49 protein-coding genes (1 of these 49 running past the window's edge) are annotated in these 57671 nt (G+C 69.4%); 24 read left to right on the top strand and 25 right to left on the bottom strand.

Annotated features, from left to right (window positions below; translation table 11 throughout):
• The 6 genes from ACFOWZ_RS29555 to ACFOWZ_RS29580 form a co-directional block, all read right to left on the bottom strand.
• Positions 1–1431: hypothetical protein (locus ACFOWZ_RS29555; protein WP_382377173.1), on the bottom strand; the 1431-nt coding region annotated here is incomplete at its 3' end.
• Between the two features lie 8 nt (positions 1432–1439).
• Positions 1440–3341 (bottom strand): DUF2264 domain-containing protein, encoded by a 1902-nt coding sequence (locus ACFOWZ_RS29560; protein ID WP_382377174.1) that lies wholly within the window; start codon positions 3339–3341, stop codon positions 1440–1442.
• Entirely contained in the window at positions 3338–4348 is a 1011-nt protein-coding gene (locus ACFOWZ_RS29565) for a hydroxyacid dehydrogenase (RefSeq protein WP_382377175.1), read from the bottom strand. Before ACFOWZ_RS29565 ends, ACFOWZ_RS29560 begins: the two co-directional genes overlap by 4 nt.
• A complete protein-coding gene (locus tag ACFOWZ_RS29570) occupies positions 4345–5154 on the bottom strand; it encodes a carbohydrate ABC transporter permease (protein WP_382377251.1) in 810 nt (269 codons plus the stop codon). Before ACFOWZ_RS29570 ends, ACFOWZ_RS29565 begins: the two co-directional genes overlap by 4 nt.
• 41 nt (positions 5155–5195) lie before the next feature.
• Entirely contained in the window at positions 5196–6128 is a 933-nt protein-coding gene (locus tag ACFOWZ_RS29575; RefSeq protein ID WP_382377176.1) for a carbohydrate ABC transporter permease, read from the bottom strand.
• Entirely contained in the window at positions 6125–7450 is a 1326-nt protein-coding gene (locus ACFOWZ_RS29580; protein ID WP_382377177.1) for an ABC transporter substrate-binding protein, read from the bottom strand. Before ACFOWZ_RS29580 ends, ACFOWZ_RS29575 begins: the two co-directional genes overlap by 4 nt.
• 103 nt (positions 7451–7553) lie before the next feature.
• Between ACFOWZ_RS29580 and ACFOWZ_RS29585 the strand changes: the two genes are divergently transcribed.
• From ACFOWZ_RS29585 to ACFOWZ_RS29600, 4 genes are all read left to right on the top strand, one after another.
• Positions 7554–8657 carry a substrate-binding domain-containing protein gene (locus ACFOWZ_RS29585; RefSeq protein WP_382377178.1) on the top strand — a complete coding sequence of 368 codons (1104 nt, stop codon included), beginning with the start codon at positions 7554–7556 and terminating at the stop codon, positions 8655–8657.
• A 77-nt stretch (positions 8658–8734) separates the two neighbouring features.
• Entirely contained in the window at positions 8735–9667 is a 933-nt protein-coding gene (locus tag ACFOWZ_RS29590) for an alpha/beta hydrolase (RefSeq protein WP_382377180.1), read from the top strand.
• A gap of 22 nt (positions 9668–9689) precedes the next feature.
• On the top strand, positions 9690–10820 hold the full coding sequence (locus ACFOWZ_RS29595) for a GTP-binding protein (RefSeq protein ID WP_382377181.1): 1131 nt from the start codon (positions 9690–9692) through the stop codon (positions 10818–10820).
• Positions 10821–10902: 82 nt separating this feature from the next.
• The gene (locus tag ACFOWZ_RS29600) at positions 10903–11916 is read left to right on the top strand and encodes a CobW family GTP-binding protein (RefSeq protein ID WP_382377182.1); all 1014 of its coding nucleotides are present in this window, start codon (positions 10903–10905) and stop codon (positions 11914–11916) included.
• Between the two features lie 6 nt (positions 11917–11922).
• Here ACFOWZ_RS29600 and ACFOWZ_RS29605 read toward each other — a convergent pair whose 3' ends face one another.
• From ACFOWZ_RS29605 to ACFOWZ_RS29630, 6 genes are all read right to left on the bottom strand, one after another.
• The gene (locus tag ACFOWZ_RS29605) at positions 11923–12315 is read right to left on the bottom strand and encodes a hypothetical protein (protein WP_382377183.1); all 393 of its coding nucleotides are present in this window, start codon (positions 12313–12315) and stop codon (positions 11923–11925) included.
• Between the two features lie 6 nt (positions 12316–12321).
• The gene (locus tag ACFOWZ_RS29610; RefSeq protein WP_382377184.1) at positions 12322–13173 is read right to left on the bottom strand and encodes a universal stress protein; all 852 of its coding nucleotides are present in this window, start codon (positions 13171–13173) and stop codon (positions 12322–12324) included.
• A 184-nt stretch (positions 13174–13357) separates the two neighbouring features.
• The gene (locus ACFOWZ_RS29615; protein ID WP_382377185.1) at positions 13358–16684 is read right to left on the bottom strand and encodes a CARDB domain-containing protein; all 3327 of its coding nucleotides are present in this window, start codon (positions 16682–16684) and stop codon (positions 13358–13360) included.
• Between the two features lie 25 nt (positions 16685–16709).
• Positions 16710–20516, bottom strand: a complete 3807-nt coding sequence (locus ACFOWZ_RS29620) for a discoidin domain-containing protein (RefSeq protein ID WP_382377186.1) — start codon at positions 20514–20516, stop codon at positions 16710–16712.
• A gap of 318 nt (positions 20517–20834) precedes the next feature.
• Positions 20835–22100 carry an alpha/beta hydrolase family protein gene (locus ACFOWZ_RS29625; protein ID WP_382377187.1) on the bottom strand — a complete coding sequence of 422 codons (1266 nt, stop codon included), beginning with the start codon at positions 22098–22100 and terminating at the stop codon, positions 20835–20837.
• A gap of 10 nt (positions 22101–22110) precedes the next feature.
• Positions 22111–25104 (bottom strand): S8 family peptidase, encoded by a 2994-nt coding sequence (locus ACFOWZ_RS29630; protein WP_382377189.1) that lies wholly within the window; start codon positions 25102–25104, stop codon positions 22111–22113.
• 245 nt (positions 25105–25349) lie between these two features.
• On the opposite strand from ACFOWZ_RS29630, the gene ACFOWZ_RS29635 reads away from it, so the two are divergent.
• Positions 25350–25940 carry a TetR/AcrR family transcriptional regulator gene (locus ACFOWZ_RS29635; protein ID WP_382377191.1) on the top strand — a complete coding sequence of 197 codons (591 nt, stop codon included), beginning with the start codon at positions 25350–25352 and terminating at the stop codon, positions 25938–25940.
• Here the strand turns inward: ACFOWZ_RS29635 and ACFOWZ_RS29640 are convergent.
• Together ACFOWZ_RS29640 and ACFOWZ_RS29645 are read right to left on the bottom strand one after the other, a co-directional pair.
• The gene (locus ACFOWZ_RS29640) at positions 25930–27171 is read right to left on the bottom strand and encodes a cytochrome P450 (protein WP_382377192.1); all 1242 of its coding nucleotides are present in this window, start codon (positions 27169–27171) and stop codon (positions 25930–25932) included. The genes ACFOWZ_RS29635 and ACFOWZ_RS29640 overlap by 11 nt on opposite strands.
• 147 nt (positions 27172–27318) lie before the next feature.
• A complete protein-coding gene (locus ACFOWZ_RS29645) occupies positions 27319–27735 on the bottom strand; it encodes a VOC family protein (protein ID WP_382377193.1) in 417 nt (138 codons plus the stop codon).
• A 22-nt stretch (positions 27736–27757) separates the two neighbouring features.
• Between ACFOWZ_RS29645 and ACFOWZ_RS29650 the strand changes: the two genes are divergently transcribed.
• Positions 27758–28417 (top strand): GntR family transcriptional regulator, encoded by a 660-nt coding sequence (locus ACFOWZ_RS29650; protein WP_382377194.1) that lies wholly within the window; start codon positions 27758–27760, stop codon positions 28415–28417.
• Positions 28418–28718: 301 nt separating this feature from the next.
• Here the strand turns inward: ACFOWZ_RS29650 and ACFOWZ_RS29655 are convergent, their stop codons facing one another.
• The 4 genes from ACFOWZ_RS29655 to ACFOWZ_RS29670 form a co-directional block, all read right to left on the bottom strand.
• Positions 28719–29324 (bottom strand): response regulator transcription factor, encoded by a 606-nt coding sequence (locus tag ACFOWZ_RS29655; RefSeq protein ID WP_382377195.1) that lies wholly within the window; start codon positions 29322–29324, stop codon positions 28719–28721.
• Positions 29321–30382, bottom strand: coding sequence for a sensor histidine kinase (locus ACFOWZ_RS29660; protein ID WP_382377197.1), 1062 nt, complete (start codon positions 30380–30382; stop codon positions 29321–29323). Before ACFOWZ_RS29660 ends, ACFOWZ_RS29655 begins: the two co-directional genes overlap by 4 nt.
• Positions 30383–30392: 10 nt before the next feature.
• On the bottom strand, positions 30393–31133 hold the full coding sequence (locus ACFOWZ_RS29665) for a hypothetical protein (RefSeq protein ID WP_382377198.1): 741 nt from the start codon (positions 31131–31133) through the stop codon (positions 30393–30395).
• A gap of 79 nt (positions 31134–31212) precedes the next feature.
• Positions 31213–31608 (bottom strand): ATP-binding protein, encoded by a 396-nt coding sequence (locus tag ACFOWZ_RS29670; RefSeq protein WP_382377199.1) that lies wholly within the window; start codon positions 31606–31608, stop codon positions 31213–31215.
• A 92-nt stretch (positions 31609–31700) separates the two neighbouring features.
• Here ACFOWZ_RS29670 and ACFOWZ_RS29675 point away from each other — a divergent pair, with 92 nt between their 5' ends.
• The 3 genes from ACFOWZ_RS29675 to ACFOWZ_RS29685 all read left to right on the top strand — a co-directional run bounded on the left by ACFOWZ_RS29675 (position 31701) and on the right by ACFOWZ_RS29685 (position 36091).
• Positions 31701–32984, top strand: coding sequence for a hemolysin family protein (locus ACFOWZ_RS29675; protein WP_382377200.1), 1284 nt, complete (start codon positions 31701–31703; stop codon positions 32982–32984).
• A 186-nt stretch (positions 32985–33170) separates the two neighbouring features.
• A complete protein-coding gene (locus ACFOWZ_RS29680) occupies positions 33171–34109 on the top strand; it encodes a sigma-70 family RNA polymerase sigma factor (RefSeq protein ID WP_382377201.1) in 939 nt (312 codons plus the stop codon).
• Positions 34110–34273: 164 nt separating this feature from the next.
• Positions 34274–36091 (top strand): S8 family peptidase, encoded by a 1818-nt coding sequence (locus tag ACFOWZ_RS29685; RefSeq protein ID WP_382377202.1) that lies wholly within the window; start codon positions 34274–34276, stop codon positions 36089–36091.
• A 1-nt stretch (position 36092) separates the two neighbouring features.
• On the opposite strand, the gene ACFOWZ_RS29690 is transcribed toward ACFOWZ_RS29685, so the two are convergent.
• Positions 36093–37010 (bottom strand): phosphotransferase, encoded by a 918-nt coding sequence (locus ACFOWZ_RS29690; protein WP_382377203.1) that lies wholly within the window; start codon positions 37008–37010, stop codon positions 36093–36095.
• Positions 37011–37059: 49 nt separating this feature from the next.
• Here ACFOWZ_RS29690 and ACFOWZ_RS29695 point away from each other — a divergent pair, with 49 nt between their 5' ends.
• Positions 37060–39816 (top strand): AAA domain-containing protein, encoded by a 2757-nt coding sequence (locus ACFOWZ_RS29695; protein ID WP_382377204.1) that lies wholly within the window; start codon positions 37060–37062, stop codon positions 39814–39816.
• A 51-nt stretch (positions 39817–39867) separates the two neighbouring features.
• Here the strand turns inward: ACFOWZ_RS29695 and ACFOWZ_RS29700 are convergent, their stop codons facing one another.
• Positions 39868–41352 carry an alpha/beta hydrolase gene (locus tag ACFOWZ_RS29700; protein ID WP_382377205.1) on the bottom strand — a complete coding sequence of 495 codons (1485 nt, stop codon included), beginning with the start codon at positions 41350–41352 and terminating at the stop codon, positions 39868–39870.
• Between the two features lie 98 nt (positions 41353–41450).
• Positions 41451–41585, bottom strand: a complete 135-nt coding sequence (locus ACFOWZ_RS29705; RefSeq protein ID WP_382377206.1) for a hypothetical protein — start codon at positions 41583–41585, stop codon at positions 41451–41453.
• Between the two features lie 270 nt (positions 41586–41855).
• Here ACFOWZ_RS29705 and ACFOWZ_RS29710 point away from each other — a divergent pair, with 270 nt between their 5' ends.
• The 7 genes from ACFOWZ_RS29710 to ACFOWZ_RS29740 all read left to right on the top strand — a co-directional run bounded on the left by ACFOWZ_RS29710 (position 41856) and on the right by ACFOWZ_RS29740 (position 48652).
• Positions 41856–42839 (top strand): ribose-phosphate diphosphokinase, encoded by a 984-nt coding sequence (locus ACFOWZ_RS29710; protein WP_382377207.1) that lies wholly within the window; start codon positions 41856–41858, stop codon positions 42837–42839.
• Between the two features lie 40 nt (positions 42840–42879).
• A complete protein-coding gene (locus tag ACFOWZ_RS29715) occupies positions 42880–43632 on the top strand; it encodes a DUF427 domain-containing protein (RefSeq protein ID WP_382377208.1) in 753 nt (250 codons plus the stop codon).
• 62 nt (positions 43633–43694) lie between these two features.
• Complete coding sequence (locus ACFOWZ_RS29720) at positions 43695–44318, top strand: TetR/AcrR family transcriptional regulator (RefSeq protein WP_382377209.1); 624 nt, start codon at positions 43695–43697, stop codon at positions 44316–44318.
• The gene (locus ACFOWZ_RS29725) at positions 44315–45862 is read left to right on the top strand and encodes an MDR family MFS transporter (protein ID WP_382377210.1); all 1548 of its coding nucleotides are present in this window, start codon (positions 44315–44317) and stop codon (positions 45860–45862) included. Before ACFOWZ_RS29720 ends, ACFOWZ_RS29725 begins: the two co-directional genes overlap by 4 nt.
• Positions 45863–45951: 89 nt before the next feature.
• Positions 45952–47160, top strand: coding sequence for a serine hydrolase domain-containing protein (locus ACFOWZ_RS29730; protein ID WP_382377211.1), 1209 nt, complete (start codon positions 45952–45954; stop codon positions 47158–47160).
• The gene (locus ACFOWZ_RS29735) at positions 47157–48020 is read left to right on the top strand and encodes a sensor histidine kinase (RefSeq protein WP_382377212.1); all 864 of its coding nucleotides are present in this window, start codon (positions 47157–47159) and stop codon (positions 48018–48020) included. The genes ACFOWZ_RS29730 and ACFOWZ_RS29735 overlap by 4 nt, the downstream gene beginning before the upstream one ends.
• Positions 48017–48652 (top strand): response regulator, encoded by a 636-nt coding sequence (locus ACFOWZ_RS29740; protein ID WP_382377213.1) that lies wholly within the window; start codon positions 48017–48019, stop codon positions 48650–48652. Before ACFOWZ_RS29735 ends, ACFOWZ_RS29740 begins: the two co-directional genes overlap by 4 nt.
• Before the next feature lie 69 nt (positions 48653–48721).
• Here ACFOWZ_RS29740 and ACFOWZ_RS29745 read toward each other — a convergent pair whose 3' ends face one another.
• Together ACFOWZ_RS29745 and ACFOWZ_RS29750 are read right to left on the bottom strand one after the other, a co-directional pair.
• Positions 48722–50167, bottom strand: a complete 1446-nt coding sequence (locus ACFOWZ_RS29745; protein ID WP_382377214.1) for an aldehyde dehydrogenase family protein — start codon at positions 50165–50167, stop codon at positions 48722–48724.
• A gap of 30 nt (positions 50168–50197) precedes the next feature.
• Positions 50198–50959 (bottom strand): IclR family transcriptional regulator, encoded by a 762-nt coding sequence (locus ACFOWZ_RS29750; protein ID WP_382377215.1) that lies wholly within the window; start codon positions 50957–50959, stop codon positions 50198–50200.
• Positions 50960–50992: 33 nt separating this feature from the next.
• Here ACFOWZ_RS29750 and ACFOWZ_RS29755 point away from each other — a divergent pair, with 33 nt between their 5' ends.
• Genes ACFOWZ_RS29755 through ACFOWZ_RS29770 form a run of 4 tightly spaced genes read left to right on the top strand, consistent with a single transcriptional unit; the run spans position 50993 to position 53132 of the window.
• A complete protein-coding gene (locus ACFOWZ_RS29755; RefSeq protein WP_382377216.1) occupies positions 50993–51730 on the top strand; it encodes a phosphotransferase in 738 nt (245 codons plus the stop codon).
• A 23-nt stretch (positions 51731–51753) separates the two neighbouring features.
• Positions 51754–51906 (top strand): hypothetical protein, encoded by a 153-nt coding sequence (locus ACFOWZ_RS29760; protein ID WP_382377217.1) that lies wholly within the window; start codon positions 51754–51756, stop codon positions 51904–51906.
• Between the two features lie 16 nt (positions 51907–51922).
• The gene (locus ACFOWZ_RS29765) at positions 51923–52114 is read left to right on the top strand and encodes a hypothetical protein (protein ID WP_382377218.1); all 192 of its coding nucleotides are present in this window, start codon (positions 51923–51925) and stop codon (positions 52112–52114) included.
• A gap of 22 nt (positions 52115–52136) precedes the next feature.
• A complete protein-coding gene (locus ACFOWZ_RS29770; protein WP_382377219.1) occupies positions 52137–53132 on the top strand; it encodes a YdcF family protein in 996 nt (331 codons plus the stop codon).
• 42 nt (positions 53133–53174) lie between these two features.
• Here ACFOWZ_RS29770 and ACFOWZ_RS29775 read toward each other — a convergent pair whose 3' ends face one another.
• Entirely contained in the window at positions 53175–53624 is a 450-nt protein-coding gene (locus tag ACFOWZ_RS29775; protein WP_382377220.1) for a hypothetical protein, read from the bottom strand.
• 214 nt (positions 53625–53838) lie between these two features.
• Here ACFOWZ_RS29775 and ACFOWZ_RS29780 point away from each other — a divergent pair, with 214 nt between their 5' ends.
• Genes ACFOWZ_RS29780 through ACFOWZ_RS29790 form a run of 3 tightly spaced genes read left to right on the top strand, consistent with a single transcriptional unit; the run spans position 53839 to position 57014 of the window.
• Positions 53839–56094 carry a glycosyl hydrolase family 18 protein gene (locus tag ACFOWZ_RS29780; RefSeq protein WP_382377221.1) on the top strand — a complete coding sequence of 752 codons (2256 nt, stop codon included), beginning with the start codon at positions 53839–53841 and terminating at the stop codon, positions 56092–56094.
• A 52-nt stretch (positions 56095–56146) separates the two neighbouring features.
• Positions 56147–56581, top strand: coding sequence for a helix-turn-helix transcriptional regulator (locus tag ACFOWZ_RS29785; RefSeq protein WP_382377222.1), 435 nt, complete (start codon positions 56147–56149; stop codon positions 56579–56581).
• A gap of 10 nt (positions 56582–56591) precedes the next feature.
• Complete coding sequence (locus ACFOWZ_RS29790) at positions 56592–57014, top strand: VOC family protein (protein WP_382377223.1); 423 nt, start codon at positions 56592–56594, stop codon at positions 57012–57014.
• Here ACFOWZ_RS29790 and ACFOWZ_RS29795 read toward each other — a convergent pair.
• A protein-coding gene (locus ACFOWZ_RS29795; protein ID WP_382377224.1) for an MBL fold metallo-hydrolase crosses the window boundary here: on the bottom strand, positions 57001–57671 show its 3' portion. The gene runs 82 nt beyond the window's last position; 671 of the gene's 753 nt are visible here — the last part of the coding sequence; its start codon lies off the right edge, out of view; it ends in the stop codon at positions 57001–57003. The genes ACFOWZ_RS29790 and ACFOWZ_RS29795 overlap by 14 nt on opposite strands.

Raw genomic sequence — 57671 nt, forward strand, 5'->3', positions numbered from 1 at the left:
CGTCTGCACCTGTCCCGCCGCGAACGGGACCCGCAGCAGCTTGCCGTCCAGCCGGACGTCGGTGCGCTGGACGTACCTGTCGCTGCCGCTGGTCGTCGAGGTGGACCACCGGGTGACCAGCCCGGTGGGCAGGGTGCCGAACCTGGTGAGGTCGAAGGTGATCGTCTGCGCCGAGGTCGCGGTGTTGACGCCGACGAGCACGAGCCTGCGGGCGGCGGAGTCGTAGGCCGCGGCGGCGTTCCCGGTGGAGGCGGAGATCACCTGCATGCCCGGACGGATGTGGCGGGTGAACTGCGCGAGCACGTACAGCTTGTTCTGCACGGCACCCGCCCGCAGCGTGCTCGGGTCGTAGGCGATCAACGCCCACTCCGGGGTCGGGTCCATCACCTGCCAGTAGCACCACGCCGTCGGGTGCAGCCAGCGCCAGTCCAGGCACAGGTTGCTCGCCATCGACAGACCGGTGCCGTCCTTGTCACCGTACTCGGAGTTCCACAGCACCTTTCCGGCCGAGCGGGCATCGGTGTACAGGAGGTCGCGGCGGCCGCCGGAGCCCTGGTAGCCGTGGACGTTGATCTGGTTCACGACGGACTTCGTGGTGGCGTCGAAGGAACTCCACGTGCTGCGGGCCACGTCGTAGCTGGTCTCGTCGGACGCGGAGATGCGCGTTCCGGACAGGCCGCGGTTGTTCAGCTCCTCGCGCAGGTGCTGCAGGACGGTCCGTTGCAGCGACGGGTCGAAGTGGCAGCCCTCCTGCTTGCCGGTCGCCGACCAGTAGTCCGACGCGGGCTCGTTGAACGGGTCCACCGTGCGGAACGTGACGCCGAAGCGGTCGCGGAACTGCCGGGTGACCTCGGCCAGGTAGGAGGCGTGGGTGCGGTAGTTCCACGACTGGAGGTTGTTGCTGTTCGCGTTGGCGGCGCCGGAAGGGTTGTGGTTGATGCACATCCACCACGCGGGCGAGTTGGAGAACAGTTCTGTGATCGCGCCACGGGCGACGGCTTTGACGACGGCCGCCCGTTGCTTCGCGTCGGCGCCCCACTGCCACGAGGCCGGGTCGGTGTTGCGCCAGTCCTGCCAGAAGGTCTCGATCTGCTTGAACCGCGGGATGTTCGGTGAGGCGACCATGCTCTCGCCGTTCACGCTGTTCCAGCTGCACGCGCCGAGGTTGTAGCGGGCGATGTTCATGCCCAGCCCCGGCAGCGCGGTTCCGTTGTAGGTCACGGACTTCGTGGTGAACCACAGGTCCGCGAAGTCGTCGCGGTCACCGAACACGTTGGCCCACCAGGCGAGGGACGTGCCCCAGCCTTCCCACGTGCCGTAGCTCGTGCTGGGGTCGATCGCGATGGTCTGGTCGGCACTGGCGTTGGTGCCCACCGCCGTCGCTGCGACGGCGGCGGCTGCACCGGACAACACTGTCCTGCGGGTGACCACGGCTCCTCCTAGGGATTGGGCAGGGTGATCCTCGTGTCGAGCCCGTCGCTCCACCGCAGCACGACCTCGTCGCCGTGCGGCAGGAAGAGCGGGTTGGTGAAGGCGCCGCAGCCCCGGTCCAGGCGCACGGCGGCGGCAAGCACCTCACCGCGGGGCACGGGCCCGGCGGTGGTGAGCCGGGGGACCGCGACGAACTTGCCCAGCGGCGACGACCCGGACTCGGTGTCGACGCCGGCCAGGTCGAACCCGCGCAGGGCGCACAGCGAAGAACGCAGGCGCGCACCGGTCACCACGATCTCGGGCCCTGTCAGGGACTCCGCGTGCGGCCGCAGGTCGGCCGCGACCGGCCAGCCCGACAGCCGCAGCCGCGCGTCCGTGTCGCCGTCGACCCGCACGATGCGGATCTCCACGCCGTCGCGCACGACGGAGACCACGAGCACCGGTGGCCCTTCGACGATCTCACCGCTGCGGCCGGAACCGTGGTCGGGTGAGTCGTCCGCGCTGGTGTCGACCCAGCGCACGGGCCCGCGCGACGCACCGGCCACCACACCACCGGGCAGTTCCTCGACGAACAACGTCCGGAACCCGGCGCGGTGGCTGGCGGCGCCTTCGGGGTCGACCAGCGCCACCGAGTTGTCGGTCGCGCACGGCATCGTCGCCGTGGAATAGCCCAGCTTCGCGTACAGGGGGGAGTCCGCCCGCTGGTCTCCCGGCAACGCGTGGTCCGTGCCGTGGTTGACCGTCGTGACGATGCCGTCGCAACGCCTCGCCGACACCAGCCACCCCGGCGCCGTGATCACGCGGGTGAAGTCGTGCGTCTCCACCGGCAGCGGCTGTTCCACGTCCGTCCACACGGGATGGTCGGCGGGCAGTGCGAGACCGAGCACGCCCTTGGAGGCCCAGTAGGGTGAGCCAGGACCGGAGTAGGCCTGGCGCAGCGCTGGCCAGGAACCGTGCCAGCCGAGGCGCAGCAGGCCGTCCGGTTCGAGCGCGCCGTGGTCGACGAAGTACCGCAGCACCCCCGACGCCGCGCGCCGCACCAGCCCGGGCTCCGCCACACCCGTGATCGCGCCGACCCAGAACGGCGCCGCGGCCGCGAACCGGTAGGTCAGGCTGCGGCCCTGCATGAGCGGTGCCCCGTCGGCACCGAGCAGCGCGGCCGCGTCCTCCAGGTACCGGGCGAGGTCGTCGGACCAGGTCTGGCGGGTCTCCTGCGAGCACAGCGAATCCGGGACGTCGAACAGGTGCGTCCACAGCGACGGGTACAGGTGCAGCGCCCAGCCCGTGTAATGGTCGAACGCGCGCTCTTCGCCGTCGCTGAGCCACCCGCCCTCACGACGGAACGACGCGTGCAGCGCCAGGTCGTGCTCGACGTCCTCCACCGACCACTCGCCACCGGCTTCGCGCAGGAACGACTCGACGACGATCCGGAACCACACCCAGTTGATCGGCGGGTACGGCTGACCGACCACGGTGCCGAGCCAGCCGAGGACGCGGTCGCGCACGCCGTCGTCGAGGTGGTCCCACAGCCACGGCTTGGTCATCTGCAGGACGAGCGCGATCGACGCGGCCTCGACCTTGGCCTGCCCCAGCTGGTCCGGCCGCGGCCAGGCCTCCGGCGAGTGCGGGTCGGTGCCGGCGGCGAGACCCCAGGCGTACCGCTCCAGCAGTTTCGGATCGCCACCACCCGCGACCCGGAACCCGGCCAGCAGGAACGTGCGCGCGAACCCTTCGAGGCCGTCGGAGATCGGGCCGTAGCGGCTGGGCTCGCCGGGGAGGTCGATGCGCGCGCACCTCGGGGACCAGTACGGGTTGACGGAGTCGAGCACGTGGTCGGCGGTGGCCTCCCAGTGCTGGCGGGTCCAGCCCGTGTGAGGGGAGAGGAAGCGGTTCTCGGGAGGAAGGATCATGCCTGCACCGTCAACCCGTGCCTCGTCACCGGCTCCAACGGCGGCTGCCCGCTCACGTACCGCTCCAGCTCGTCGAGTGCCGCCGCGGCCATCAACCTCGTCTCCGATCCCAGCGACCCGGCCACGTGCGGCGTGATCACCACGTTCGGCAGGTCGTACAGCCGGGACCACGCGGGCAACGGTTCGGGGTCGGTCACGTCCAGCACGGCGTGCACGCGTCCGTGCGCACAGGCCTCCTCCAGCGCGGCAGTGTCCACAAGGGACCCTCGCGCGGTGTTGACCAAAGTGGCGTGCTCGGGCAGCGCGGCCAGTTCCGCCGCTCCGATCAGGTGGTGCGTCTCCGGCAGCGCGGGGGCGTGCAGGCTCAGCACGTCGGCCTGGGGGAGTGCCTCGGCCAGGGACACGAGCTCGGCGCCCGCCGCCCGCACCAGCGCGGGGTCCACCACCGGGTCGACCACGAGCAACCGGCCGAGCTGCAGCCGCCGCAGCAGCTCCACGACCCGGCGGCCCACCCGCGAGAACCCGACCAGCACGATCGTGCGGCCCAGGCCCGAGAGCTCGCCGCGCCGTTCGCGGTAGCCCCAGTCCTCGCGGTAGCGGCGGGCGTCGGCCGCCAGGAAGGGCACCTTCTTGAACGCCCACAGGATCGCCGCGACGGTGTACTGCGCCACGGGTTCGGCGTTGACGTGCGCGGCGGTCGTGACGAGGACGTCGCGGTCGAACACCGCGTCACCGACGTGCGACCGGACGCTGCCCGCCGCGTGCAGGGCGGCACGCAACCGGGGTGCCGCCGCCAGCACATCGGCGTCCAGAGGCGGACACCCCCACGAGGTGATCAGCACCTCCACCGACTCCAGGCGGCGGCGGACCGCGGCAGACGAGAAGTCCTGCGCCACCAGGGGATTGCCGACGCGGGCCAACCTCCCCAGTCGTTCCAGCTCACGCGGGCCGAACTGGAGATCGGCGACGTCCTGGCTCATCGCGAGGAGGACCTCGGGACGGTTCACTTCACGCTCCCCGCCGCGAGACCCTTGCGCCACTGCCGGTTCAGCACCAGGAACGCCACCACCAGCGGCAGCACCGCGAGCAGCGACCCGGTGATCACCAGCGGCGTGTACTGCGGGAACTGGTTCTGCCGCGTGCTCCACTGGAAGAGGCCGAGGCTGACGGGGAAGAGCTTCGGATCGGTCAGCAGCACCAGCGGCAGGAAGAAGTTGTTCCAGATCCCGATGAACTGGAACAGCAGCACGGTCACCACACCCGGTCGCATCATCGGCAGCGCCACGGTGAAGAACGTGCGGAGCTGGCCCGCCCCGTCGACCCGCGCGGCCTCCAGCACCTCGTCCGGCACCGACGCGTCGGCGTAGACCCTGGCGAGGTAGACGCCGAACGGGTTGGTGAGCAACGGGATGAACACCGCCCAGAACGTGTCCACGACCCGGAGTTCCGACGCGAGCAGGTACATCGGCAGCGCCAGCACGGTCGTCGGCACGAGCACACCGGTGAGCGTCAGCGCGAACAACAGCTTTCGGCCGGGAAAGCTTGTCTTGGCGATGGCGTACCCGCACGCGGCGCAGATCAGCGCGCCCAGCACGGCTCCACCGCCCGCGTACAGCACGGAGTTGAGCAGCCATTGCCAGAAGATGCCGTTCTCCTGGGCGAACAACGCCTTCACGTTGGCCCACAGGTTCCACTCGCCGAACGAGAACGCGCCGGTGGTGGAGAAGTCGCCCAGCGACTTGGTCGACGACGTGACCAGCCACACCAGCGGCAGCAGGCTGTACAGCGCCGCCACCACGAGGATCACGTGCACCGCCGGAACGGACACCCAGCGGGACTTGTTGTCCACGACGCTCACCGCGACGACCTCCGAGTCGAGAAGCGCATGACGACGGCGGAGAGCACCGCGCAGATCACCGCGAGCAGCACCGACGCCGCCGCGGCGCGCCCGTTGTCACCGGCCACGAACGCGGCCTCGTACACGTACATGCTGGGCGTCCAGGTGCTGGTCACCGTGCCGGTGAAGCCCCTGAGCACCATGGGTTCGGTGAACAGCTGCAACGACCCGATGACGGTGAACACCACCGCCACGAAGATCGTCGGCCGGATCACCGGGATCTTGATCGACCACGCGGTGCGCAACCCGCCTGCGCCGTCCGCCCGTGCGGCCTCCACGATCTCCTTCGGCACGGCCTGCAACGCCGTGTAGAAGATGATCATGTTGTAGCCGACCCACTGCCACGTCGCGATGTTCGCGATCGACGGCAGCACCGCGGTGTCGCTCAACGGATCGACGCCGAGCAGGTTCTTGATCGGGCCGATCGTCGGGCTGTAGAGGTACGCCCAGATCAGACCGCCGATGACCACCGGCACCGCGTACGGCACGAACACCGCCAGCGACCACATCCGCCGCAGCCGCACGACGGCGGAGTCCAGCAGGAGAGCCAGGACCAGCGCCCCGATCAGCATGCTCGGGATGTGCACCAACGCGAACAGCGCGACGTTGCCCAGGCCCGCGTGGAACGCCTTGTCCGCGACGACCGAGACGTAGTTGCCGAGCCACACGAACACGTGCTCGGGCCCGGAGAAACCCAGGCCGCTCAGGCGTTCCGTGAACAGGCTCAGGTACAGCGCGTACAGCACAGGAACCAGCACCGTGCCCACGAGCAGCACCAGGAACGGGATGGCAAGCACCAGTCCCGCGAAGTCCTTCCTGCGGGTCCGCACGGCCGGCTCCGCGGACCGTTCTTCCAGCACAGGTGTGCGTTCGGGCGCGAGAACGCTCATGCCGATTTCCCTTCCCGCACCGAAAGTCCCTTGGCACGCATGTCGGCCACGGCGCTCTGCTGGATCTTCTTCAGCGCGTCGGGCAACGTCGTTCCGCCACCGCGGACCGGTCCGAACGAGTCGGAGATCGTCGAGAACAGCCGCAGCGCGTTGGGTCCCCACGTCCAGTCCGGCACGCGCTTCGCCGCCTCGTCGAGGACGTCGTAGACCGGATCGCCGATGAAGTAACCGCCCTTGTAGGCCTGCCGTGCGATGGCCCGGTTCGGCAAGTGCGCGGGGAACGGCGTGGTGAAGGTGCTGCCGATCTTCGGCACGTCCGGGTTCGTGCTGAGCCAGCGCAGGAACGTCATCGCGGCCTCGGGGACCTCGCTCTCCGCGGAGATCCCGAACGCCGTGCCGCCCTGCACTCCGTTGGAGGGCTTGCCGTTCCACGTTGGCATGGTCGCCACGGCCCAGCGGCCGGTGTCCTTCGGGATGGACCGGCCCAGGGTGCCGACGCTCCAGGACGCGCCGAGCAGGCCCCAGAGCTTGCCGTCGTGCATCCCGGCGATCCAGTCCTGCGTGCCGTGCACGACACCGGCGACGAGGTTCTCCGAGATCATCGACTGCCAGAACGAGCCGGTGCGCAGCGTTCCCTCACCGGCGATGTCGACGGCCCACGTGTCGCCCTGCGCCGTCCACCACGGATCGCCCGCCTGCCACGACATGCCGGCGAAGAACGAGCCGTCGTTGAGCGGGAACGAGCAGATGCGCGCCTGCGGGTCGACCTGCTTGACCGCCGCTGCCGCCGCGCGGAACTCGTCCCACGTGCGCGGCAACGCGATGCCGTGCTGGTCGAAGAGGTCCTTGCGGTAGTAGAAGACCATCGGCGCGAGGTCCATCGGCACGCCCCACGTCCTGCCGTCGGGCCGGACCCCGCGCCACGCGGCGGGGGAGTACTGGCTCTCCAGGTCGGCCATGTCCGCGGTGAGGTCGCGCAGGCCGCCGGTGAGCAGGATCTGCGGCAGACCCTGGTACTCGACGTGCAGGACGTCCGGCGCGTTGTGCGCCCTGATCGCGTTGGTCTGCTGGGCGTACCCGCCGGACAGGCCGGCCGCGATCACCCGCAGCTCCACGAAGACGTCTCTTTGCGCGCCGTTGAACGCGGCGACGTACTTGTCCATGCCGGTGAGCCACGACCAGATGGTGACCTTGGTGGCGCCGGGCGGTGCGGCGGTCGCCGAGCAGCCGCCGGCGAGACCTGCCGCGCCCAGAGCGGCGGTGGCGCGCAGGAAACCGCGGCGTGAGAGACCGCGGGCCCGCAGCGCTGGGGAAAGCTCCATTGCTGACCCTCCTGCTGGAGTGATGGAGGACACCTCAACGCGTGGCACACTCACCGGTCAACGAAACGATCAGAAACGCTCGGGAACGATCAGAAGCGAAGACATGACCCAGAAGTTGGCTGCTCAGCGCCATGAGCTGATCCTGCGAGCCGTCCGGACGCAGGGCACCGTCCGATTGCCGGAGCTGGTGGAGCTGCTCGGCGTCTCCGCGGTGACGGTGCGCCGGGACGTGACGGCGCTCGCCGACCGCGGCCTGGTGGTGCGCGTGCACGGTGGGATCACCATGCCCCGGCACGCCGAACCGTCGCCGCGCGGACCGCAGTCCGTGGTCGGTCCCGCCGCCACGCACCCGCTGGTCGGCATGGTCGCGCCGTCGGTCGAGTACTACTGGCCGGCGGTGATCCAGGGCGTGCAGACCGCGGTGGCAGCGGCGGGCGGGCGGCTGGTGCTGCGGGCGTCGAGCTACGACGCCGCGGAGGACCGCCGCAAGGTGTCCGAGCTGCTCGACCGCGGCGTGCAGACCCTGCTCGTCGCACCGAGCACGACCGGCAGGGCGGGCGTCGAACTGCTCCGCTGGCTGGGCGCGCAGTCCGTTCCGGTCGTGCTGGTGGAACGACTCCCACCGCCGGAGCTGCCGACGATCGCGCTGGACGCCGCCGTGACCGATCACGCGATCGGCGCGGGGCTCGCGGTGCGGCACCTGGCGACGCTCGGCCACCGCCGCATCAGTCTGGTCACGTCACGGGAGAGTCCGCACAGCGACGCGATCCGCGCGGGCTGGACGACGGCCGTGTCGTCGCTGGAGCTGCCGTTCCACGGGGTTCCGGTGCTGGACGTGCCGCCGTACGGCTCTCCACAGTGGACTCGAGCGGTCGACGAGGTGATCGACGAGTGCCTGGCCGCCTCCGTGCACGCCGTGCTGGTGCACGCCGACCGCGAGGCGATTGGTCTGCTCGAACGAGCGCGGGAGCGGGGCGTGCGGGTGCCGGACGACCTCGCCGTGGTGTCGTACGACGACGAGGTGGCCGCGGCGTCAGATCCGCCGCTGACGGCCGTGCGCCCGCAGAAGCACCGGTTGGGCGCCTTGGCCGCCCAACTCGCGCTGGCCCGGCTCGCCGATCCGCTGGACCGCCCGGTGCACCGGGTCGTGCTGTGGCCGACGCTGACGGTGCGCGAGTCGTGCGGAAGTTATTCCCGGACCGCGTGAGGCGACGATTACGTTGTGCACGATTTAATCGCGCAATACCTTTGTGGCATCCACCCCGGAACGCCAGGAGGAAAGCCATGAAGCGTCCAGTCCTCGAGCCCGCCGCCGCCGAGTTCGCCGCCGCCACCGCACAGCCGCCGTTCCTGTTCGAGATCGCCCCGGAGGAGGGTCGCAAGGCCGTCGACGAGGTCCAGTCGGGCGAGATCGAGAAGCCCGCGATCGACGAGCAGTGGATCGAGCTCGACGGCTTCAAGGTCCGCGTGGTGAAGCCCGCCGGCACCACCGGCGTGCTCCCCGTGATCCTCTACGTCCACGGCGCCGGCTGGGTCTTCGGCAACGCCCACACCCACGACCGCCTGGTCCGTGAGCTCGCCACGAAGGCGGGCGCCGCCGTCGTCTTCCCGGACTACTCGCTCTCGCCGGAGGCCCGCTACCCGGTCGCGATCAACCAGAACTACGCCGCCGCGCGGTGGATCCTGAGCAACGGCGCTGACTACGGCCTCGACGCCTCGCGCATCGCCGTCGCCGGCGACTCGGTCGGTGGCAACATGGCCGCGGCGCTCACGTTGCAGGCCAAGGAACGCGGAGACGTCCAGCTCAAGGCCCAGGTGCTCTTCTACCCGGTGACCGACGCGAACTTCGACACGGACTCGTACCTGCAGTTCGCCGAGGGCTACTTCCTGCGCCGTGACGGCATGCAGTGGTTCTGGGACCAGTACACGACGAACCCGGCCGAGCGTGCCGAGATCACCGCGTCCCCGTTGCGCGCCACGAAGGAGCAGCTCGCGGGTCTGCCGCAGGCGCTGGTGATCACCGCGGAGGCCGACGTGCTGCGCGACGAGGGCGAGGCCTACGCCGACAAGCTGCGCGAGGCGGGCGTGCCCGTCACCGCCGTCCGGTACGCGGGCGCGATCCACGACTTCGTGATGCTGAACGCGTTGCGCGGTACGCACGCCGCCGAGGCCGCGATCAACCAGGCCTCCGACTTCCTCCGTCGCGCTCTCGCCTGATGAAGATGATTATCATGTCCGCATGAGGCGTACACCTGTCACCGTGCTGTCCGGTTTTCTCGGCGCGGGGAAGACCACGTTGCTCAACCACGTGCTCGCGAACCGGGAGGGGCGGCGGGTGGCGGTGATCGTCAACGACATGAGTGAGATCAACATCGATGCCGCCCTGGTCGCAGGCCAGGGCAGTCTCGACCGCACCGAGGAACGACTCGTCGAGCTGACCAACGGCTGCATCTGCTGCACGTTGCGGGAGGACCTGCTCGACAGCGTCGGGGAACTGGCGCGGTCCGGCCGGTTCGACACGATCCTGATCGAGTCGACGGGCATCTCGGAGCCGATGCCGGTGGCCGCCACCTTCGACTGGACGTTCGAGGACGGCACGAGCCTGTCGGACCACGCCCAGCTGGACACGATGGTGACCGTCGTGGACGCGGCGGGCTTCCTGCGCGAGCTGACGACCGGCGACCAGCTCGCCGACCGCGACCTGGCCGCCGCCGAGGGGGACGAGCGCACGATCTCCGACCTGCTCGTCGACCAGGTCGAGTTCGCCGACCTGCTGGTGGTCAACAAGACCGACCTGGTCACGGCTGACGAGCTTGCGACTCTCGACGCGGTGCTGCGCAGGCTGAACCCCGCCGCCCGCCTGCTGCACACCCGCCGCGGCGTCGTCGACCTGAGCGAGGTCCTCGACACCGGCCGCTACGACCCGATCACCGCGGCGCAGGCCCCCGGCTGGGCCCAGGAACTGGCGGGTGGGCACACCCCGGAGACCGAGGAGTACGGCATCCGGTCGGTTGCCTTCCGCGCCGCACGGCCGTTCCACCCGGCCCGGCTGGTGGCGGCACTGTCCGACTGGGACGGTGTGTTGCGCAGCAAGGGTTTCTGCCACATCGCCACGCGACCCGACGTGCTGGCCGTGTGGTCGCAGGCGGGCCCGAACCTCACGCTGGAGCCGGGGCAGCTGCTGGACTCCCCACAGGCGCGGCAGGAGCTCGTCTTCATCGGCGTCGGCCTGGACCTCGACGAGCCGCGCCGCCGTCTGGAACCGGCGCTGCTGACCGACGAGGAGCTCGCGGCCGGCGTGGAGTTCTGGCGCACGCTGGAGGACCCGCTGCCGGAGTGGGACCTCGCTGACCTGCACGAGCACGCCTGACGACCGGCCGTCGACCGCACGCGGACCGTCCACATCGGAGCCCAGAGTTGAAATGACAATCATGTTCATTTAGGCTGCGGTCATGGGAACCGAGGTCGTACTGGTAGCGGGGTTCGCGGCTCACGACGTGGCCGACGAGATCTGGCGCGTGACGTCGGAGTCGGTGCTGGTCCGCCACGACCTGAGCGGGCTGGCCGAAGGTGTCGTGCGGCGCTGGGTCGACGGCGTGCTGACGGTGCTGGAACTCGCGCACGGCTGCGTGTCGTGCACCCTGCGGCTCGACCTGATCCCGTTGCTGGAGCAGCTGGACCGCAAGGTGATCGTGCACCTGGACCCCGTGCTCGAACCGGAGGCCGTGTGCTTCGCCCTGAGCGAGACCGACGTCCACGTCGAGGCCGTCGTCACCGTCGTCGACCACGCCACGTGGCTGGCCGACGCGACGGGTGACGCGACGCTCGCCGAACGGGGCAGGGCCGCGGCCGACGGTGACGAGCGGACCGTCTCCCAGGTCGTGGTGGGGCAGGCCGAGTTCGCCGACGCGCTTGTCGTCACCGGCACCGATCCCGTGCTGGACGCCGTGCTCGACCGGCTCAACCCGCTTGCGCCGCGGCAGGACCTGGCCGCGCTCGACGTGCCCGCGCTGTTCGCCGCCATCCCGGACGGCGCCCGGCGCGGAGGGTTCGACGACGGCTTCGGATCGCTGTTGCACGGGCAGCCGCCGTTCACGGAAGAACACGGCGTGCAGGTCGTCCGCTTCCGGGAGCGGCGGCCGTTCCACCCGATGCGCCTGCACCACGCCATGGACGTCCTGCTCGACGGCGTGGTGCGGACTCGTGGCCGGGTGTGGGTGGTCAGTCAGCCGGACGAGGCGCTGTGGCTCGAGTCCGCGGGCGGCTCGCTGCGGGTCGGCAACCTCGGGCCGTGGCCGGGCGACAGGGTGCAGGAGGTCGTGGTGATCACGGCCTCCGCTTCGCCCGAGGCGATCACGGCCGCGCTGATGGACGCGGTGGTGACCGACGAGGAGCTCGCCCTCGCGGACGAGCTCGAGTTCGCAGACCCGTTCACGGACTGGCGCGAGGAGCTGGAAGAACTGTGAAGGGTTCTAACCGACGCGTTGGGTCTTCACGACGGTGAACGGCGTGCCCTGCTGGCAGGTCGTCATCGCACCGGGATCGGGCTTCCCCGTCACCTCCACCTGCGCGCCCGCCACGGCGATCGCCGGGTCGGCGCCGAGCAGCAGGTACTGGGTCGAGCCGGTGTCGAGCAGCACGCACCCCGGCTCCACACCCGTCGACACGGTTCCCCGCACAGTCATGACGTCCAGCGCCCGCGACGGGCTCGTGGAGAGCAGCGTCGGAGAGGGGATGCTCGGCGTCGACGTGTCACTGGTGGGAGTGCTCGACGCGGGCAGCTGTGGCGGCGGTACCTGACCCGCGCACGCAGCCAACGTCGTAACCAATGTCAGGCACAACAGCACGGCCGCTGACCCGCGCATCTCGCGTCACCTCCGATGAACCACGGCGACCGGGCACGGCGCGTGGTGGAGCACAGCGTGGCTCACTGAACCCAGGATCGCACGCTTCACCGCGCCGCGGCCGTGACTTCCGACCGCGATGAGCGCAGCGCCGTCGGCCGCCTGGAGCAACGCGCGCGCGGGAGCGTCGAACGCGACCTCCTGCGCCACGTGCACCTCGGGGTGACGGGCGATGTGCGACGCCAGCTGTTCGTCGAGCAGCTTCGCGAGGTCCACGCGGACGTGGTCGACGTCCTGCTCGGGCAGCTCGGCCCAGCCGACGTCGTTGAACGCGTGGATCGCCAGCAGCTCACGGCCGTGCCTCGCGGCGAACGCGAAGGCGAACGCGATCGCGTCCGTCGAGGTCTCGGAACCGTCGACGCCGACCACGACCCGCCCGTCCACGGGCCCGGACCGCGTTACGACGACGGGACGTCCGCCGGTCGACACCAGTTCGGCCGCGGTGGAACCGAGGAACATCTCCGCGATGCCGGTCCGGCCGGACGAACCGAGGACGAGCAGGTCGCCGGGCTCGCCGGCGAGCACCTCGGCGGGGCGGCCGAGCTGCACGCGGGTGGACACCTCGAGGTCCGGCCAGGTCCGCCGGATCTCGGCCGCGAGCTCGGCGAGGTGGTCCTCGGCGGCGCGTGACATCGTCTCCTCGGTGACGAACTCCGGCACCGGCGCGGACATCGGCGCGAAAATGGGCTCGGGCAGTGGAGCGCGGACCGCCTGCACGACCTGGAGAGCACAACCGCACCGGGAAGCTTCCTCGGCGCCCCAGAGAGCGGCACGCCTCGCGAGGTCCGAACCGTCGAAACCGACCACGACCGCGGACATGTGACACCACCTCCGGCCAGGGAATACCCGGCCGGAGGTGGTTCCAAAAGTGATCTAGTTGCCACGATCTCACGTGGATGAACGGCGCTTTTGTCCACCTCAGGTGGACAAAAGCGCCGTTCATCCACGTCGGGACCTGGGCCGGCGAGCCCAGAGGTTTCGGACAGGCCTTCTGGCCAGGTGCTCAGTTGATGACGAACTGCGAACCCGGCTCGACGGTGATGTCACCGTCCCGCGAGTTCGTGATCGTCACGTTCGTCAGCCTCGCCGAACCGCGAGCCTGAGCCATCGCCAGGATGCCCGACCCGTTGTTCGACCTGTCGATCCGCACGTTGGTGATCGCGACGTCCGGCATACCGCTGCCGCCACCCTTGAACTGGATGCCGTCGAACGTGGAGTCGAGGATCTCCGTGTCCCGGATGACGACACCGGGGATCGGCAGGTTCTGCGAGAACAGCGTGATGGCGCCGAACTCCTGCGCCTCACCCCAGAACGCGCCACCCGTGCGGTACAGCGCGTTGTTGGCGAGCAACGTCGTGCCCGAGAACGGCAGCGGGTCGTGGTCGGTCGCCAGCATGATGCCGGGGTAGTTCGCCGTGTCGGAGATGATGTTGTTCTCCGCGCGGTTGTTCGCACCTCCGTAGATGGCGATTCCGTTGGCACGCCACGGCAACGCGATCGTGTTGTTGAGGAACGCGTTGTTCTTGCCCACGTCCGCGGTCTGGTCCTTCACGTACTTCGACGCCCACACCGCCAGCGCGTCGTCGCCCGTGGTGCGGAACGACGAGTTGAACACCGTGGAGTTGCTGGTGCCGTTGGTGAAGTTGATGCCGTCGGCGTAGGTGTCGCGGATGCGCATGCCGTTGAACTGCAGGCCGTCGCCGGGGTTCCAGCGGTCGGGCAGGTTGCCGTAGTCGCGGCCGACCCACACGCCGACGTTGGCGTGCTCGATCCACACGTTGGTGATCTTCGTGTTCTTGCCGAACCGCCCGTTGAGGCCGACCCCGCCCTCGGCGTTGCCGTCACCGCCGCGGATCCGGCCGGAGCCGAAGATCGCGATGTCGGAGATCTGCGTGTTGTCGTCGATGTCGAACCCGAAGTTGCCCTCGTGCGGGTGGTTGATCGTGTTCGCGTCCTGTGGCTGGGTCAGCGAGAACAGCTGCGAGTGCCACATGCCGGCGCCGCGGACCGTGACGTTGCGGATGCCGACCTGGTTGTAGCCACCGCTGTTGAACACGGTCAGGATCTTCTTCTCCTGCCGGAACCTGCCCTCCGGGATCCACACGCACGGGATCTCGCCGTTCTGGTCGGCGGTCACCGCCCGCTGGATCGCGTCCGCGTCGTCGGTCTGGTCGTTCGGCGTGGCGCCGTACTGCGTGATGGACGCGCACTCGGCGGGCTTCTGCGCGGCGGGTGCGACCTGCTCCAGGTCGATCAGGTCGATGACGTAGAACTGCGCGCTGTCACCCGCGTCGCGCTGGAGCTTGAAGCGGGTGCCCGCCGGGTAGCTGTTGGCCAGCAACGACGACGTCTCGTCGAACAACCTGCGGGCGTCGCCACCCGGCCGGTTCGTGAGGCACTCCGGGTCGTCGCACGAGCCGTAGAGCCAGCTGTGGCGCGAGGACAGCGTCAGCTTCTGCACGAACTGGTCGTTGGCGTACAGGCTGATCGTCGCCTCCTGGCCGCCGCCACCGGCCGCGTCCGGGATCGAGTTGCGGACCACGATCGAGTTCGTGCTGACCGTCGAGGTGATCTCGACGAACTGGCCCTGCGCGTCTAGCCGCACCGACCTGCGGCCGCTCGACTCGCTGCCGAAGTTCGTGTGCCCGAACGTGCGCTTCGCGTCGGCCTCCAGCAGCTGTCCCTGGTAGCGGCCTGCTTCGGCCTCGTAGCTGGTGAACGGCACCGACGCGCCGCGTCCGACCACAATGGACCTGGTGGCGGTGTTGTTGTTCTCGTTGGTCTCCGCGACCTGACCGGTGGCGTCGGCGGTCGCGGTCGCCGTGGCGCCGCCGTTCGTGGCGGTCCACGAACCGACGTTGACGGTGACGGTCTGGCCGGCGTTGATGGCGCCGGTGTTGGCGTTCAGCGTGCTGCTGCCGACGACCACGCGCGTGACCGACGCGCCCGCTGCCGCAGTGCCGCGGTTGTTGACCTGCACCGCGAACGTCACCTGCTGGCCCGCCGCCGGTGACGAAGGGTTCGGCGTGATGCCGGTGATCTGCAGGTCCGGGCCGGGTGCCGCGCCGACGACCAGAGGGGAGCCGGAGGTGAAGGTGTTGTTGCCCTCGTTGCTCTCCGCGACCTGGTTGGCCGGGTCCGCGGTGGCGGCGGCCGCGTAGGACCCGGCACCCCGCCGGCCGGCGTCGACGGTGACGGCGGCCGTGGCTCCGGGAGCGAGCCCGCCGACCTGCGCGGTGCCCGCGACGGTGCCGCCGAGCGTGACGTTGACCGTCGTCGCACCCGACACCACTGTGCCGCCGTTGCGCACGGTGGCGGTGAACCTGATCGCGTCCGCCTCGGTCGGGCTCGACGGCGTCCACGTCAGGTTCGTGACGGTCAGATCGGGAGCGGGTGCGGAAGCGCCGAAGACCTGGAACTCGGCGACCTGGCCGCCGGGCGCGCCGGTGTTCGAGTAGAAGTGCAGCCGCACGTCGGAGGCCCTGCCCGTGACCGGGATCGTGACGGTGTTGCCGCTCGCCGGGTCGAACCGGTGGTCCGCGCGTGCCTTCAGGGTCGCGAACGCCGTGGCGCTCGACTCCCGGCCCAGCACCTCGAAGTTCTGCGTGCGCGCGCCCCAGATCGGGTCCGGGTTGAGCTTCACGACGACCGAGGTGAGGTCCGCGTTGGCACCGAGCTTCGCGGTCAGGTGACCGGGGAAGCCGTTCGACTCCCAGTACGTGCCGGTGTTGCCGTCGACGGCGTTGGCCGCCACGAAGTCGTGCACGTGCCCGGACTCCTCGACCGGCTTGCCCTGGGCGAGGTTGTCGCCCGGCGGCGGGTCGACGGGACCGGACTCGCCGTGCACCTCGAACTCGCTGAGCTGACCCGCGGGCCAGCCGGTGTTCGCGGTGATCGTGACGCGGACGTACCGGACGCTGGTCGCCGCGAAGTCCAGCGTCACCGTGTTGTTCGAGGCGGGTGAGAACACCCTGCCGCTCGACCCGGAGAGGTCGCTGAACTGCGAGCCGTTCTGACTTCCTTGCACGGCAAGCGTTTGCGTGCGCTGCTCCCAGTTCGAGGGCAGCCGCAGCACGACCTTGCTGACGTCTCGCGCGGCGCCCAGGTCGGCCTGGATCCACTGCGGGAACACGTTGTTCGTGCTCTCCCAGTAGCTGCCCTGGTTGCCGTCACCGGCGTTGCCCGCGCCGTACGGGCCGTTGGTGCTCGACGCGGTCAGGTTCGCGGACAGCCTGACGACCGCTGCTCCTGCCGCGGGTGTCAGTCCGAAGATCATCAGTGCGGTTGCGAGCGCAGCGCTCACCGCACGCCTCAACAGCGTGTTCTTCATCGAATTTTCCTTCACGGCAGGGAAATCAGTTGATGGTGATCGTGAAAGTGGAGGTCGTGTTCCTGATGTCCTGGAAGTTGTTGCTGAAGCGGATCCCGTTGATCGTCACCGCGCCGACGGCAGGGCCCTGACCCGGTTCCGGCATCTCGTTGGCCCACAGGCCGAAACCGGACTTGGCGTCGAACTGGTCACCGCTCTTGCGCGCACCCGAGATGCTCACGCCTGCCAGCACGGTGTCCTGGAAGATGTTCTCGGCCGCGCCGTTGTACTTGGTCTGGAACATGATTCCGCTGTACGTCGGGTCGATGATCTCGACGTCGCTCACCCGGATGCCCGTGTACTTCTTGGAGGCCGAGAACATCCAGATCGCGCCGAACGTCTGCGCACCCCAGAAGTGGCCGCCGGACCGCACCAGCGTGAGCCCGCTGAACGTCGTCGGCTCCGGCCCGAAGTCCTCCATCGGGTAACCGAAGTCGAGCGAGCTGATCGTCACGGCGGAGTAGGTCAGCGTGTCCGCCACGTAGATGTTGCGGAACGTGTTGAGCTTGCCGCCGTAGACAGCCAGACCTGCCGCGCGCCACGGGGTCAGCACGCTCAGGTTCTCGAAGGTGTTGTTCTGCTGGCCGCTTCCGCCGTTGTCGGTGGCGGCGAACAGCGCGAACGCGTCGTCACCGGTCGAGCGCGCCTCGATGTTGGAGATCCGGTTGCCGGCCGACCCATTGGTCATGTTGAGGCCGTCGGCGTACAGGTCGCGGATGCGGCTGTCCCTGATCGTGTTGTTGTCGACGTTGTTGCCCCAGAACAGGCACATCATGTGCTCGACCCAGATGTTCTCGATGGTCGTGTTCTGGACGCCGGCGAGGTCGAACACCTTGCCCGGCCCGTTGATGCGGGCGGTGTAGTTGCCGAACACGGCGAACCCGCTGAACGTCGAGCCGCTCGCGGACGACTGCGCGCTGAAGCCGATGTCGGTGTTCTCCTGCGTTGGCGGCGCTTGGAACCTTGTGAACCACGGACCGGCACCGATCACCCGGATCGCCTTGCCGTAGACCTGGAACTTCTGGGCCGTCTGGTAGGTGCCGGCGGGCAGGTAGACGCCGACCAGGTTCCCCGTGGTGTCCATGCGGACGCGGTCGAGCGCGTTCTGCACGTCCTGGTGGGTGAACCCGGCGGGCACGGCGTAGCGCGCCGCGTCGGGGTTCGCAGCAGCGCGGGCTTCCTCGAAGTTCACGAAGTCGATCACGTAGTTCGTGGTGTTGGCCGCGTCCTTCTGCAGCTTGATCTTCGTGCCCGCCGGGAACGTCTGGTTGAGCAGCACGTTCGCCTCGTCGTAGATGTGCCGCGGCCCGCCCGCTCCCGGCGAGTTGCCCGGCTCGGCCTCGTTGCCGTAGAGCCACATGTACTTCGACGTCAGGTCGATCGCCTTGTGGAACTGGCCGTTGACGTAGACGTTGAGGGTCGAGGTGATGCCGCCGCCACCGGAGCTGTCCGGGATGGAGAACCGGGTGACCACGGTGTTGGTGGGTGCACTCGTGGTGAACTCGACCGACTGGCCCGTGCCGTTCAGCGTGACGGCGCGACGGCCGGACGCCTCACCGGCGAGGTCGCCGATCGTCCTGTTCGGACTGAGCACCTGCGCGCCATCGCCGACGGTCGCGTCCTCGGCCTCCACGTGCTGCCACGGAACACTCGCGCCCCGGCCGATGAACAACGACTGCTCGCTGGTGTTGTTGCCCTGCTTGGCGGGGATCTCGTTGCCGTCGTTCGTGATCGTCGTGCGGATCGTGTAGCGGCCGTCGGCGGCCTGCCAGGTGCCGAGGGTGACCGCGGCGGTCGTGGCACCGGCGTTGATGATGCCGGTGTGGCTGCCGGTGAGCGTGCGGACCGTCTGGCCGCTGCTGTTCAGGATCGTGACCGTGATGCCGTGGGCACCGGCGGCGCTGTTGATGGTGCCTTGGTTCTTGAGCGCGACGCTGAACGTGGTGTTCTGGCCGTTGCTCGGGTTGCTCGGCGACCAGGACGGGACGGCGACGAGGTCGGAGCTCGGCACCGGCGTCACGACCAGCGGGTCGGGGTGCAGCCGGGCGTTGTTGGTCTCGTCCTGCTCCGCCACCTTCCTGGTCTCGTCGACCTTGGCGGTGTACTGGTACGAGCCTTCCGGACGGGCGGCGATCGTGGTGCTCACGTTGGCCTGCGCACCGGCCGCGAGCGCGCAGACCTGTGCCGTGCCGACCGCGGTGGTGTCGAGGAAGAACGTCACGTCGGTCGCTCCGGACGCGGCGCTGCCGGCGTTGCGGACGGTCGCGTTCAGCGTGATCTGGTCGGTCTCGACGGGGCTCGCCGGCGTGAACGACGTGCCGGTGACGGTGAGGTCGGGGTTCGGGGCAGGGGTGCCGAACACCTGGATCTCCGCCACCTGCGCGCCGGGCGCACCCGTGTTGGACGTGATGCGCAGCTGCACGTCGGCGACGCGCGCCGACAGCCCGATCGTGACGCTGTTGCCGGTCGACGGGTCCCAGCGGTAGTCGCGCCCCGCGACGAGGCTCGTGAAGCCGGTGGCGGTCTGCTCGCGGCCGAGGACCTCGACGTTCTGCGTGCGGGCGCCCCAGATCGCGTCGGGGTTGAGCTTGACCGCGATCGAGCTGAGGTCCGCGTTCGATCCCAGTTGGACGGTCAGGATGCCGGGGAGGCCGTTGGATTCCCAGTAGGTGCCGAGGTTTCCGTCGTTGGCGTTGGCCGCGACGAAGTTGTGCACGTTGTGGTTGGCCGTGACGGGCCTGCCCTGCGCGAGGTTCGTGCCGGTGGTCCCTTCCCTCGTCACGGAGTTGCTGGCGGGGGACTGGTTGCCCGCCGCGTCCTTCGCGATCACGTGGTAGGTCACCCGCAGGCCGTCGGGCTGGCTGTCGGTGTGGGTGGTGCCGGTGACCGTGGTGCGGAGGCTGCCGTTGGCGTAGACGTCGTAGCCGGTGACGCCGACGTTGTCCGTGCTCGCGTTCCAGGTGAGCCGGATCTGCCCGGCCTGGGGCTGGGTGAAGGCGAGGTTGCCCGGTGCGGTGGGCGCCTGCGTGTCACCCGTCGTGGGACCGTGGACCTCGAACTCGCTGATCTGACCCGCCGGCCAGCCGGTGTTCGCGGTGATCCGCAGCCGGACGAACCGCGTGGTCGCCGCGGTGAAGTCGATGGTGACGGTGTTGTTCGCGGCGGGGTTGAACTCGTACCCCCTGCTCGGCACCAGGTCGGTGAAGGTGTTTCCGTCCGTGCTGCCCTGGACGGCGAGGGTCTGCGTGCGCGTGCCCCAGTTCGCGGTCGGTAGCTTCAGCACGACCTGGTCCGCTTTCAGCGCGGCACCGAGATCGGCCTGGATCCATTGTGGGAACGCGTTGTTCGCGCTCTCCCAGTACGTGCCCTGGTTGCCGTCACCGGCGTTGCCGGGCCCGTAGCTCTGGTTGGTGCTGCTGGCGCTGTAGGTGGCCTGGAGCGTGGCACCGACCGCGGCTTCGTGGACCTCGAGCTTGGCCGTGGTCTTCGTGGCGCGGACGTGCTTCACGAGCGTCGGGTCGACCTGGAACGTGACCTTGCCGTTGGAGAAGGCGTGCGGCGCTTCCGCGACGAGCGTCGACCAGCCTCTGCCGTCGAGACTCGTCTGCACGGCGAAGGTTTCGGTGCTGTTCCTCGGGGCGGAGAGCGTGACCTGGTCGATGCGGGTCTGCTTCTGCAGGTCCAGGCGCACCGGCGCGGCCTGCGCGGCAGGGGAGACGGTCAGGGTGGCCGCGGCGGTGATCAGTGCTGTCAGCGGGGCTAGCAGGGAGCGAACGCGTGTCGTCGGTGACATGGCGTGCTTGGCCCTTCTCGGTGGGGACGCGAGGGGGTGTGGCGCGCCTCACCGTAGAAGTGACCAGCAGATTACCGCAATATCTCGACGTGATTGCGCAAATTTGCGACATCAAGCTCTGAACAGGAAAGATGCGTCGCAGTTCGGGGCGCTGAACCCGGTCGTCGACGGTGCAGGGGCGATCACCAGCGGCTGGGTGATGGCAGGTGCGAGAGGTTCGCTTCCGAACGTCCGCTCAAAATTGATTCCGGCTCGATGGGCTTCGCTTGCGTTGGCTTGCTGCCTGTTTGCATCGCTTGCGAAAGCGTTGCGCAAGTTTCAGAGCTTCGCGAAGAACCTTCTGGCTCGGTTCAGCAGATCCAACCTGTGCTCACGCTTTCTGAGGGAGTGCCCCTCGCCGGGGTAGACGACGAGTTCGGAGTGCTTCACGGCCCTGTGCAGCAGTTCGGCTTGCTCCAGCGGCACGTTGGTGTCGTCAGCGCCGTGCACGATCAACAACGGCGTGCGGATTCGGTCCGCGTAGGTGAGCGGGCTGTGCTCCGGCCCGTCGCCCAGTGCCGCCTCGAAAGCGCCCCACTCGCCCGTCGCGATCAGCCTGGGCCAGTCGGAGATGCCCGCGCCCACGAGCGCGGCCTTGAACCTGTCGGTCCGCGTGGCCGCCCAGGCGGCCGTGAACCCGCCGTGACTCCAGCCGGAGATGCCGAGCCGATCGGGATCGGCGACCCCTTCGGAGACGAGGAGGTCGATGCCGGTCTCGATGTCGTGCCACTCCTCCTGCCCGACCCGTTTCGAGACGCTCGCGGCGAACTCGTGCCCTCTGCCCAGGCTCCCCCTGGGGTTGGGCAGGAAGCTCGCGAACCCCTGATGCGCGAACCACTGCGCCGACGGCACCCACTGGAGCTGGAGGTCGTCGGCCCAGCGGTCGTAGGGGCCGCCGTGGACGAGGGTGATGAGCGGGAACGGCCCGCCGTCGCGGGTTCTGCCGATCGGGAGTACGAGGAGGCCGTCGAGGTCGAGCCCGTCCTGCGCCCGGTAGCGCAGGCGTTCCTGTGTGCCCCAAGGGATGCCGTCGATGCTCGCGCGCGGTTTGTGCGAACCCTTGATGCGGGCGAGCAGGCCACCGCCGAGGCGGTGGAACTCGGTGTCCAGTCCGGTCGCGACCACGACGATCGGCGCGTCGTCGTCGTCCTGCACCAGCTCGACCGGGCAGGCCGACATGCCCGCGGTGAGGTTGCGGTGGCGCTGGTCGAACACCGCGTTGCCGCCCTGCAGGTGCGGTGGCGTCAGGGCGAGGTAGACGACCTCGTCGCCCCACCACACCGGGTTGCCCGCGTCGGCGGGAGTGGCACCGAGATCGGTGACGGTGCCGTCGGTCTCGACGACGTGGAGCGCGGGGTTGAGCAATCCGGGGTCGATCTTCGGACTGGACCAGGTGATCACCGCGAGCCGGCCGTCGGGGTGCCGCGCGACGTCGGCGACGTGACGACCGGGGATGGTCACCGTGTGGGCTGTGTTCCTGGTTGGCGGCGGCGCGCAGTGGTCGAGCACCATTTCGTCGGTCAGTTCACGCGCCGCCGTCCCCATGATCCCCAGGCTAGCGGAGCAGGTAGGCGTTGATGATCGTCTGCTCCACGGTCTGGCCGTGCCCGGACGCCTTGGCCCGCAGGGAAACCGACTTGGCGGTGCTCGGGTGGGCGAGCAGCACGCGGTTGCTCGTGACCGGGGTCGCGCGCCACGTCGTGCCGTTGTCGTAGGAGACCTCGACGGACGTGATCCTCACCGAGCCGGTCTGCGACTGGGTCGAGATCGGCACCGCCAGCATCCGGCCGGCCTGGGCGTAGCCGTCGTCGTCGAGCTGCGGGGTGAAGCGGATGACGCTCAGCGGCAGCGCTGTCCGCTCGGCCGTGGTGTCGCTGCGGAACGTCCAGACGCCGGACACCTTGGTGCTCAACGGGTTGTCGCGGGTCGCAGTGGTTTCCAGGCGGTAGTTCGCGGCGCCCGGTTCGACGTCGAGCAGCGCCCAGCCCGCCTCGGCTGTTTCGACGGCCTTCACGTTGTCGCGGTAGAGCGTGGTCCTGGCCTCGGTGACGGGGCCGTAGCCCTCGTTCCCCGCGTTGTCGCCGTAGAGCGGGACGGTGATCCGGACCAGGTCGCCGGTGCGGAACGAGTGCGGGACGTCCCGCGTCTCGGGCAGCGCTGGGCCGAACACCGCGCGGTTGAACGGTTCCAGGTAGGAGCGGCCCGGGCGGTAGTGCCTGAGCGGACCGACGAGTGCGCCGATGTTGCCGGTTTCGTCGAACAGGTTGAACCTGCGCGACCAGTCACCGCCCTCGCCGCCGTAGTGCTCGGTGCGCGAACCCGGGGCCAGGTTGTCGAGCGAGCCGTAGCCCCAGTCGGCGCGGCCCTCGGGCGCCGAAGTGTGGCCGATGCTGGCGCTCTGGCCCGGTTTGAGCGCCGGCATGTCGACCTTGACGGTCGCCAGGTCTCTCTTCGCGACGGTCTTGTTCAGGCCGTTCGGTGCGGATCCCTTGCGGTACCAGGCGAGTCCGTAGAAGTCGGGGCCCGCGTTCCAGAACGTCGCGATCTTGCCGGTCACCTCGGTCGAGTCGGGGCCGAGGCTCGCGACGCCGAGGTGGTCGATCACGCCGCCGACGGAGAAGTTGCCGATGGTGTAGCTGGTGCCGTTGAGGGTGCGTTCGAAACCGGTCTGCAGCAACGAGAGTTGCGCGCTGACCGGGAGCTTCACGTGGACCGGTTTCGCCTGCCGTGCGTCGAGGTCGATCGTCGTGGCGCCGGTGACGGTGAGGTTCGGGTAGTTGATGACGTCGTGGGTGTAGGGGCCGCTGGACGACATGACGCTGCCCGTGAGGACGTACCGGCCCTTGGCGAGGCGGGCGACGCCGGTCTCGCTGTTCGGCCAGACGCGGGCGCCGGTGTCGACGTTGATCAGGAACGCGAAGGTCGAGTTCGTCTTCGCGCCGGACCGTTCGGTTCCGGTGATCGTGACGTCGTAGCTCTCGACCTCCAGGTCGGCGACGACGGCCGTGCGCACGCCGCTCGCGACCACCGCGCCGCCGAAGACGCCTCCCGCCGGTTGCTCGGCGATGTCCGCGGTGACAGTGGCGGTCGCGGAGCCGTTGGGGGGAACGGTGAGCTTCGCGGGGGAGACGCTGAACAGGCTGCCGTTCGTCTCGGTGGTGAGGTCGAGGGTGACGGGCTCCGAGCCCGCGTTGGTGTAGGTGATCTCCTTCGTCAGCGTGCCCGAGTGCGGCCACCGGTGGGAGCCGAAGCTCACGCTGGTCGGGTTCGAGGTCACGTTCTGCTTGATCAGCTTGGCGACGTCGACGCGGCCGGAGCCCTGTTCGAACGGGGTCAGATTCGCCGTCGGCGTGGTGCTGCCGGTGAGGCTCGCCTTGAGCGTCGCGCCGGTGAGGTTCGGGCGCTGCTGGCGCAGGAGGGCCGCCGCGCCCGCGACGTGCGGCGTGGCCATCGACGTGCCGTCGAGGGAGGTGTAGCCGTCGGCGACGGGCGGGCCGATCCTGCCGTCGGAGTGCAGGGCGGCGACGATGCCGACGCCGGGCGCGGTGAGGTCGGGCTTGAGCGTGCCGGCCTTGGTAGGCCCGCGGCTCGAGAACTCCGCGATCTTGTTCTGGTCGTCGACGGCGCCGACGGTGAGCGCGGCGTCGGCGGTGCCGGGTGACCCGATGGTGCTGGTGGTGGGGCCGCTGTTGCCGGCGGCGACCACGAACAGAGTGCCCTTGTCGGCGGTGAGGCGGTTGACTGCCTCTTCGAGGGGCTCGATCTCGGGCGTGTCGTAGCCGCCGAGGCTCATGTTGACGACCTGGGCGCCCTGCTCGACGGCCCACTCCATGCCGGCGATGATCTGGCTGTCCTGGCCGGACCCGTTGTCGCCCAGGACTTTCACGTCCAGGATGCGCGCGTCCGGCGCCACGCCGCGGTACTTGCCGCTGCTCTTCGCGCCGGTGCCCGCGATGATCGACGCCACGTGCGTGCCGTGGCCGTAGTGGTCGCCCGCGTCGGGGGAGGACGTGAAGTTGCGTTCGCCGATCTCGCGGTCGGCGAGGTCGGGGTGGGTCTGGTCGACGCCGGTGTCGAGGACGGCGACGGTGGTGCCCTTGCCGGTGAAGCCCGCCGCGTAGGCCGCCGGGGCGTTGATCTGGGGGACGCTGCGGTCGAGGGTCGCCTCGCGCTTGGCGTCGAGCCAGATCTTCTTGATGCCGGATGCCGACATGTCCAATGTTGACATTCCAGATGTCGACTTGGTGGATGTTGACATTCCGACAACCGGCGTCTTCGTCGCATCGAACGCGACGCCGTTGATGCTGGTCAACTGGATGCCCGACTGGGCGTGGAGGGTGCCCTCGGGGTAGGTGACGATCACCGGAAGGGCGCCGCCGTACGTGGCGAGCTCGGTGACGTCGAAGAGGCGTTCGTCGAGACGGCCGTTCGCGATCAGCGGCATGGCGTCGTTCGGCACCACGTACTCGTGGCCCTGCGCGGTGTAGGTCGTGAACATGACCTGTTCACGGCCGGGCGCCGGTCTGATCGCCCGTTGGCCGGTGAGCACCTGATCTCCGGTGATGAGCGTGACGGTCGGCCGTGACGCTGATGGGGACGCTGATGGGGCGGCTGCTCGCGGGGGAGAGGCATGGGCCTGTCCGGCGGTGAGCAGGGCGCCGGCCAGTACGATGACTCCGAGTAGGCGCACCCGGTCCTCCGTAGGTCGTGAGAGCGTTCTCACGGACCGTAGTGAGGTGCCCACCCGGGTGACAAGGTCTACACCAATTTCCGGGACGCCTTAATCTTTCCGCCATGACGGGCCTGCGCGAACGCAAGAAGGCGGCTACCAGGGAAGCCCTGGGGGACGCCGCATGGAGCCTGTGCGTGCAGCACGGCCTCGACCGGGTGACGGTGGAGCAGATCGCGCGGGCCGCCGGGGTGTCGCTGCGGACGTTCTTCAACTACTTCTCGTCCAAAGAGGACGCGGTCATGGCCGGCGACAAGCAGACGGCCGAGACGTTCGTGCGGGAGTTCGCGGCCAGGCCCGACGACGAACCGGTCCTCGTCGCGTTGCGCGGGGCGCTGCAGTCGATCTACCCGCAGCACGTCGACCTGGAGCGCCTTCGCCGGTCGCGTGAACTGCGTCGCCACCCGGCGCTGCTGCCGCACGTGTTCGCCGCCTACTCCGCCCGTGAGCAGGAGCTGACCGCGGCGATCGCGGAACGGTGCGGGCTCGACGCTTCGGTTGACCCGTACCCGGCGGTGACGGCGTCCACGATCCTCGCGACGTTGCGCGCCGTCGTGCAGTGGTGGCTGGACACGCCGCAGGCCTCGGAGCGGTACACGGCGGCCGAGCTGGTCGGCCGCATGATCGACCAGCTCGGCGCAGGTTTCACCAGGTGACTGGCAGTTCGTGCACTCCGTAGATCGACATGTCGGTGCGCAGCGGCACCTCGTCCGCGGGAACGGCGAGCTTCAGCGTCGGCAGCCTGCGCAGCAGTTCGGTGAAGGCGACGGTCATCTCCACGCGCGCGAGCTGCTGGCCGAGGCACTGGTGGATGCCGTGCCCGAAAGCCACGTGGTGCCCGCGCGGCCGGTCGACGTGCAACTCGTGCGGGTTGTCGTACTGGCTCTCGTCGCGGTTCACCGCCGGCACCGACACCACGACGGTCTCGCCGGCCCTGATGGTGGCGCCGCCGATCGTGACGTCCTCCTTGGCGTGCCGCGAGACACCCATGCTGATGATCGACAGGTAGCGCAGCAGCTCCTCGACCGCGTTCTCGGCGAGCTCGGGGTGCTCGCGCAGCTTGGCGAACTCGTCGGGGTGTTCCAGCAGTGCGAACGTGCCGAGCGCGAGCATGTTGGCCGTCGTCTCGTGGCCGGCGATGAGCAACAGGTTCGCGATGCCGGTGAGCTCGTCGGTGTTGAGGTCGGTGTCGCGGACGAGCCCGGACAGCAGGTCGTCTCCCGGTTTCTTCTGCTTGTCGCGGACCAGTGACCGCATGAACAGGCCCAGGTCCGTGTTGACCTTGATCTGCTCCTCGATGGTCGTGGTGAGGCTGAGCAGCTTGGCCGTGCGGCGCTGGAACTCGTCGCGGTCGCCGTAGTCGACGCCCAGCAGCTCGCAGATCACCAGCGACGGCACCGGCAGCGCGAAGTCGTGCACCAGGTCCGCGGGCGGCCCCTTCTCGATCATCGCGTCGAGCTGCGCGGTGACGATCTCGTGCACCCGCGGCGTCAGGTCCCGCATCCGCCGCACGGTGAACTGCCCGGTCAACAACCTGCGGAAACGGGTGTGCTCGGGGGCGTCCATGAAGATGAACGACCCGGCCCTGCGCTGCGGCGGGAACAGCTCGGCGTGCAGCTCGGGCGAGATGAGCTTCCTGGCGCGCGGGCTGTTGATCCGGTCGGAGCTCATCCTGGGCTCGGCGAGCACCGCCCGCGCCTCCTCGTGCCCGGTGACGAGCCAGACGGTCTCACCGTTGTGCTCGATCCGGTGGATCCGCCCCTGCCCGCTCAACTCGGTCAGCCCGCTGGCCGGGTCGAACGGGCATCCGTCGCGCTTGGTGAGTTCGGAGGGCAGCTGCGGGCGGATGAGCTCCTGAGCGCTGCGCTGCCGCTCGGCCGTGGTCATGGCCTCTCCCTGTCTGACCCGGCGTGACCAGGTCGTGGCTCGGCGTCACTCCCACGCTACCGAAACTTGCGCGACGTGCAAGATTTTTAACGGGTCTTTAGGGTTCGGCCTTCAGGGCTTGAGGCTGGGGTCCTCGGGCTGGGGTCTTCAGACTGCGAACACCTGGGAGTCGTCCGCGAACGCCTTGAACTCGAGCGCGTTGCCCGCCGGATCCAGTAGGAACATCGTCCACTGCTCGCCCGGCTCACCCTTGAACCGCACGTACGGCTCGATGACGAACTTCGTCCCGGCGCCGTGGAGCTTCTCGGCCAGGACCTGGAACTCCGGCACGGTCAGCACCAGCCCGAAGTGGGGCACGGGCACGTCGTGCCCGTCGACGGGGTTGCTGACCCGCTCGGTACGCGGGGCGAGGTGCGTGACGAACTGGTGGCCGTGCAGGTTCCAGTCGACCCAGGTGTCCGAGCTCCGCCCCTGCTCCAGTCCGAGGATCTCGCCGTAGAAGCGGCGCGCGGCGTCGAGGTCGTCAACGGGCATCGCGAGGTGAAAGCGTGGGATGTTCGTCATGTAGCAATGTTAACATTGCTACATGACGGTGGGACCGGCACGCAGGCGAGGCCTGAGCAGCGAGGTCGCGGACGTGATCCGCGAGGCGATCTTCGACGGCCGCTACGCACCGGGCGCGCCCCTGCGGGAGGTGGAGCTGTCGGAGGCCCTGAAGGTCAGCCGCGGCCCGATCCGCGAGGCCCTGCAGTCGCTGGAACGAGAGGGCCTCGTCCGCACCGAATGGCACCGCGGCGCAACGGTGACGGCCCTGTCCGTGCAGGACGTCGCCGAACTGGACAGCCTGCGCGGCGCCCTGGAAGTCCTGGCTGTCCGCCGAGTGGTCGACCAGGCCTCCGACGAGTCACTGGAGCTGATCGAAAAGGCCGCCACCGCCATGGACCGCGCCGACACCCCACACGAGATGGTGCGGTGCGACATAGCGTTCCACGACGCCGTGTACGCGGCCGCCGCCCACTCGCGGCTGACCCGGGCCTGGCAGGCGATCAGGTCGCAGGTGCACCTGTTCCTGATCACGCGGGTGAACGTGAGCACGCACGGCTACCTGGAGCAGATCCGCGAGGAGCACCGCGACCTGGTCGCGGCGCTGAGGCTGGGCAACGTCGACGGGGCGCTGAAGCTGTTCGCGGAGCACCGCAGGCACGCGTTCGACGTGCTCACGTCGGGCACGTCCGCGGAGGCGTGAGGTCGTGACATCGTCGCGGTCGCGGGGTGTGAGGGGCGTACGTGTGGGTTCGACGCAGCGCACGCGCCAAACCGCTGGTTCCGCGCTGCCATACAGCTAGCCAAACTCCCATCCGTCGCTGTTCCTGTTGGCGCGAAAAGCACGTTCGGGCCATCTAGCGGCCCGAACGTGCTTTTCGCGCCAAAAACCAGGCAGCGCGGTTGCGGACCAGGTGCTTAGAACCGGGGAGACGACAGCGTCCGCCCGCAGCGACGCGAGCTCGCCCACTGGCGACGCCACCACCCCGACCTGCCTCGACCCGCTAGAGCCACCCGTGCTCGTGCGCCACCTGAAAAGCCTCCGCCCGACCCCCCACTCCGAGCTTCGCCACCACCGCAGCCAGGTGGTTCCGCACCGTCCCTGCCGACAACGAGGTGCGCGCGGCGATCTCCGCCACCGGCGTGCCGAACTCGCTCAGCCTGAGCACCTCCAGCTCCCGTTGCGTCAGCGGGCACGGGGGTGCTGCCAGCGCGTCGGCTGCCAGGGCCGGGTCCACCCAGCGCGAGCCCGAGTGGACGCGGCGGATCACGTCGGCGAGTGTGCCGCCGGGGGAGCCCTTGGGCAGGAAGCCCTTTGCTCCCGCCTGCAGCGCCTGTTGCAGGTGTGGGGGTCGGCCTCGGCCGGTCAGGATCACCACCGCGCACGACGGCAGGGTCCGCGCCAGTTCCTCGGTGACCTCCAGGCCGTCGAGCAGGGGCATCTGCAGGTCGACCACGGCCACGTCGGGGCGGTGAGCGAGGGCTGCCTCTACGGCCGCCCTGCCGTCGCCGGCTCGGGCTACCACCTCCAGGTCCGGCTCCAGGTCCAGCAGGGCCGCCAGGGCGTCGCGGATCAGCTCCTCGTCGTCGGCCAGCAGCACCCTGATCACGCGGGCACCACGACCTGCAGCGTGAACGAGTCGGCCGACTGCTCCACGGACACCTTGCCTCCCACCGCGACCAGGCGTTCGCTCATGCCGCGGAGGCCGTTGCCGGAACCGGACGGCTTCTCGGTGCCGTCGTTCGTGACGGTCATCCGCACCTCCCCGTCCACGACCGCGACGTCGATCATGCACCACGTCGCGTGGCTGTGGCGCAGGACGTTCGTGCACGCCTCGCGCAGCGCCAGGGCGAGTTGGGTGGCGCTCTCGCCGTGCACCGGGACTTCCGTGACGGTGCAACGGATGCCGGCCTCACGCAGGACGTTCCGCACCGCCTCCAGCTGCTCGGGCAGGTTCACCGCGCGGTAGCCGTGCACCGCGTCGCGCACTTCCTCCAGCGCCGAGGAGGCGAGCCGTTGCGCCTCGAACGCTTCAACAGCCGACCGCTCCGGATCGGTCGGAGCCAACCGGCCGGCCAGTTCGGCCTTCAGGGCGATCACGGTGAGGCGGTGGCCGAGCAGGTCGTGCACGTCGCGGGCGAACCGCAGCCGCTCCTCGCTCACCGCCAGCTCCGCCTGCGCCTCACGGCCCGCCCGCGCCTGGGCCAGCAGGCCGGCGAACCACATCGGCAGGCCCGCCATCGCGATGATCGTCGCCCCGACCGCCAGCGCGATTATCTGGTACGTGGTGGCGTAGTGGGCGACGAACGCGCCGACCACCCCCGTCAGCACGACCGCGCAGATCGCCGCCAGCCACCGCCACACGCCGGTCAGCAGCAGTGGCGCGAAACCGGCCGCGGCGCCGCCGATCCACGCCCACGTGGACATCTCGCGGGGACCGACGGGCGCCACCAGCGGGATCGAGATCAGGGTCGCCGCCACGAGCACCCAGACGGGGCCGCCGCGCAACGTCACCGCGTACGCGACTGCCAGCACCAGCAGTCCGAGCACGCCGAGCCAGCGCGTGGCGGACGGTTCGCGCAGCACCGCGATCAGCGGCACGACGAGACAGCTCGCCCACAGCACGTGCAGGGTTCCGCGCAGCGCGGTGTGCGGAAGATCGTTCATCGCCATCAGCCTAGAACCACTTCAGCAGGATCGTGACCGCTACGACCAGGTCGAACACTCCGCAGAACTCCGACCACCAGCGCGGCACGACGGCGTTGCGCACGTGGTGCACGAGATCCCACACGGCGTGCGCACCCCACCCGAGAGCGATCAGCAAGACCCCGAGCGAAGGCGACGCCACGATCACCGCAGCGGCCAACACGACGTACACGCCGAACACCGCGAGTTGCAGCTGTGGCGCGCGTCGGCCCCAGAACAGGTACGCCGCCTGGCACAGCAGCAGCGTCCAAACGGGAGGTACGAGCGGCGTCTGCCAGAAGTCGAACGACAGGGCCAGAGCAACAACCATCGGCCAACGGTCGCCCAACGCGCGTATGACCGGATTCGTAGTAGGTGTCCCGTGCTCGTGCCGGTAGCGGATCATCACGGCGACCATTGCGAGCAGCATCAGCACGTGCCCGCCCATCTCCACCGCATCACCGTCGAGCACGCCGAGCCAGTACGGCACGAACAGCACGAGGTACGGCACGAACATCGCCGCGGACATCTCGAAGATCCGGCCATGACCGCGATAGCGCATCCACAACGCCATGGGCACGGACATCGACACCGCCATCCACAGGGCGGCGAACTCGACGCGCTCAGGTGTCCACAGGGGCCCCAGCAGAGCCATCCCGATCAGCATCGCCGCGAGCATCTCGAACCCGTGGCGGACCAGCGGCCTGACCGCCGGAGAAACCGTTGTCGTCATGCCTCAAGAGTCGAGGCGACGCCCGGCAAGCCCCATCCGTGCGGTGTCATGACTTTTCTGTGCAGAACGCACAGACGGCCTATGCGCTCACCTCGGCCCAGATGGTCTTGCCACCGACGAAGTCGCGCGTACCCCAGCAACGAGAGATCTGGGCGATCAACAGCAGTCCACGCCCCCGCGAATCACCGAGCCGTGACTCGCCCAAGTGCGGAAGCTCGGCCGGAGTGTGGTCGTCCACCTCGATGCGGATGACGTCGGCGTGCCTATGCACCCGCACGGTCCGTGGCCCCTCAGCGTGCTCGTAGGCGTTGCTGGCAAGTTCTGTGCACACGAGGAGCACGTCGAGCCGAATGTCCTCAGAGAGATCTCTGACAAGACTGCACGCCCACGCGCGCACGGCGGCCAGATCGGGCTTGTCCTCCGGCAGGGCGTACACGGTCCTCGCGGAGGCGCTGAGCACCTCGGGAGCATCCATCTCTTTCCCCACCTCGTTTGCCTGAGGCCCTCCTGGCTGCTCAAGATGGCCGTCAGGGTGCGAAATACCACCACGCGTGCTACCCCAAACGTGTGGACGGTTATGGCTTCAACCTCGCTCTGGTCGCTGTGCTGGTGCTGCTCAACGCGGCCTTCGCGGGCAGCGAGATGGCGCTGGTGTCGTTGCGGGAAGGCCAGTTGCGGTCGTTGGAGCGCGAAGGACGCCACACGCTCGTGCGCCTCGCACGCGATCCGAACAGGTATTTCGCGACCATCCAGATCGGCATCACGCTGTCCGGTTTCCTCGCCTCGGCGACGGCGGCCGTCTCTCTCGCGCAGCCTCTCGTGCCGTTGCTGGAATTCCTCGGTGCAGCGGCAAACGGGGTCGCTATCGCGCTGGTCACCATCATTCTCACGTTTGTCACGCTGGTGCTGGGGGAACTGGCGCCCAAGCGCCTGGCGATGCAGTACGCGGTGCGCTGGTCGAAGATCATCGCTCGCCCGCTCGACCTGCTGTCGACCGTGTCACGGCCGGTGGTGTGGTTGCTCAGCAAGTCGACCGACCTCGTCGTCCGGATCTTCGGCGGCGACCCGGACGCCGACGACGAGCAGATGTCGGCGGAGGAACTGCGTGATCTCGTTGAGGTGCAACAGCACCTGAACCCGGAGCAGCGCACGATCATGACCGGCGCGCTGGAGATCCACGAACGCAAGCTGCGCGAGGTCCTGGTCCCGCGCCGCCTGGTCACCGTCCTCGACGCAGGTTTGGACACCGCGACCGCACGGGAAATCTTGGCGAGGTCCGGACACTCACGGGCCCCGGTGACGAAGGACGGTCACCTGGACGACGTGGTCGGTGTGGTGCACCTGCGCGATCTGCTAGACGACGACGTGGCGCTCGCGGACGTGGTGCGGCCCGCGATGGTCCTGCCGGACTCCGTGCGCGTCACGGACGCGTTGCGGCGCATGAAGGCCGAGCACGAACAGATGGCACTCGTCGTGGACGAGCACGGCGCGGTCGGCGGCATCGTGACGCTGGAGGACCTGCTCGAGGAGATCGTCGGCGAGATCTACGACGAGACCGACTCGGACGTGGTCGCGGTGCGGGCGGAGGCGGACGGCTCGATCGAGCTGCCCGGCACGTTCCCGGTGCACGACCTGCCGGACGTCGGCGTCGAGCTGCGGGACCCGCCTGCCGGCCCGTACGCGACGATCGCAGGCCTGGTGCTGGTGCTCCTCGGCCGCATCCCTGAAGAACCCGGCGATGTGGTGGAGGTCTCCGGCTGGAAGATCGAGGTGCTGGCCGTCGAGCACCACGCGATCACGAAGGTGAGGCTGAGGTCACAGCCCGAACCGCGGAATGACCAAGGCCTCTGAACCGTTACACAGTGTGCACTGCCGCTGCTCCGCAGACGGCGGCGAGTTTCGTCGGGGAGTCGGTCGTCCGGCCACCGCTTCGCGCCGAATCGCCTGCGGCGGTTGACCCGAAGGGGCGACCGGACGACCGACACGAAACTCGCGTACAGCGTCACGCACCTACCTGCTACCGGAAGGGGATTTGTCATGCCCGCAGATCTGAAGAACCGCGTGTCCGGGCAGCAGGACGCGGACCTGGTCGGCCAGTACCTGCGCGACGTCGGCGGCACTCCGCTGCTCACCGCGTCCGAGGAGGTCGACCTCGCCAAGCGCATCGAGGCCGGTGTCTACGCGGCGCACCTCCTGGAGACCGGCGACAGCTCGCACGACCGCCGGCTGCTCCGGCGCATCGCCGCCGAGGGCGAGCGCGCCAAGGACCACATGATCCGCGCGAACCTGCGCCTGGTCGTGTCGGTCGCGAAGAAGCACTCGTTCCGCGGGCTGCCGTTCCTGGACGTCGTGCAGGAGGGCAACCTCGGCCTGATCCGCGCGGTCGAGAAGTTCGACTACGCCAAGGGCTACAAGTTCTCCACCTACGCGATGTGGTGGATCCGTCAGGCGATCGAACGGGGTCTCGCCGAGCAGACCCGCACGGTCCGCCTGCCGGTGCACGTCGTGGAGGAGGTCAACAAGCTCAAGAAGATCGGCCAGAAGCTCTCCGCGGCACTGGGCCGGGAGGCGACGGTCGAGGAGATCGCCGTCGAGGCCAAGTGTTCCGCGAGCCGCGTCCAGGACCTCCGTGACGCCGCACGCACCTGCGTGTCGCTGGAGACGCCGGTCGGCGACGAGGGCGACTCGGTGCTGGGCGACCTGATCCAGGACACCGACGGCGTGTCGGCGCCGGATCTCGTGGAGCGCCAGGAGTTCACCGACGGCGTGCGGTCCCTCTTGGACGTCCTGCCCGCACGGCAGGTGCGGATCCTGCGCCTGCGCTTCGGCCTGGAGGACGGCCGTGAGCGCACGCTCCAGGAGGTCGCCGAGGAGCTCGGGCTGACCCGCGAGCGGATCCGTCAGCTGGAGAAGCAGTCGCTGGCGGTGCTCAAGCAGTCTGGCCGCCCGGACGAACTTTTCGCGCTCGCCGGCTGACAACCGTACGAAAGTCGCTTGTACTCACCGTTGTCTCAACTAAAGATTCATCACGTCCGCTTGCGGACTGACGCTGTTTCGCAACCGCGTGTGAACGCATCTCCATGGGCCGTCGAGGGCCGGCCCGCGTTCGCACGCGGTTTCCCTGCAAACAAGGAGCAGTGATGAATCGACGCACCCTGCGCACGCTCGGTGTGGCGGCGGTTGCCGCCGTCGGTACGGTGTTAGCGCTCCCACAGGCTGTGGCCGCACAGCCCGAGGGGCAGATCCTCGCGGAGAACGCGCCGAACTCCGTCCAGGACAGCTACATCGTGGTGCTCAGAGACAACGCCATGGCGCGTGAGGCCGTTCGGGGCAACGCCGACGGCCTGGTCGGGCGCTACGGAGGCAAGATCGGCTTCACCTACAAGGCCGCCTTCAAGGGCTTCTCCGCCACCATGTCGGCCTCGCAGGCCAAGCGCCTCGCGGCCGACCCGGCGGTGGCCTACGTCGAGCAGGACCGGACCGTCCAGGTACTGGGCGACCAGCTCAACCCGCCGTCGTGGGGCCTCGACCGGGTCGACCAGGCCGACCTCCCGCTGAACAGCAAGTACAGCTACAGCACGGACGCCGCCAACGTCACGGCGTACGTGATCGACACCGGCATCAACTACGACCACGCCGACTTCGGCGGGCGCGCGAGCTTCGGGTTCGACGCGTTCACCGACGGCCGCAACGGCAAGGACTGCCAGGGTCACGGCACGCACGTGTCCGGCACGGTCGGTGGCGCCACCTACGGCGTGGCCAAGAACGTCAAGCTCAAGGCCGTCCGCGTGCTCAACTGCTCCGGCGGCGGCTCCGTCTCCACCGAGGCGGCGGGCGTCGACTGGGTCACGGCCAACGCCGTGCTGCCGGCCGTCGCGAACATGAGCCTCTACACCGGTACCGCGAACGAGCCGAGCCGCGTCCTCGACGACGCCGTCCGTGCGTCGATCCAGCGCGGTGTCACCTACGTCGTCGCGGCGGGCAACTTCAACGACGACTCCTGCAAGTACTCGCCGCAGCGCGTCACCGAGACGATCAACGTCATGGCGACGGCCAGGACCGACGCCCGCGCGTCGTTCTCCAGCTACGGCACCTGCAGTGACCTGTTCGCGCCCGGACAGGACATCGTTTCGGCGTCCTACAGCAACAACACCGGCACCGCCACGATGAGCGGCACGTCGATGGCCTCGCCGCACGTGGCGGGCGCGGCGGCGCTGTACCTCGCGGACAACCCCGGCAAGACCCCGGCCGAGGTGCAGGCCGCGATCATCGCCGCGGCCACGCCGAACAAGGTCACGAGCGCCGGCACCAACTCGCCGAACCGCTTGCTGCGCACCAACACCGGCGGCGTTCCGGGTGTCAGCGTGACCAACCCCGGCGCGCAGACCACCGCGCTGAACGGCACGGCGAACCTGCAGCTGTCCGCGTCCGGCGGCACCGCGCCGTACACGTGGTCGGCCACCGGGCTGCCCACCGGCCTGTCGATCGGTTCCTCGAACGGCCTGGTCACCGGTACCGCGACCACCGCGGGCACCTACAACGTGACCGTCACGGCCACGGCGTCGGCGGGCGGTTCGGGCAGCACGTCGTTCACGTGGACGGTCGGCTCCGCGACGTGCGGCAAGCAGACCAACGACACGGACGTCGCGATCCCGGACACCTCGACGGTGTCGAGCTCGATCACGGTCAGCGGCTGCACCGGCAACGCGTCGGCCACCAGCCAGGTAGAGGTGCACATCAAGCACACCTACCGCGGTGACCTCGTGGTCGACCTGATCGCTCCGGACGGGTCGTCCTACTCGCTGCACAACCGCGCCGGCGGCAGTGCGGACAACATCGACCAGACCTACACCGTCAACCTGTCGTCGGAGACGCGCAACGGCACCTGGAAGCTCCAGGTCCGTGACGCGGCCACCGCCGATGTCGGCACCATCGACACGTGGAGCCTGACGCTGTGAGTCAGCGCGTGGCGAGGGTTTCCCGGAACCCTCGCCACGCCACCTCCGTGTCCGGAGTCCGGTCGTGCGGACCCTTCAGCCACACCGCGTACTGCCCGATGTCGTTGAGGCTCCAGCGCAACCGGTAGAGGGCGAGGCCCGCGGCGACGGGTTCGTGGCCGGTCAGCTCGGTGTACCTCGTGAGATCACCGTCCAGCAGGGCGAGGTCGCGTTCGGGCGACGCCAGCCCCACGGTGTCCCAGTCGACCAGGCGGTAGCCGTCCTGTGTGCGGACCAGGTTGCCGGGATGCGGTTCGCCGTGCGTCACGACCAGCCGCGGCGACACCTGCGCGGCCAGCCTGTCGAACTCGCTCAGCAGGTCGCGGATCCTGTCGATGTTCGCGACGAACACCTCGCGTGCGCCGGCGGAGAACGGTCCGCCCACCCACTCACCGGGCGTGGTGAGCAACTCCTCGAGCTCTGCCCGTCCGTCCGGATCGACCGGTGCGATCGGAGCGCCACCGGGTGGTGCGCAACTGTGCAGCTCGGCGAGCAGCGTGAGCACCTCGTCGCGTTCCTCGTCGCCGAACCGGTCGGCGAAGCCACCGGACCTGCCTTCCAGAAGAGGGAACACGCTCAGCGCGTACCGGTCGTTCAAAGGCACGACCGTCTCGCCGCCGTCCGTCCGCAGTGGTGCGACGACGAACGGGAGCCGCAGGGCGGACGCCGTGTCCATCGCGCGCCGCAGCCCGGCGAGCGGATCGGTACCGCAGTGGGACTTGTTGGTCAGGTCGGCAACCGAGGTGAACCACCGGTCTGCCACCGTCCAGTGGTAGTCGCCGAAACCGACCGGTGCGTACGTCAACGACCCGGTGATGCCGAACTCGGCGAGCCCAGACCTCAGGTCGTTCTCGGAGAGCCCGGCGGGACGATCCTCCACAGGTGCCGAGGTTACCTGGCGTGACGGACTCGATGGCACGATGTGCGGCGTGAACGTGCCCGCCGTCCTGCGCACCCTGGCCCGGCTGAGCGCCGCCGAGCAGCCGCAGAAGGTCCAGCTCGACCTGACGAAGGCGGCGGGTCTGCTGTGGCTCGGCGACCACGAACCGGCGTGGCGCGCCATCACCCTCCAGCAGGACGGGGAGCCCGTCACGTGGAACGCGCCGAAGCAGGCACGTGGCCAGGCCGCGCACCTCGCCGCGTTCGACGCGCTGCACCAGGAGGACCGGCTGCTGCGGCTCGGGTGGGCGTTCCTGGCGGGACCCGCGCAGATCGGCGGGCAGCGGCGGCGCGTGTGCCTGCCGTTGATCTCACGGCCCGTGCGCCTGCACAAAGGCGTTGGGGCGTACTACGCCTTCCACGTGGCCGGTGACGCCGGCGTGTTCCCGTGGATCGACGACTGGGCGAAGACGGCGGAACGGGAGGCCGCGCTCGCGCCGACCGAGGAGTGGATCACCGAAACGCTGCGGCAGGCCGGGTTCGACGACGTGCCGATCGTCCGCGAGGACCCCCAGAAGCTGATCTCGGGTGATCAGCTCGCGGTGGCGATGGGGGCCGGGCTGCACGCGGGCGAGCCCGTCGTGACGACCGAGCAGGGGTCGGCGCTGGTCGAGTGGGCCGCGAAGGAGAGCATCGAGGACTCCGCGTTCGCCGCGCTCTACGGGGCCGGCACCGCACCGGACGACCACGACGAGCCGATCAGTTCGGCGTTGCCGCTCAGCCACAGTCAGCAACTGGCCGTGGAGCACGCACGTCGTGCACGGATCACCGTTGTTGGTGGACCGCCTGGTTCGGGCAAGACACACGCCCTCGCCGCGTTGGCGCTCGACGCGGTGGCCACGGGCAAGTCCGTGTTGCTCGCGAGCCGCACCCGCAATGCCGCCGACGTGCTCGGTGCCGCGTTGCGCCGTGCGGGTGGCCCGGTGCCGGTGCTGTTCGGCGACTCCGAACTGCGGCAGGAGATGGCGCGCGAGCTCAGTGACGGGCTCGACGCCACCAGTAGACCGGACCGGTTGAAGGAACTCGACAAGAACCGGCGTGCTGCTGCGGCCGCCGTTGCCCGTGTGGAACGCACGGTCGCACAAGCGTTGAACGATGAGAAGCTCGCCGCGGAAGCGCGCAAGCATCACGCACTGATGGCCGCACATCGTTCCGTGGCACCCAAGGCGTTCGACGCGGGCGTGGATTTCCCACAGCTGTACGGCCTTCTCGAACCGCGCACAGGGTTCCTGAGTGGACTCCGCACCGGTTGGGCGCTCGGCAAAGCACGCAAACTGACCGGCGCGAACCAGGCGTCACCGGAGGACCTCGCCGCCGCGATCGAAGCTGCCGAACAGACGGCGGCCGCGGTCCGGCTCGGGGCGAACGGCGGCACCACGTTCGCCGAGCTGCGGCCGTTGCTGGCCGAGCAGGACACCGCGAGCAGGCAGGCGACCGCCTTGTGGCTCGAGGAGTACTCGGTGAGCCGCCGCGGCTCGGGCGCGCGCCGGGCGGTGGCCGCGCTCGCGAAGGCGTTGCGGTCCGGCCGGGCGGCACGACGGCGCGGGCTGGCGGAGATCGACAGCGCGGACCTCGTGGCAGCACTGCCGTTGTGGGTCGGGACGCTGTCCGACGTGGAGGACATCCTGCCGCCGGTACCGGCGATGTTCGACCTGGTGATCATCGACGAGGCGAGTCACGTCGACCAGCCGCTCGCCGCGCCCGCGTTGCTGCGCGGGCGGTCCGCGGTGATCGGGGGCGATCCGCGGCAGCTGCGGCACGTGTCGTTCGTGAGCGACCAGGCAGTGCAGGCGGCGGTCGAGGCGGAGGGCACGCAGGACCTGCGCGACCGGCTGGACGTGCCGAAGGTGAGCCTGTTCGACGCCGCGGCCGCGACCGCGGGCGTGCACTGGCTCGACGAGCACCACCGCTGCGCGCCGCACCTGATCGGGTTCGCCGCCGCGAAGTTCTACGACGGCAGGATCGCGTTGCTGACCACGCACCCGGCGATCGCCGACGTCGACTGCATCGACACCGAACGCGTCGACGGCGAACGGACCTCGAAGGGGGTCAACCAGGCCGAGGTCGACGCCGTGCTCGCCCACGTCCGCAAACGTGTCGCCACGGGCGTGCGGTCCATCGGTGTCGTGACGCCGTTCCGCGCGCAAGCAGACGCACTCGAAGATGCGCTGCTGAACGAGCTGACGCTGGACGAGATCACCACGGGTGGCGTGCGCGCGGGCACGGTGCACGGCGTGCAGGGCGGTGAGTTCGACGAGGTCGTCATCAGCCTCGCCGCGGACGCCAAACCGGGCGCCTGGCGGTTCGTGAACGACCGCAACCTGCTGGCCGTGCTCACGACCCGTGCGCGCCGCAAGGTCCACGTGATCGCATCAGCACCCGAACCACCCGGACTGATCGGCGAGTACCTGCGGCACGCGGACATCGCGCCGACGGAAACGGCGGGCGCGGACCCCGAGGATACCTGGACGGCTCGGCTGGCCGAGGAGCTGAAAGCCACCGGACTGACCGTGCGCACCGGCTATCCGGTGGGGCAGTGGCGGGTCGACCTCGTGGTGGGGGAGAAGGAAGACGCCGTCGCGGTGGAGACGCGCCCGCATCCGGAAGGGACGCGGGCGCATCTCGCGCGCTGGCGTGCGCTCACCCACGCGGGGTGGCGCGTGCACGACGCGTTCGGCAGCCGGTTCGGCCACGACCCGGCGCGTGCCGCCGTGGAACTGGCTCAGGAGCTCGCACCGGGGTGCTGAGGGCGTCTGCAAGTACCACCAACTCGGTGTTGGTGGTACTTGCAGACGCCGTTACCGCCGGGCGGGCTTGAACAGCGGCTCGACGGCCGCCGCGGTGGGCAGGAACGGGTTCGGGTTCGCCGGGCACACCGTCCCGACGGCGGGCAGCGTTCCGTTGAGCAGGTATGCGTTCGTGTGGTCGGTCGCGCACTTGCTCACCCCGTACGCCGTGTGCCCCCAACCCGCATAAGCGAGCAGACGGCTACCAGCGATCTGTCGGTTCACGGCCTGCGCACCGCGGAAGTCCGTGACACCGTCGAAGTAGTTGCCCACCACCAGAACCGGTGCGTTGGTGCGGGTGCGCCACGGTCCGGTGTAGCGGTCGTGGTTGGTCGGCCAGTTCGCGCACGCCGCGTTGCCCCACCACCACGCCGGCCCGAACTCCGAACCCGCCGCCGCGTACCGAGCGGTCGCCCGGTACGCGCCGAAGTCGCGCGGGAACTCGGTGTCCGCGCACACGTTGCCGTTGTACGCGTCGAAACCGTTGGGGTAGTCCGGTTCCGCGGCCGTGACGGAAAGCCCCGCCGCCGCGTCGGACAGCTGGTCGAACAGCGCCGCGGCGTCCGGCCAGTCGCGCGGCGAGTACATCGCGCCGAGCGCGGCGTTGATCACGGCGTCGTAGGTGTACACCTCGTCGCCGAGCTGGATCGGCTTGGCGCGCACCGAGGCGAGCAACGCGTTCCAGCGCTTCTCCGAGTTCGGCCCGAAGACGCAGTTGGCCTCGTCGCAGTTGCGGAGGAACTCGCGGAACTCCTCCTTGGTCGCGATGCGGTCGGACTCGATCTGCCGCCCGCTCGACCACAGCACCGGGTTGAGCACGCCGTCGACCACGAGCGCACGGATGTTGTTGGGGAACAGGTTCGCGTAGGTGGCGCCGAGGAACGAGCCGTACGAGAAGCCGAGGTAGCTGATCTTGCGGTCACCGACCGCACGGCGCAGCAGGTCCATGTCCCTGGCGACGTCGGCGGTGCTCATGTGCCGCGCGATCGCCTGGTCGTCGCGGCACTCCGGGCCGAGCGAGCGGTAGCGCTCGAAGAACGGGCGTTCCTGGCTCGCCTGGTAGGGGAAACCGGGAATCCCCTCGAAGAACTTGTTCAGATCCGCCTCGCTGGCGAAGCAGTGCAACGGATCGGACTTGCCGATGCCACGCGGGTCGAAGCCGACGATGTCGAAGCGGCCCTGCAGGTTCGCCGACAGCCTCTCGCCCGCACGGAGCGCGAAGTCGACGCCGGAACCACCCGGTCCGCCGGGGTTGAGGAACAGCGACCCGATCCGGTTCGCCTTGTCCGTGGCCGGTTTGCGCGCCAGCGCGATGGTCGTGGTCGCGCCGCGCGGGTTGTCGTAGTCGAGCGGCACCTTCACGGAGGCGCACTCGAAGCCGGGGTGGTCGGGTCCGCAGGCCGTCCAGCCGATCCGGGGGACGCCGGGGTCGGCCTGGACCGCGGGCGTTCCGGTGATCATGAGTGCGGCCGCGGCGGCCAGCACGGTGAGTCGCATCGACAAGCTCCCCTCTTGTCCGCAGAGGGGTCTTCCTACCGGCTCGCGACCGGGACCGTTACCGCCGAAGGTCGTGACCGCCCCAAATGGGACGCCGGTCAGTCCGAACGCCGGTGTTTCTGGCGAACTCCGAGCCGGTCGGCGATCTGGTCGTGGATCGGCGTGCTCATCACGACCGGGCTCGCGGTCTGGGCCTGCGGTGTCGGTCCCGGTGTGTCCTGGTTGTCAGGCATGCGAGGAGCGTAGGCATGGTCATTGCCTCCTCAACCACGCTGATCAAGGAATCACACTCGTCGTACCCCATGAGGTGAATCCGGTTCCCCCGATCTATACCGAGCGTGGGGGTCAGGACCTGCTACAGGACTACGTGTGGGTGTGCCCGATAGGGGTAATCCGGTGTGCCCGGCAACGTGGAATCTCATCGGCCGGACGCGCCGTTTGCGTGATCTCGAGGCAATGTTGAACGATCGGGTTCCTCGCCAGACGAACGTGGAGCGTGAACGATGGTCAGCGGCAAGCCGGGCATCGCGAAGCGGCAGCTCATCCTCCTGACCGGCAGGGCGCACCCGGAGCTCGCGGAGTCGGTGGCCAAGCACCTGGGCGTCGCCATCACGCCGCAGGCCGCCTACGACTTCGCGAACGGCGAGATCTTCGTCCGCTTCGAGGAGTCCGTGCGCGGCGCGGACGCGTTCGTCATGCAGAGCCACAGCGCGCCCATCAACGACTGGCTGATGGAGCAGCTGCTCATGGTCGACGCCCTCAAGCGCGCCTCGGCCAAGCGCATCACCGCGGTCGTGCCGTCGTACCCGTACGCCCGGCAGGACCGCAAGTACGCCGGACGTGAACCCGTCTCGGCGCGGCTCGTCGCGGACATGTTCCGCACCGCCGGCGCGGACCGGATCGTCACCGTGGACCTGCACACCGCACAGGCGCAGGGCTTCTTCGACGGCCCCGTCGACCACCTGCACGCGATGTGGCTGCTCACCGACCACGTCCGTGCGCGGTACCACGGCGAGGACCTCACCATCGTGTCGCCGGACGCCGGGCGGACCAGGCTCGCCGAGAAGTGGGCCGACCTGCTCGGCGGCTGCCCGATCGCGTTCATCCACAAGACCCGTGATCCGTTGCGCCCCAACGAGGTGGTGGCCAACCGCGTCGTCGGTGACGTCGAGGGCCGCACGTGCGTGGTGGTCGACGACATGATCGACACGGCGCTGACGAGCACGTCGGCGGCACGGCAGCTGCTGGAGCAGGGCGCGAAGGACGTCGTCCTGGTCGCCACGCACGGCGTGCTGTCCGGCGACGCCTACGAGCGGCTCGTCGCCAGCAAGGCCCGCGAGGTGATCCTCACCGACACCCTGCCGATCCCGCACGAGCGGCGGTTCCCCGGCCTGACGGTGCTGAGCATCGCCGCGCTGCTGGCACGGGCGATCCAGGAGGTCTTCGAGGACGGCTCGGTCACGAGCCTCTTCGACGGCAACGCCTGATCCGGGAAGCCCGCCCGCCCGTCCCGTGTTGGTATGGGACATGGGCAATGAGCAGCGTGGCCGGGTCCGGGTCGAGACCTCGGCGAAGCGGGTCCGTGCGTACTTCGGTGGCGATCTGGTCGCGGACACGACCTCGCCGCACCTCGTCTGGGAGATCCCCCACTACCCGGCCTACTACCTGCCGCTTTCCGCCGTGCGCGCCGAGCTGAAGCCGACGGGGGAGACCAAGCACTCGCCGAGCAGGGGCGAGGGCGTGCTCCACGACGTGGTCACGGCGGGCGGCACCGCCGAGGGCGCGGCGCTGACCTACCCCGACTCGCCGATCGAGGAGCTGCGGGACCTCGTCCGGTTCGAGTTCTCCGCCATGGACGAGTGGCTGGAGGAGGACGAGCCGATCTACGTGCACCCGCGCGACCCGTACAAGCGGGTCGACGTCCTGGGCAGCTCCCGGCACGTGCGGGTCGCGCTCGACGGAGTCACGCTGGCGGCCTCGACGCAGCCGCGGATCCTGTTCGAGACGAGCCTTCCACCGCGGTACTACCTGCCGTTGAGCGACGTCCGGTTCGATCTGCTCAGGCCGTCGGACACGCAGACGCACTGCCCGTACAAGGGCACCGCCACGTACTGGTCGGTCGAGGTGAACGGGAAGGTCCACGAGGACCTCGTGTGGATCTACCGGTCCCCGCTGCCCGAGAGCCAGAAAATCGGTGGGATGGCCTGCTTCTTCAGTGAGAGGGTCGACCTCTACGTCGACGGCGAGCTCCAGGCCAAGCCGAAAACCCCCTGGTCGTAGGCGACCTACTTCACACTCTGCAAAGTTGCAGTCACTGCAAAACGATCCTGTACGCTTGCCCCGTGAACCAGCCGGGGGAGAGCCTGCGCGACCGCAAGAAGCGCCGCACGCGTGCCGCGCTCGAGCGGGCGACCGTGCGTCTCGCCGCCGAGCGGGGCTACGACCACGTCACCGTTGAGGAGATCGCCGCCGAGGCCGACGTCTCGGTGCGGACCTTCTTCAACTACTTCGCGAGCAAGGACGAGGCGCTCATCGGTGCGGACCCGGAACTGGGTCCGCGCATGGCCGGGCGCATCGTCGCCGCGGACGCCGGCGTCAGCCCGTTCGAGGCCTACCGGTCCTCGGTGCTCGCCGAGGTCACCGAGGAGATGGACCACGCCCGCGAGCTGTGGCTGCTGCGCAAGGACGTCCTGATGCAGCGGCCGGACCTGCTGGTCCGCGCGTTCGCCAGCAACGCGGAGTCCGAGCAGCTGCTCGCGGACGCCGTGGCGCGGCGGGCGGGACTGCCGGTCTCGCACCTGTACCCGCGCCTGCTGGTCGCCGCCGGGACCGCCGCGTTCCGCTGTGCGATCACGCGCTGGGCGCAGGACGACGGTGTCTCGCTGGGCGATCTCGTCGGTGAGGCGCTCGACCTGTTCGCCACCGGCCTGGCTCACGTGCCGCACCACCACGAAGGGGGATCATGACCACCGAAGCAGAAGTGACGCCGGTCCACAGCAGACGCGACGTCGTGCAGGCCATGTCCGGCCTCATGCTGGGCATGTTCGTCGCCATCCTGGCGGGCACCGTCGTGTCGAACGCGTTGCCGCGGATCGTCGCCGAGCTGAAGGGCTCGCAGTCGATCTTCGCCTGGATCGTCACCACCGAGCTGCTCGCGATGACGGCGACCGTACCGCTGTGGGGCAAGCTCGCCGACCTCTACAGCCGCAAGCTGCTGATCCAGGCCTCGCTCAGCCTGTACGTCGCGGGATCGCTGATCGCGGGCTTCTCGCAGAACATCGAGATGCTGATCGTCAGCCGCGTGGTGCAGGGCCTGGGCGCCGGCGGCGTCACGGCACTCGCGACGATCGTGATGGCGGCGATGATCCCGCCGCGCGAGCTCGGGCGTTACTCCGGCCTGTTCGGCGCCGTGTTCGGCGTTGGCACCGTGGCGGGCCCGCTGATCGGCGGCGTACTGGTCGACACGTCGTGGCTGGGCTGGCGCTGGTGCTTCTTCGTCGGCGTGCCGTTCGCCCTGGCCGCGATCTGGCTGCTCCAGCGCACCCTGCACCTGCCGGTCGTGCGCAAGGAGGACACGAAGATCGACTACCTGGGCGCGTTCCTGATCGTGTCCGGTGTCTCGACGCTGCTGATCTGGTCCTCGCTGGCCGGTCAGAAGTTCGAGTGGTGGTCGGGCTGGACCGCGGGCCTGGTGACGCTCGGCGTCCTGCTGCTGGTGGCCGCCGTGCGCGTCGAGGCCACGGCGCACGACCCGATCGTGCCGCTGTCGATCTTCCGCAACCGCACCGTCTCCCTCACGACCATCGCGAGCGCCCTGGTCGGTGTCGCGATGTTCGGCGGCACGGTGTTCCTCTCGCAGTACTTCCAGCTCTCGCTCGGCAAGACGCCGACCCAGGCGGGTCTGCTGGGCCTGCCGCTGATCTTCGGCCTGCTGATCTCGTCGACCGTGGCGGGACAGCTGATCACGAAGTTCGGCAGGTGGAAGGCGTTCCTGGTCGCCGGTGGCGTGATCATGGTCGGCGGCATGCTGCTGCTGTCCACGATCACCGCGACCACCACCGTGTTCATGGTGTCCGTGCACATGTTCGTGCTCGGCGTCGGAGTCGGCCTGCTGATGCAGAACCTGGTCCTGGCGGCGCAGAACGACGTGCCGGCCAAGGACCTCGGCGCCACCACGTCGACGCTGACGTTCTTCCGCTCGCTGGGTGGCGCGGTCGGTGTGTCGGCGCTGGGCGCGGTGCTGGCGAGCAAGGTCTCGTCGCTCGCGGCCGAGAAGTTCGGGCCGATGGGCGGCACGGGCGGTAGCGAGGTGCCGGACCTGTCGGTGCTGCCGCCCGAGGTCAAGGCCGCGATCGCCGAGATCTACGCGACGGCGACGGCGGAGATCTTCCTGGTGGGCGCACCGTTCGCGGTGCTGGCGCTGCTGGCGGTGGTGTTCATCAAGGAGAAGCCGCTCAAGGAGCAGAGCGGTGACGACAGGCTGGCGGCGGAGATGGCCGCGGGTCACTGAGTTCCCGAGCGGACCCCTGACTTTCGTCGGGGGTCCGCTCTGTCTTTCGGGTCGGGTTCTTTCTGCTCGCGCTCCATACGTTCTGGGACATGAACATCTGGGGTGCAGCACTCACGCTGCTGGTGTCCACCTTCGCCGGCGAGGCCTCCCATCCGGGCGTCGCGGTGGCGATCACCAAGGGAGATCAGGTGATCGCGGTCGAGGGCCACGGGCGCGACTCGGCGGGCGAGCCGATCACGGGGAACACGAAGATGGCGATCGCGTCGGTCAGCAAGTCGTTCACGGCACTGGCCGTCCGGCAGCTCGCCGACGCGGGCAAGATCGACCTGGACCGTCCCGTCTTCGACTCGCGGGTCACTCCGCGTCAGCTGCTCGGTCACACGTCGGGCATCAGCGACCGCACGTTGCCGGAGAAGAGCCTGTCGCAGCCGAACACTCCCGCGGAGGCGCTCGACCGGGCACGGGAGGTGCTGCGGGAGGCCGTCCCCGACGGTCAGTTCCGGTACACCAACACGAACTACCACCTGGCCGCGCGGCTGGTCGAGCTCGCGTCCGGCGAGAACTTCAACGCCTACCTGAAGAAACACGTCTTCGAACCCCTCGGGATGCGGGACACCGTCGCGATCGACGTGACTCCACGCGATCTGCCGCCGGACTTCCGCAAGGGCTACGGATACGCCTACGGGTTCTCGGGTCCGCTCACCGAGCCACACCGGTTCGTCACCGGGTCGGACGGCGTGATCACCACGGCCGCGGACATGGCCAAGTGGCTCGCCGAGCAGCCTTCGCTCGCGCCGCAGGACGGCATGGGCTGGAAGGCCGACTCCGACGGTCGGTTGCGGCACAACGGCATCTGGTTCACCGCCACGGCCGGGCAGCTGATCACCCCGTCCGGGTACGGGATCGCGGTGATGTCCACCAGCGGGCTCACGCTCGGCAACGAGGGCACGTACGCGCTGGAGAACGGCATTGCCGATCTCGTGGACGGCAGGACACCGCCGGAGCCCACGTCGTACCGGCTGCTGATCGATCTCGTGCTTGCGGGACTGACGTTGTTGTCTTTGGCGCTGGGAATTCGCGCGTTGCGGCGGCCGCGGAGGTTCCACAAGGCGTGGCAGGTGCTGAGGTTCGTGCCGCTCGGCGTGCTGCTGGCGTTGCCCGCGTTGCTGGGAGTCCTGTACGGCGGGCGGGACATGACGTTCTTCCAACTGATGCACTATTCGTTGCCGCTTGTGGTGTGGTTGGGCGTGTCGAGCGTGATGAACATCGGTGTGGGGGTCGTGAGGTGGCTGCGATGAGGTTCGTGGCGCTCGGCGGGTGCGTCGCGGTGGCGGCCGCGCTCTCGTTCGCCATGCACGACAACGTTCCACCGTGGACGGTCGCGGTGCTGATCCCGTTGTTCGTGGCCTCGTTCCTGCTGGGCCGCCGCACCGACTCCGCCTGGCCGGCCGTCCTGTTCGCGGCGGGGTGCAGCGCCGGGCTCGTGGCGGTGGCGGTGGTGGGCCTCGCGGTGGCGCTGCCGTGGTTCCTCGGGCGCGTCGCGCACCAGCAGGCCGAACTGGCTGCCGCCGGCGCAGAGGCCGCTCACCTGCGCGAACGCACCCGGATCGCGCACGAGGTCCACGACACGCTCGGCCACGAGCTGAGCCTGATCGCGTTGCAGGCCGGTGCGCTGCAGATGACGGTGCCCGCCGAGCACCAGGACGCGGCGGCGCAGCTGCGGGTGACGGCGGCCGCGGCCACGGAACGGTTGGCGGACCTCGTGCTCCTGTTGAGGGAGGGCGACCCGCCGTCCGTGCTGGAGTTGCGGGACCTCGTGGACCGCGCGGTGGCGGCGGGGTTGCGGGTCGAGTTCTCCGTGGACGGTGTGGTTCCGTCCACAGTGGAGCCGACCGTGCGCCGGGTGGTGCAGGAGGCCCTGACGAACGCCGCCAAGCACGCGCCGAAGTCCTTGCTGCTGTTGAAGGTCACGTCGGAGGACGCGACGACGGTCGTGGAGGCGAGCAACGACGCAGGCCTGCGTCGTGGTGCGGGCAGCCGCCTGGGCCTGGTCGCGTTGCGCGAACGGGTGCGGCTCGCGGGAGGTACGCTGCGCGTCAGCCGTGGCGGGGGCAGGTTCGAGCTGGTCGCCACGCTTCCACACGCGGGGGAGTCGTGATCCGGGTTCTGCTCGCCGACGACGAGGCGATGGTGCGTGCCGGTGTGCGCGCCATCCTCGGTTCCGATCAGGCGATCGAGGTGGTGGCGGAGGCGTCCGACGGGCGTGAGGCCGTCGACCTCGCGTTGAAGCACCGGCCGGATGTCGTGCTGCTGGACGTCCGCATGCCGCGCCTCGACGGGCTGGAGGCGGCACGCGAGCTGGCACGCCTCGGCTTCGGGGTGGCGATGCTGACGACGTTCAACGACGACGGCTACCTGGAACAGGCGCTGGACGGCGGCGCGCGGGGTTTCCTGCTGAAGTCGGGCGATCCGCGCGAGCTGATCGCGGGTGTGCACGCGCTGGCGTCCGGCGGCGCCTACCTCGCCCCCAAGGTCGCGGCACGGATGATCACCCGGTTCCGCGGCGGCCGGACGGGCCGGGCGAAGTCCCTGGTGGAGTCGCTGACAGCGCGCGAACGGGACGTGCTGGCGTTGCTGGCCGAGGGCCTCTCAAACGCCCAGATCGCCCGGCGCCTAGACCTGGTAGAGGGCACGGTGAAGGGACACGTGAGCGCCATCCTGACCCGCCTGCACGCGCAGAACCGCGTGCAGGCGGCAATCGTCGCGCACGAAGCGGGCCTTACCCCCTAACCTGCTTATGGCGCGAAAAGCACGTTCGGGCCGATAGATGGCCCGAACGTGCTTTTCGCGCCAAACCAGCTAGATCGGGAAGTGGCCGTGGTCGCTGGCGACGGTGACCCAGCGGGTGGCGGAGAAGGACTCGATGCCCCACCGGCCACCGAACCTGCCGTACCCGCTGGCCTTGACCCCGCCGAACGGCACCTGCGGCGCGTCGTCCACGGTCTGGTTGCCGACGTGCACGATGCCGGTGCGGATCCGCCGGGCCAGGGCGAGGCCGCGCCGTGCGTCCTCGGTGAGGATGCCCGCGGTCAGGCCGTGCTCGGTGTCGTTGGCGATGGCGACTGCCTCGTCGTCGTCCGCGACCGTGGTCACGACGACGGCCGGGCCGAAGATCTCCTCGGTGAAGATGCGCATCTGCGGCGTCACGCCGTCCAGCACGTGCGGGACGCCGTCACCACCGGCCCGCACGCGCGCACCCGCCTCGACCGCCTCGGCGACCAGTGCGGCCACGCGGTCGGCGGAGCGCGGCGTGATCACCGGGCCGATCACCGTGCCGGGGTCGGCGGGGTCGCCGTGGGGGAGCGAGGCGACCTTGGCGGCGAACTTCGTGGTGAACTCCTCCGCCACCGACTCGTGCACCAGGATCCGGTCGGCCGACATGCAGATCTGACCGGCGTTGAAGAACGCGCTGAACGTCGCCGCCTCGACCGCGTGGTCGAGGTCCGCGTCGTCGAGCACCAGCAACGAGTTCTTGCCGCCGAGCTCCAGCACCGCGGGCTTGAGGTGTTGTGCGGCAAGGGTTCCGACGATGCGGCCGACCTCGGTCGACCCGGTGAAGTTCACCGCCCGCACCCGCGGGTCGGCGATCAGCGCCTCCGCGATCTCCGCGGCGTCGGACGGTGCGTTCGTCACGACGTTGAGCACGCCCGCCGGCAACCCGGCCTCGTGCAGCACGTCGGCGATGAACAGCCCGGCCGCGATCGGCGCGTCCTCGCTGGGCTTCATCACCACGGTGTTGCCGGCGGCGAGCGGGGCGGCGACGGCGCGCGTGCTGAGGATGATCGGCGCGTTCCACGGCGAGAACGCCGCCACCACGCCGAGCGGCTCCCGCACCGCGAGCGACAGCTGCCCCGGCTTCTCCGTCGTCAGCACCTCGCCGACGGGCTGGGTGACCGCCGCGGCCGCCTCGCGCAGCATGCCGGCCGCCAGCATCACGTTGAAACCGGCCCAACCGGCGACGCCACCGACCTCCTGGGCCATCAGCGCGATGGCCTCCGGGGTGCGGGACTCCAGCACGTCGGCGGCTTTCAGCAGAATTCGCCGCCGGGCCGACGGCGGCGTCGCGGACCACTCCGCGAACGCCTCCTCCGCCGCGTCGACGGCACGCGCGACGTCGGCGGTCCCGGCCGCGGCGACGACGGCGTACACCTCACCCGTGTACGGGTTGAGGTCGTCAGTGGTGCGGCCGTCCAACGCGGGAACGTTTTCGCCGCCGATGATGAGCTCACGCTTTTCACTTGCCACGGTTGAAGATTCAACCGCCTGTGACGTGCGTCATCCAATACCGTCTTCCGGTGGGTGGAAACCCGGCTGCAGCGTCCGCCCGATGCCCTTCGCCGCGACCTGCAACGCCGCCACCAGCCGTGCCCGCACGTTGCGCAGATCCGGCACCACGATGCCGAGCGCCGCGACGACGTGCCCGTCCACCTCGACCGGCACCGCCACGCTGCACGCCCCGAGCGTCATCTCCTCGAACGTCTGCGCGTACCCGTCACGCCTGATCCGGTGCAGCTGCGCGCGCATCCGTCCCGGCTCGGTGACCGTGTACGGGGTCAAGCGGGTCAGCCTGTGCTGGATGACCTCCTCCTGCACGTCCGCGGGCGCGTGCGCGAGCAGCACCTTGCCGACGCCGGTCGAGTGCAGCGGCAACCGGCTGCCGGTCGAGCTCACGATCGGCACCGACGCGTGCCCGGACACCCGGTCGAGGTAGAGGACCTCCGTCCCCTCCCGCACGGCCAGGTGCACCACGGCCCGCGTCGCGGCGTGCAGATCGTGCAGGAACGGCTCCGCGACCCGGCTCAGGTCCACCTCCCCGGACGCGAGCAGGCCGAGCCGCCAGATCCGCCGCCCGATCACGTACTCACCGGAGTCGAGCCGCCGCACCGCACCCCACTCGGCCAGCTCGGCCAGCAACCGGTGCACGGTGCTGATCGGCAGCCCGCTGCGCCGCGCGATGCCGCTGAGCGTCTGGCGGCGGTGCCTGCTGTCGAACGTGCCGAGCAGCGACAGCAGCTTGGAGGAGACGGTGGCGGCCACCCCGAGATTCTGACCCCTGGTAACACTGGGCGCGTGACGTACCTGGGTGAGGGCTGGGACAGCACGGCCGTGCTGGTCGACGAACGCTGGGTGGAACGGCGGCCGCGCCGTCCCGAGGTCGGGCCGCAGCTCGAACGCGAGTCGGTGGTCATGCCGTGGCTCGCTCCTCTGCTGCCGCTGCCTGTCCCGGTGCCGGTGGTGGTGTCGCGCGATCCGGTGGTGGTGCGCCACGAACTGGTGCCCGGCGAGGAACTGACGGCGTCGACCGCGGTGCAGGGCAGGCAGCTGGGCGAGTTCCTGCTCGCGCTGCACGCGGCGCCCGTGGCGGAGGCGGTGCGGCGCGGCGTCGGACCCAGGCCGTTGCCGGTGGAGCGTTTCCGCGCCGAGGTGCGGGTGCCCGGCGGCGAGGAGTTCCTGGCCGAGCTCGACGGGCTGCCCGCGGACACGCTCGTGCACGGCGATCTCGGTCCCGAGCACGTGCTCGGCCGTGACGGCGTGCTGACCGGCGTGATCGACTTCGGTGACCTGCACGTCGGGGACGCGGCGATCGACCTGGCGTGGGCGCTGCACGACACGCCGCCCGAGTTCGCCGAGGCGTTCGCGGACACCTACGGCGTGGACCGGGAGCTGCGCAGACGTGCGTTGATCTGGCACCGGCTCGGGCCGTGGCACGAGGTGCTGTACGGCAACGACATCGGCGACCAGGAGGTGGCGGAGGTTGGTCTGGCTGGAGTACTCGACCGCCTCGGGACCGGGGTATCCCCGATCTAGGAAGTCACTGTGAGGAGGACGAGATGCCCTGGGTTCGCCGGCACCGCCGCAGCGCGCCGTTCAGCTTCTTCCGCACGACCACGGTCCGCAGCCACTACCGCAGGCCGCCCACCGGCGCGCTGATCCCGATCATCGTCGCGATCGCCGTGATCGTGCTGCTCATCGCCCTGTTCTGAGGGTAGGGTCGAAGGCATGGGTCAGTTGGGCGAGTTGTTCCCGGGGCGCAAGCTCCGCACCGAGGCGACGGACTCCGGCACCGGCGAGGACTACGAGGAGACCGGTCCGCTCGACCTCACCGCCGGTGCGGTGCGGTTGAGGCCGCGACCGAAACCCGCAGCGCAGCCCGCCCCGGAACCCGCCTCGGGATCCGACAGCACCGAGTGATCATCGGTATTACCCTTGGCCGGTGCTGGCCGCCCTGCTTTTCCTGATCCCTGCCGTTTTCTTCGTCTACGGGATGCTGCGCGACCGTCGCAGGCTGAGCAACGCGGTCTGGCTGGGCATCGCGCTGGTGATGTTGTTGCTGCTCCTGGCGGAGGCCGGGCGGGACAACCCGGTGCTCAGCCTGCCGCTGGTGCTCGCGTTCATGCTCGCCGTGCTGGGCCTGCTGCTGCTCCCACTCGCGTTGCTCGCCAACGGCCTGGTGATGGTCCGCCGCGAGGGCCGGTCGCTCGGCAACCTGCTCTCGCTGCTCGCCGGTCTCGCACTGCTGGGCGAGATGGTCTACTTCGCGTGGGGCATCAGCCAGCCCAACGACTGGGTCCGCGGCAGCGCGATCGGCCTTTTCCTGGTGTCGGCCTACATCGCGTTCCTGTTCGTGAGCCTGCTGCTGTACTCGGTGATCTACGGCCGCACCGGGCGCCGCAGCGGGTTCGACGGCATCGTGGTGCTCGGCGCCGGCCTGCTCGGCTCCCGCGTGCCGCCGCTGCTCGCGAACCGGCTCGACCGCGCGTTGCGGCTGTACCGGCGCGAACAGGAGGCGGGCCGCTCGCCCGTGATCGTCGTGACAGGCGGGAAGGGCTCCGACGAGCACGTGTCGGAGGCGTTCGCGATGAGCGAGTACCTGTTCGAACGCGGTGTGCCCGCCGAGGACGTGGTGCTGGAGGACCAGGCGACCACCACGGAGGAGAACCTCCGCTACAGCAAGAAGTTGCTCGCCGATCGCGGCCTCACCGGCCGGGTCGTCGCCGTCACGAACAACTACCACGTGTTCCGCACCGCCGTGCTCTCCCGCAAGCAGGGCCTGCGGTTGCAGGTCATCGGAGCGCCGACGGCCTGGTACTTCGTGCCCAGCGCGTTCCTGCGGGAGTTCGTGGCGCTGCTGGTCCGCAACCCCGTTGTGCACAGTCTGGCGTGTGTTGTGCTGATGGTGGGCGGCCTCGCGCTGACCCAGATCGGCTAGAGGAGCCGGGGCTTGCTCGCCCCGGCTCTTCCACCTTCCCGGTCACGCGACCGGACTGAACCGCATGATCCAGTTCGTCTCCCAGGTGGCACCGTCGTCGTAGGAGAACTGCTGCTGCCAGACAGGTTCGGCACCCGCAGTCCAGTCGAACCGGACCTTCACCGCCTGCCCGCCGACCACGTCGTCGCCGAAGAACACGCCGTGGTCGCCCTCGAACCGGCCCTCCACCGGCGGGTCGAGGTGGCCGGGCGCGCGGGTGGAGGCCCACCAGATGCGCCAGACCTCCCGTTCGGGGTCGTACTGGCGCAGCGTCATGCCCTCCCAGCCGTCGGCGCGCAGGCTCTCCACGTTCGCCGCGCCGCCCAGAATCGGCCGGCACTCGGTCTCCGCCCCGAACTCGACCCACTCCGTGCCGCGTCCGGGGATGTCGGCGATCTTGCGGTGGGCGACGTGCCAGCGGCCGTGGAAGAAGTCGAAGTCGTTTGCACTCATGGGGAGGACGCTATGCCGGTATCACTGACATCCAATGTCAGTGATCGCGTTCTGCTGCCGCAAACGTTGTCAGTGATCAACCTGTTGACGTAAAGGTCTGGACCATTTTACCGTTCCGGGCAGTGGCCGCCGCCCTAGCCAGGAGGTCCTTCCCTTGCGACTGCTCGCCAGAGTGGTCCCGGCGCTAGCCCTGCTAGCCGGGACAGTGATAGCTGTGACCAACGCGCCCACCGCGGCCGCCGCCCACGAGGACTGCCGGCCGGACGGGCTGTACAAGACGGCGGGCGTCGACGTGCCCTACTGCACCGTCTACGACACCGCCGGCCGCGAGAACCTGGGCTCGGACAAGTCCCGGCGCGTCATCGGGTACTTCACCAGCTGGAGGACCGGCAAGAACGGTCAGCCGGGGTACCTCGCCAAGGACATCCCCTGGTCGAAGGTCACGCACCTCAACTACGCGTTCGCGCACATCGACGCGCAGAACAAGATCTCGGTCGGTGCGAACGACGCGAACAACTCGTCGATCGGCATGGAGTGGCCCGGTGTCGCCGGTGCCGAGATGGACCCGTCGTTGTCCTACAAGGGGCACTTCAACCAGCTCACCAAGTTCAAGAAGCAGTACCCGAACGTCAAGACGCTGATCTCGATCGGCGGCTGGGCGGAGACCGGTGGCTTCTTCAACGCCGACGGCACGCGCAACGCGTCGGGCGGCTTCTACAAGCTGGGGCAGTCGCAGGCGGCGATCGACACGTTCGCGGACAGCGTGGTGGGTTTCCTGCGCCAGTACGGGTTCAACGGCGCCGACATCGACTACGAGTACGCCACCTCCAACAACCACGCGGGCAACCCGGACGACTTCTGGATCTCCAACGCCAACCGCGGCACGTTGTGGGCCGGGTACCAGGCCATCATGAAGACGTTGCGGGAGAAGCTCGACCGCGCCGGTGCCGCCGACGGCAAGCACTACCTGCTCACCGCCGCCGTGCCCGCGTCCGGCTGGTTGCTGCGCGGCCAGGAGTCGTACCAGGTCGTCAAGTACCTCGACTACCTCAACGTCATGAGCTACGACCTGCACGGTTCGTGGAACCACTTCGTCGGGCCGAACGCCGCGCTCTACGACGACGGCAAGGACGGCGAACTCTCGGCCGGTGGCGTGTACACGGCGCCGCAGTACGAGGGCATGGGCTACCTCAACACCGACTGGGCGTACCACTACTACCGCGGCGCCATGCAGGCCGGACGCATCAACGTCGGCGTGCCGTTCTACTCGCGCGGCTGGCAGGGTGTCACCGGTGGCACGAACGGGTTGTGGGGCAAGGCCGCGCTGCCGGACCAGTCGAAGTGCCCGCCCGGCACCGGTTCGTCCGTCGGCTCGACCACGCCGTGCGGCAACGGCGCGACCGGCATCGACAACCTCTGGCACGACGTCACGGCGGGTGGCGCTGAGGTTCCGTCCGGTGTGAACCCGTTGTGGCACACCAAGAACCTCGAAGCCAAGGTCACCGGTTCGTACTCCTCGCAGTACGGGCTGGACCCGGTCAACGACCCGACGGACCGCCTGACCGGCACCTACGCGCCGTACTACGACGCGACGCTGAAGTCGCCGTGGCTGTGGAACAACGACAAGAAGGTGTTCCTCTCCACCGAGACCGAGCAGTCGATCGCGGAGAAGGCCAAGTACGTGCGCGACAAGGGGCTCGGCGGCATCATGATCTGGGAGCTCGCCGGCGACTACAAGTACGACTCCGTGAAGAAGGAGTACTTCATCGGTGACACGCTGCTGTCGACCATCAACACCGGCCTCAACGGCGCCGCGCCCTACGGTGCCTCGAAGGCGGCCTCGCAGCAGTCGCAGGCGCTCGCGGTCGACGTGGACGTGTACGGCTTCGCGTTGGGGGACAACAACTACCCGATCACGCCGAAGATCAAGTTCACGAACCGGTCGACCGTCACCATCCCCGGTGGCACGAAGATCTCGTTCGACTACGGCACCAGCGCGCCGGGCAGCATGGCCGACCAGTCCGGCTTCGGGTTGAAGGTCGTGACGAAGGGCCACAGCGGCTCCAACGTGGGCGGCCTGAAGGGTGACTTCCAGAAGGCGGAGCTCACGCTGCCGTCGTGGCAGTCGCTCGCACCGGGCGCGTCGATCGAGATGACGGTCAGCTACCAGCTGCCGATCTCGACGCCGTCGAACTTCGTGTTCACGTTCGGCGGTCAGTCGTACGCCATCACCGCCGACTACCCGAAGATCGGCGGCGGCAGCACGCCGACGTCCACGACCACCACGACGACGACCACCACGTCGAACCCGGCTTGTTCGCTGCCCGCGTGGGACCGCGAGCAGGTCTACACCGGCGGCAACGAGGTGTCGCACAAGGGCCGCAAGTGGCGCGCCCAGTGGTGGACGAAGGGTGAGGAGCCCGGCACCACCGGTGAGTGGGGCGTCTGGCGAGACCAGGGCGCCTGCTAGCACCTGATCGATTCGTCAGCGATCTGTCGGGCGCGGGTCTTAGGCTGTTGTCGTGACCGCCCAAGACCCGCGCCTGCAGGAGCTCGTGCTGCTCCGCAAGGTCCGCGACAGGATCGACCGCGAGTACCGCGAGCCGCTCGACGTCGCGGCACTGGCGCGCGGCGTCCACCTGTCCGCCGGACACCTGTCGAGGGCGTTCCGCGCGGCGTTCGGCGAGTCGCCGTACAGCTACCTCATGACCCGGCGCATCGAGCGCGCGATGACGTTGCTGCGCCGCGGCGACATGTCCGTCACCGAGGTCTGCTTCGAGGTCGGCTGCACGTCGCTCGGCACGTTCAGCACGCGGTTCTCGGAGCTCGTCGGCATGTCACCGAGCCAGTACCGCAAGGTCGCCTCCGAAGACGGCCAGGGCATCCCGAACTGCCTCGCCAAAGCCGTGATGCGTCCGATCAGGAATAAAGAAGCGGCGGCGGGTCCGTCCGATTAGGTTGATCGCCATGTCAGTCATCATCGCCTCGGCGTTCCTGCCGGCAGACGACCCCGAGAAGTCCCTCGGCTTCTTCCGCGACGCGCTCGGCTTCGAGGTCCGCCAGGACGTGGGCCAGGGCACGATGCGCTGGATCACCGTCGGCCCGCCCGCCCAGCCCGAGACCGGAATCGTGCTGCACCCGCCCGCCGCCGACCCCGGCGTGAGCGACGAGGAACGCCGCACGATCGCCGTCCTCATGGCGAAGGGCGTCTACACGGCCCTCTCGCTCGCCGCCGACGACCTCCAGGGCACGTTCGACCGTGCGAAGGCGTGGGTGGAGAAGGAAGGCGTCGGCGAGGTGCTGCAGGAGCCGGAGGACCAGCCGTGGGGCGTGCGGGACTGCTCGTTCCGCGACCCGGCCGGGAATCTGGTCCGCATCAACCAACGCTGAACGTGACGCCCGGCGCGGCGTGGTCGATCGGCCCCGAGTAACGGGCCGAGGCACGGGTGACCGCTTCCTGCGGGGTCAGGAAGCGGCCCACGTGCGTGATGACCAACCTGCGTGCGCCGGCCGCCGTCGCGGTCTCGCCCGCGTCCTCCGGCGTGTGATGGGCCATGTCGGACGTCTTCACGGCACTCTCCGACTCGCACAGCAGCACGTCGGTGCCGCTCGCCAGCTCGGTGAGGTTCCGGCACGGTGCGGTGTCACCGGAGTAGGTGAGCGACGCGCCCGCCGCCTCGATCCGCACTCCGAACGCGGGGATGCCGTGCTCGACGGCCGCCGTCGTCAGCCGTAGGGAGCCGACCGCGGTTTTGTGACCGTGGTGCAGTTCGGTGATCTCGAACGCGTCCTCGACAGGGCTGCGTTGCGGGCCGTTCGTGAGGAAAGTGGCGAGGCGGTCGGCGATGCCGGGCGGGCCGTACAACGGGATCCGGTCGCGCTCGACGTCCGCGAAGAGCAGGGCGTAGTAGGTGGTGAGCAGGTCGGCGCTGTGGTCGGCGTGCAGGTGCGAGATCCAGATCGCGTCGAGGTCCTCCAGCCGGGTGTGGCGCTGGAGCGGGCCGAGCGTGCCGGTGCCCGCGTCCATCCACAAGCGAGTGTCGCCGT

The organism is Lentzea rhizosphaerae (assembly GCF_042649515.1).
In the GTDB taxonomy this organism is placed as follows: domain Bacteria; phylum Actinomycetota; class Actinomycetes; order Mycobacteriales; family Pseudonocardiaceae; genus Lentzea; species Lentzea aerocolonigenes.

Coding starts and splice junctions, on each gene's coding strand:
- ACFOWZ_RS29560 (WP_382377174.1), bottom strand. CDS start 3,341: ATGATCCTTCCTCCCGAGAACCGCTTCCTCTCCCCTCACACGGGCTGG.
- ACFOWZ_RS29575 (WP_382377176.1), bottom strand. CDS start 6,128: ATGAGCGTTCTCGCGCCCGAACGCACACCTGTGCTGGAAGAACGGTCC.
- ACFOWZ_RS29580 (WP_382377177.1), bottom strand. CDS start 7,450: ATGGAGCTTTCCCCAGCGCTGCGGGCCCGCGGTCTCTCACGCCGCGGT.
- ACFOWZ_RS29585 (WP_382377178.1), top strand. CDS start 7,554: ATGACCCAGAAGTTGGCTGCTCAGCGCCATGAGCTGATCCTGCGAGCC.
- ACFOWZ_RS29590 (WP_382377180.1), top strand. CDS start 8,735: ATGAAGCGTCCAGTCCTCGAGCCCGCCGCCGCCGAGTTCGCCGCCGCC.
- ACFOWZ_RS29595 (WP_382377181.1), top strand. CDS start 9,690: ATGAGGCGTACACCTGTCACCGTGCTGTCCGGTTTTCTCGGCGCGGGG.
- ACFOWZ_RS29600 (WP_382377182.1), top strand. CDS start 10,903: ATGGGAACCGAGGTCGTACTGGTAGCGGGGTTCGCGGCTCACGACGTG.
- ACFOWZ_RS29605 (WP_382377183.1), bottom strand. CDS start 12,315: ATGCGCGGGTCAGCGGCCGTGCTGTTGTGCCTGACATTGGTTACGACG.
- ACFOWZ_RS29610 (WP_382377184.1), bottom strand. CDS start 13,173: ATGTCCGCGGTCGTGGTCGGTTTCGACGGTTCGGACCTCGCGAGGCGT.
- ACFOWZ_RS29615 (WP_382377185.1), bottom strand. CDS start 16,684: ATGAAGAACACGCTGTTGAGGCGTGCGGTGAGCGCTGCGCTCGCAACC.
- ACFOWZ_RS29620 (WP_382377186.1), bottom strand. CDS start 20,516: ATGTCACCGACGACACGCGTTCGCTCCCTGCTAGCCCCGCTGACAGCA.
- ACFOWZ_RS29625 (WP_382377187.1), bottom strand. CDS start 22,100: ATGGGGACGGCGGCGCGTGAACTGACCGACGAAATGGTGCTCGACCAC.
- ACFOWZ_RS29635 (WP_382377191.1), top strand. CDS start 25,350: ATGACGGGCCTGCGCGAACGCAAGAAGGCGGCTACCAGGGAAGCCCTG.
- ACFOWZ_RS29640 (WP_382377192.1), bottom strand. CDS start 27,171: ATGACCACGGCCGAGCGGCAGCGCAGCGCTCAGGAGCTCATCCGCCCG.
- ACFOWZ_RS29645 (WP_382377193.1), bottom strand. CDS start 27,735: ATGACGAACATCCCACGCTTTCACCTCGCGATGCCCGTTGACGACCTC.
- ACFOWZ_RS29650 (WP_382377194.1), top strand. CDS start 27,758: ATGACGGTGGGACCGGCACGCAGGCGAGGCCTGAGCAGCGAGGTCGCG.
- ACFOWZ_RS29660 (WP_382377197.1), bottom strand. CDS start 30,382: ATGAACGATCTTCCGCACACCGCGCTGCGCGGAACCCTGCACGTGCTG.
- ACFOWZ_RS29665 (WP_382377198.1), bottom strand. CDS start 31,133: ATGACGACAACGGTTTCTCCGGCGGTCAGGCCGCTGGTCCGCCACGGG.
- ACFOWZ_RS29670 (WP_382377199.1), bottom strand. CDS start 31,608: ATGGATGCTCCCGAGGTGCTCAGCGCCTCCGCGAGGACCGTGTACGCC.
- ACFOWZ_RS29680 (WP_382377201.1), top strand. CDS start 33,171: ATGCCCGCAGATCTGAAGAACCGCGTGTCCGGGCAGCAGGACGCGGAC.
- ACFOWZ_RS29685 (WP_382377202.1), top strand. CDS start 34,274: ATGAATCGACGCACCCTGCGCACGCTCGGTGTGGCGGCGGTTGCCGCC.
- ACFOWZ_RS29700 (WP_382377205.1), bottom strand. CDS start 41,352: ATGCGACTCACCGTGCTGGCCGCCGCGGCCGCACTCATGATCACCGGA.
- ACFOWZ_RS29705 (WP_382377206.1), bottom strand. CDS start 41,585: ATGCCTGACAACCAGGACACACCGGGACCGACACCGCAGGCCCAGACC.
- ACFOWZ_RS29710 (WP_382377207.1), top strand. CDS start 41,856: ATGGTCAGCGGCAAGCCGGGCATCGCGAAGCGGCAGCTCATCCTCCTG.
- ACFOWZ_RS29715 (WP_382377208.1), top strand. CDS start 42,880: ATGGGCAATGAGCAGCGTGGCCGGGTCCGGGTCGAGACCTCGGCGAAG.
- ACFOWZ_RS29725 (WP_382377210.1), top strand. CDS start 44,315: ATGACCACCGAAGCAGAAGTGACGCCGGTCCACAGCAGACGCGACGTC.
- ACFOWZ_RS29730 (WP_382377211.1), top strand. CDS start 45,952: ATGAACATCTGGGGTGCAGCACTCACGCTGCTGGTGTCCACCTTCGCC.
- ACFOWZ_RS29735 (WP_382377212.1), top strand. CDS start 47,157: ATGAGGTTCGTGGCGCTCGGCGGGTGCGTCGCGGTGGCGGCCGCGCTC.
- ACFOWZ_RS29760 (WP_382377217.1), top strand. CDS start 51,754: ATGCCCTGGGTTCGCCGGCACCGCCGCAGCGCGCCGTTCAGCTTCTTC.
- ACFOWZ_RS29765 (WP_382377218.1), top strand. CDS start 51,923: ATGGGTCAGTTGGGCGAGTTGTTCCCGGGGCGCAAGCTCCGCACCGAG.
- ACFOWZ_RS29775 (WP_382377220.1), bottom strand. CDS start 53,624: ATGAGTGCAAACGACTTCGACTTCTTCCACGGCCGCTGGCACGTCGCC.
- ACFOWZ_RS29790 (WP_382377223.1), top strand. CDS start 56,592: ATGTCAGTCATCATCGCCTCGGCGTTCCTGCCGGCAGACGACCCCGAG.